This is a genomic window from Paraburkholderia phytofirmans OLGA172 (genome assembly GCF_001634365.1).
Classification (GTDB): Bacteria; Pseudomonadota; Gammaproteobacteria; order Burkholderiales; family Burkholderiaceae; genus Paraburkholderia.
Genome location: NZ_CP014578.1, coordinates 3,744,906 through 3,802,312, shown reverse-complemented (window position 1 = coordinate 3,802,312; position 57,407 = coordinate 3,744,906). Strand labels below are relative to the sequence as shown.

Sequence of the window (57,407 nt, the reverse complement as noted above, 5' to 3'; positions counted from 1 at the left end):
CGTATAAGACAGAGGCGCGTCGGAGCACTATTGGATTTCGACTTGCTGTTGATCTATCAAGGTAGTTGATCAAGTGGTGACCGTGAATGGAGTAACGGTAGTCTAAATCGAATGCGGACACTGTAGGACTGCAGTTTTTGGAAGAACTGGAATGAAAAAATATTTGATGTTTCATGCGCTTTGCCGCTTGAGAGTGTCGATGCCGGGCTTATGGAAAATTATTTTGCCAGTGGCATTCTGCCTGATTTCCGTGACATCTGAGGGGAAAGAAGCCCTTAATGCGTTGAAGCATTTTAAGGACTGTGACGTCTGCTCTGAGATGGTTGTTATTCCGGCTGGTGAATACATGATGGGCGCGAGGAAGGAAGACTTCGAGGGTGAAAAGAATTATGCATCGATGTACGAGGACGAAACTCCGCAGCATTCCGTGTCTGTCAAGTCATTTGGTATTGCTAAATTCGACGTGACGAGGAAACAGTTTTCGATTTTCGCAAAAGAGACCGAATTTGATGGTAGGGGATGTTCTGTTTACAACGGCGAGGGATGGTGGCCTAACTCCCGTGCGGACTGGAAAGATCCGGGGTTCAGCCAGAGTGATGATGATCCGGTTGTCTGTGTTTCATGGGCGGACGCGCAGAAGTTTATCGCGTGGCTGAATTCAAAATTGCCCGCTGGCAAGGCTAGAAAATACCGGCTGCCGACCGAGGCCGAGTGGGAGTATGCGGCGCGTGCCGGTACGGTTACCCGTTCATATTGGGATGGTAAGCGTTCTGAGCAATGCGCATATGAAAATGCAAGAGATGTGTCCGCGCGAGATCTAGACCCAGCGGCCGCCTACGTAGATTGCGAAGACGGATACGTCGAAACTTCGCCGGTCGGATCGTTCAGGCCAAACCCATGGGGTTTGTACGACATGCTCGGCAACGCGTATCAGTGGGTTTCCGATTGTTTCCAATTTACCTACTCAAATGATCCAGAGGATTTTCATTTTCCGGATTGTTCAAAGAAGACAGCGCGAGGGGCCAGTTGGGCAACGATTCCGATTGGCGTTCGCTCATCCGTTCGACACGCATATAAGACCGAAACGCGTGATAGTGCTATCGGATTTCGACTTGCTGTTGATCTATCAAATTAATTTAACGAAAAGGTGAATCATGAGTGGAATAACGGTAATTGAAACTAATGTAAATGTGGCTTCATTCACCAAAGCGTGGGTTGATTTTGCAACCGCGGTTCGCGACTATGTTCATGGGGACGCGACACCGGAGAATGTTGAAGCGGCCACCATCGCGTTAGCGTCGGCGGCGACGGCACTTTCCGAGGTTCCTGGTTTCTCCGCCATTTCGGGAGTAGCCGGTCTTATAGCAGGGAAAATGGGGGTCGATGCGGACAGGCGGGCATTGGACGATGCGACGTTCAGAAAGGACAGCATGGCGCAAGCGGCAGCTGTGGCCGGCTTGATAGCTGACGGTGCCGCAATTGGCGCGGGTGTCGCAGGCGTTGTCGCAGAGGTGGCTCCAACGACGGCACCTGCAATGCTTGTAATCGGAACTGCGGGCGGCGTTGTCGCATTGTTTGCGGGTACAGCGCAGAACACTATCGGAGGCGTGAACTGGCTGCAGAATTATCTCAACGCTTTAAGCCAGGCGCTAATAGATGGGGCGTTTAAACAAAGCGAAGAATTACAGATCATCCTGGGCGACATGCACGGCAACGCGGAGATCTTTGTACCCGGAAACGCTACCGACAGTTTTACTGGAAGCCTCGCTGGAGGGAGCAGCTTTCAGGTCGAGGAAAACGGTGTGGAAACTGGCCGCGTCATCCTCGATATGAGTGGTTCAAAGATTAATATAAAGATCACTGGCTCGAACATAGTCTCGAACGTCGACAATTTCCTGATCGATCTTGAAGATGGCGCAAGTGCTTCGATTAATGGCAAGGGAAATACCATTAACGTTGGAGCCGGCGCCGCGGTAACGTTCAACTTTGCCGATGACAATGTCATTCTGGACCGTGCAACCGGAAACGAAATTCACGTCGCGAACGGTACCATCACCACATGGGGGCAACGTGGCGTAATTTCCGGGGCCGCGACGGGCAGCGTGACTAGTTTTGACGACGGCTCGCAGGACGTGGTCGCGTACAACGCTGCGGGTGTGAAAACAGATAGATTGTCGATCATGAATGGCGGAACATCCGTGCACGAATTCTATGATGAGCAAACCGGGATCATGGCGGGGCTGCATTTGAACTTCGACGACGGCTCACGCAACGTTTGGAGATGGGATTCGGCCGGCCAGACGGAGCAGACCAGCTACGCGTCGGACGGATCGGGTCGCCAGTTCATCCAAGATTCCGAAGGAGGCCTTATAGCGATAAACGACATCCACGCTGATGGTTCCGTGGAGAATGTCTACCGCCCTCTTGCTTCAGTCCGGATGAGCGCGAGCGATAGGGTTGGAGTCGAAACTGAAATCAATCAGGGCACCGCAGTCATCGCGGATTTTCCCGGAGAGATTGGGATACCCGATCGAATGTATCTGCCCTAGGTGCTGCGGACCAGCGCGCAGCGCAACTGATCCAGGCGATGGCTGCTTATGCGCCAGAATCATCCGCACAGACGTCTCTCACCACGGCACCAGTGAATCCGGAGATTCAACTCGTGGCTTCCGGACATTAGTCAGCTCCCTCGCCTGCACATGTGCCGAGTAGTCCCACGTACGCGCGGGACTATGCATGTCTGTTGCAGTCTTCTGAAGGAAGGTCTGTTTGTCGCACCAAGCAAAAAAGCCCGCCGAAGCGAGCCTTTCTGTTGCAGCGGAAACAGGAGGTAGCCCACCGAAGCGGGCTGACCGAATTTACTGCGCTGCGGGTGCTTGCAGACCCTTGAGGGCTGCAGCCAGGCGGCTCTTGTTACGAGCTGCCTTGTTCTTGTGAACGATTTTCTTGTCGGCGATGATGTCGATGGTCTTCGACGATGCCTGGAAGATCTCGGCGGCCTTAGCCTTGTCGCCGGCTTCGATAGCCTTGCGGACAGCCTTGATAGCCGTGCGGAACTTCGAGCGCAGTGCCGAGTTGTGCGAGTTTGCCTTGGCGGCCTGGCGGGCGCGCTTGCGTGCTTGTGCGGAGTTAGCCATGACGGTTCCTTATCCTGTTCCTGTTTCCAGTACCTGACCTTCAAGTGGTGAGGTGCTGCTTTTAGATCGAACTCTTGGAAGCGATTGCCCAAGAGCGCAAAAGTGTCGAAATAATTCGAAAAATCGATCGGACTACGCGAAGGCGGGCCCGTGTTCCGGTGTTTTCCGAGGCTGGCGGTCTGCGCCTCAATACGGCTTGCATGCTGCTCGAGCTTGCGTACTGCGGCGCGCCTGAACCCCGTCCGAAAATTGAGCGAGCTTCGAAACCGGCGATTATAGCAACAAAATCAGGCACGTGGCAACGGGGAATCGCCAGTCCTGATGTGCCGGGTTGCCACGCAAGGTCCGGGATTCCGTGGGCCAACGGGGACGGGGAGGGCATGCCGCCGACTGCGCAACGGACGAACGGACGGCGGGCTCGGCACGCAAGGCGCGCGGCAAGCAACAAAAAACGGCCCGATCCGCACCTCCGAGCGAACGTCCGCGGCGCAAATCGGTCCGATTCGCGTTCCGGCTCGTCGTCCGCACCTGCGGCACCCGTATAATAAGCGCCCCATGAATCTATTCCGAGCCCTGCTGACGGTCAGCGGCTTCACGCTGCTGTCGCGCGTGACCGGACTGGCCCGCGAAACGCTGATCGCACGCGCGTTCGGCGCCAGTCAATACACTGACGCGTTTTACGTCGCCTTCCGCATTCCGAACCTGCTGCGCCGCATTTCCGCCGAGGGTGCCTTCTCGCAGGCCTTCGTGCCGATCCTCGCCGAGTTCAAGAACCAGCAAGGACACGACGCCACCAAAGCGCTCGTCGACGCCACGTCGACCGTGCTTGCCTGGGCGCTCGCGATTCTCTCGTTGATCGGCGTGGTGGGGGCGTCGGGCGTGGTGTTCATCGTCGCGTCAGGGCTTGCGCATGAAGGCCAGGCGTACGCGCTCGCGGTCACGATGACGCGCATCATGTTCCCGTACATCATTTTCATCTCGCTGACGTCGCTGGCGTCCGGCGTGCTGAATACGTACAAGAACTTTTCGCTGCCTGCCTTCGCCCCGGTCCTGCTGAACGTCGCTTTCATCGTCGCGGCGGTGTTCGTCGCGCCGCGCCTGCACACGCCGGTTTATGCCCTTGCCTGGGCGGTGATCGCTGGCGGCGTGCTGCAATTCATCGTGCAACTGCCCGGTCTGAAGAAGATCGATATGCTGCCGCGCATCGGTCTGAATCCGCTGAAGGCGCTCGCGCACCGCGGCGTCAAGCGGGTGCTGTCGAAGATGGTGCCGGCGATGTTCGCCGTGTCGGTCGCGCAGATCAGCCTGATCATCAACACCAACATCGCGTCGCGCATCGGCCCGGGTGCCGTCTCCTGGATCAACTACGCCGACCGGCTGATGGAGTTTCCGACCGCGCTGCTCGGCGTCGCGCTCGGCACGATCCTGCTGCCGAGCCTCTCGAAGGCGCACGTGGACGCCGATCCGCACGAGTATTCGTCGCTGCTCGACTGGGGGCTGCGCGTCACCTTCCTGCTGGCCGCACCGAGCGCCGTCGCGCTGTTCTTCTTCGCCCAGCCGCTCACCGCGACACTGTTTCACTACGGCAAGTTCGACGGCAACTCGGTGGTGATGGTCGGCCGCGCGCTGTCGGCCTACGGCATCGGCCTGATCGGCCTGATCCTCATCAAGATCCTCGCGCCCGGTTTTTACGCAAAGCAGGACATCAAGACGCCGGTGAAGATCGGCGTTGGCGTGCTGATCGTCACGCAGTTGAGCAACTACCTGTTCGTGCCGATTTTCGCGCATGCGGGTCTCACGCTTAGCGTCGGGCTCGGCGCGTGTGTCAACGCCTTGTTTCTGTTCCTCGGCTTGCGCAAGCGCGGCATCTATACGCCCTCTAGCGGCTGGCTGAAGTTTTTCGTACAGCTGTTCGGCGCCTGCCTGGTGCTGGCCGGCACGATGCATTGGCTCGCGATCAGCTTCGACTGGATCGGCATGCATAATCGGCCGGTCGACCGCATCGTGTTGCTGGGGGCGTGCCTCGTTCTGTTCGCCGCGCTATATTTCGGTATGCTTTGGCTGATGGGCTTCAAGTACGCGTATTTCAAAAGGCGAGTGAAGTGATCACGATGACGCGGGTTCTCGATTATTTCAGCACGCTGGTTGCCGAGGACGACAGCTTGCCGCTGACCGAGGCGGCGCTCTCGCTCGCGCAGGACGCTTATCCCGATCTCGATATGCAAGGCACGTTAGCCGAGATCGACGAGCTGGTCGTGCGCTTGCAGCGCCGCATGCCGGACGCCGCCGACATCAGGCAGAAGGTCGGCATTCTGAACCGTTTCTTCTTCCGTGAGCTGGGTTTCGCCAGCAACCTCAACGATTATTACGACCCCGACAACAGCCATCTGAATGCGGTGCTCAAGCGGCGCCGCGGCATTCCGATTTCGCTGGCGGTGCTGTATCTGGAGATGGCCGAGCAGATCGGTATCCCGGCGCGCGGCGTGTCGTTTCCGGGCCACTTCCTGTTACGCGTGACAACACCGGATGGCGACGTGATGCTCGACCCGACCAGTGGGCATTCGCTGTCCGAATCGCAGATGGTGGACATGCTGGAGCCGTATGTGGCGTCGGCGGGCGAGTCGGTGAGCCGGGCGCTGCGCATGTTGCTGCAACCGGCCACGCGCCGCGAGATCATCGCTCGCATGCTGCGCAATCTGAAGTCGACTTATCTTCAGACAGAACGCTGGCAGCGTCTGCTGGCGGTGCAGCAGCGTCTCGTCATTCTGTTGCCGGAAAGTATCGAGGAGGTGCGCGATCGCGGTTTCGCCTATGCGCGGCTTGACTATCTGCGTCCGGCACTCGAGGACCTCGAACGATATCTCGGCGACCGGCCCGACGCTGAGGACGCGACGATGGTGGAGTCGCAGTTGCATGAACTGCGTCAACGCACCCAGTACGACGACCGCGGCTAAGAACGCTTGCCGGCCGGCCAGTCAAACAAAACGCCTGCACGTGACTCATGTTGAGTCGCGTGCAGGCGTTTTTCATTGGCGCGGCCGCGTAAAGCGGCACGCAGGACACCTCGTTACTTCGGCTGCATCCGGATCGCGCCGTCCAGACGAATCACTTCGCCGTTGAGCATCGGATTGTCGAAGATCTGCTTGGCCAGCATCGCGTACTCTGCCGGTTTGCCGAGGCGCGGGGGGAACGGCACCATCGCGCCGAGCGCGTCCTGCACTTCCTGCGGCATGCCGAGCAGCATCGGCGTTTCGAAGATGCCCGGTGCGATCGTCATTACGCGGATCGCGTTGCGCGACAGGTCGCGCGCGATCGGCAGCGTCATGCCGACCACACCGCTCTTGGATGCCGCATAAGCGGCCTGGCCGATCTGGCCGTCATATGCTGCCACCGACGCCGTATTGATAATCACGCCACGCTCGCCATTCGTATTCGGTTCGTTCTTCGACATGGTTGCGGCGGCGAGCCGGATCATGTTGAAGGTGCCGATGAGATTGATGGAGATGGTGCGGGCAAACGACTCGAGCGGATGCGGACCGTCTTTGCCGACCGTCTTGATGGCGGGCGCAACGCCCGCGCAATTGACGAGGCCGCGCAGCGTGCCGAGCTTCGTGGCGGCTTCAACGGCTTGGGTGGCGTCGTCTTCGCGGCTCACGTCGCATTTGACGAACACGCCGCCCAGTTCCTTCGCGAGCGCCTCACCGGCATCCTGATTCAGATCGGCGAGCACCACCTTGCCGCCATTCTCGACGAGAAGGCGCGCTGTCGCCGCGCCGAGGCCCGATGCACCGCCGGTGATCAGGAATACGTTGTCACGAATCTCCATGTCTTCTCCTTTGCTTCAGTTCGGTAATGTCTCGATCGAATATTTTTTCGATGATCGATTGTAACGGCTGTGCTGCAATGCGGAAAGCGAAGTGGCGGGGGGGGGGGGCGCCGCACGCATGGGGTCCTTGCCGGCGACTCATTGCACCGCCAAACTGATACGGATGGCTAATTAATGCTGGGCATGGCGGCCCACGGAGATCGTGGGAGCGCGCATGCCACGCCGCGCGCAATAAAAAACCCGCCGGCATGGGCGGGTTTTTCAACCGACAACCGACAACGGGCGACGCGAGATTACTTCAACGCATCGAACGCGCGGTTGCGAATTTCGTCGACTGTACCGAGGCCCGAGATGCGGCGATATTCCGGCGCCTTCAGCGGACTCGACGGGGTGCCGTTTTGCGCCCAGTTGTTGTAATACTCAATCAGCGGCTTGGTTTGCGCAACGTACACGTCGAGGCGCTTCTTGACCGTTTCTTCCTTGTCGTCGTCGCGCTGGATCAGCGGTTCGCCCGTCACGTCATCCACACCTTCAACCTTCGGCGGGTTGAACTTGACGTGGTACGTACGGCCCGACGCCGCGTGCGAGCGGCGGCCGCTCATACGCACGATGATCTCGTCGAACGGCACGTCGATTTCCAGCACGTAATCGATCGCGACGCCCGCCTGTTTCATGGCTTCGGCTTGCGGAATGGTGCGCGGAAAACCGTCGAACAGATAACCGTTCGCGCAATCCGGCTGCTGCAGGCGTTCCCTCACCAGGTTGATGATCAACTCGTCCGTGACCAGTTCACCGGCATCCATGAAGCGCTTGGCTTCAAGGCCGAGCGGCGTGCCTGCCTTAACGGCCGCACGCAGCATGTCACCCGTGGAAATTTGCGGAATGCCGAACTTTTCCTTGATGAAGTTTGCCTGAGTGCCCTTACCCGCGCCCGGCGCACCCAAAAGGATCAAACGCATGTGATATCTCCAGATCTATGTGAATTCTTTGGTGGCGCTGCAGGCATCCCACGATTCGTCGAGGGACCCGCGTCGGCTGCCGTTTCGAGTCTCGCGCTGCACGTCGGCAACGACGGCGCTGCAAGGCGACAACGGGGCGACCGGGGCAAACCCTGACTCTCGCGTTTAACGGGAGGCGCGCACAACCGTCCGATTATGCCATGGGTTTTTAAGCTCAAGCCCCGAATAAAGCCTGCACGCGCGCGAGATCGGCGGGCGTGTCGACGCCGGGCAGCGGCGCATTCTGTGTGACGAGCACCGCGATTCGCTCGCCGTGCCACATCGCGCGCAATTGTTCGAGCGCTTCGACCTGCTCGATCGGCGAGATCGCGAGGCTCGGATATGTGCGCAGGAATTGGGCACGATACGCGTACAGGCCGATATGCCGATGGACGACCGCGAGGGCCGGCGGCGCGGGCATCGAGGCCACGTCGGGCCAATGCGGCTGATACGCGTCGCGTGCCCATGGAATCGGCGCGCGCGAGAAATACAGTGCGACGCCGCGCGCGTCGAGCACGACCTTGACGACGTTCGGATTGAAAATTTCCGCGGGGTCGGTGATCGGATGCGCGGCGGTGGCGATCGCGCAGCCGTGGCTCGAAGCCAGGTGCGACGCCACGCCGCACACGAGCACCGGGTCGATCAGCGGCTCGTCGCCCTGTACGTTCACCACGATCGTCTCGTCGCTCCAGCCGAACTGCGCCGCCACTTCCGCGAGACGGTCGGTGCCCGACGGATGATCGGCACGCGTCAGCACGGCTTCGAAGCCGTGCTCGCGGGCTACGTCCAGCACCGCTTGCGCGTCGGAGGCGATCAGCACCTGCTGCGCGCCCGATTCGCGTGCGCGTTCGGCGACCCGCACCACCATCGGCTTGCCGCCGATATCGGCGAGCGGCTTGTTGGGCAGACGCGTCGAGGCGAGCCGGGCCGGCACGACGGCGATGAACGGAGGAGTGGTGGCGTTAGCGTTGGTCATCGGAAGGACGAGCGGCGATGAAACCGGAAGAAAGCGCTCGCAAGTGCAGTGCGGGCGCTGATGGGGAAGATGGCAAACAACACGGCAAATGCGGAAATTGCGGATCAGGCACGCGCGGCGCGTTGAATGGTCTCGCGCCGCACCCGCCCCGCGTCGGGCAAAAGCTGACTCAGGCGACAGAGCCCGGATTCAGATCGACCGGCGTGCCTTCCACGGTCTGCCGCGCTTCGTCGACCAGCATCACGGGAATGCCGTCGCGGATCGGATAGGCAAGCTTGTCCGCATGGCAGATCAACTCCTGCGCGGAACGGTCGTAGCTGAGCGGGCCCTTGCAGATCGGGCAGACGAGAATTTCAAGCAGGCGAGCGTCCACGGACTTTCTCCACAACTAATGCAATGAGGCGATGATCGAGCGCGGCTTCGACAGGGACAACCCAGATGCGCGCGTCGTGCCAGGACCCTAATTTTACCGCATCCTTTTCGGTTATCAGGATGGCGTCCGCGTCGACGTCCGCAAAAGGATTGCGCTCGAACGCGTAGTGATCCGGCAACGCACGGGTGGCGGGCGTGAGGCCGGCCGCGCGCAGTGTCGCGAAAAAACGCTCCGGCGCGCCGATGCCGGCCGCGGCCAGCACGCGATCGCCGCTGAATTGCGCGAGCGGGCGGCGCAGACCGGGGTTGTCAAGATGCCAGGTGTCGGCGGGCGCGAGTTGCAGCTCGAACGTGTTCGGCCAGGGGGGGAGCGTGCGGGCGTAAGGATCGTTGATCAGCGTCGCATCGCGGCGGCGCGATAGCGGCTCGCGCAGCGGACCGGCCGGCAGCAGAAAACCGTTGCCGCCGAGCCGATGATCGAAGACCACCAGTTCGGCGTCGCGCTCGAGGCGGTAGTGCTGCAAGCCGTCGTCGCTAACGATCACGTCGACTTCGCGATGTGCGGCGCACAGCGCCTGCGCGGCCGCGACGCGATCCGGGCAGACCCACACGGGTGCGCCGGTGCGGCGCGCGATCAGCAGCGGTTCGTCGCCGCCGACGTTCGCCACCGACGTTGCGAGGACCGGCGTCGGTCCCTTGACGCGCGCGCCATAGCCACGCGACACCACGCCGGGCTTAAAGCCGGCGGCGCGCAATGCTTCGACCAGCGCGATGACGGTCGGCGTCTTGCCGGTGCCGCCGACGGTCACGTTGCCGACCACCACCACTGGCACGCCGATGCGCACGGATTTCAGCCAGCCGAACGAGAAAGCGGCGCGGCGCGCGGCGGCAATCGCGCCGAACACACACGCGAAGGGCGTCATCGCCCACGCAAACGGGCCACGCTGTTGCCACTCGCGTGCAAGGCGTGCTTCGAGACGGTCGTTCAGTTCGCTCATCGGCGAGCCGCAAGGACAGGCGATGCGCCGCACGCCCGAAGGGGCTGGGACGGCGGCGCGGAAGCGCCAGGTGCGATACGCGGGACAGGCATCAACGCAGTTCTCCGGGCAATCGAAAAGGTGAAGCGAAAAGGTGAAGCGGCGGCATCCGATGCGCTCGCGCAGCGTGCCTGTCAGTGTGCCGCAATGGCGCGCGCTGCGGGGCGTTCGGCGCGCTGCCGAACTCGCCACTCTAGCGCGCGTGCGTCCCGCCCGGCAAGTCGCTTGCCTCGGGCGGCGCGGCGGGCCGCTCCGTAAAACGATGCCCACAGCCTGTGGATAACTTTGTGGAGAACCTGCCCGTCGATGGGCTGAGAGGGCCGCGCCGAGCGCTCCGTATCGGCAATCGTTCTCTTTAATGAGATGCAAATCCCATATAAATCAATAACATGATTCCAATTCGCACGGTCTGGCGGGCGATCTGGCGGCATTCGTCTGACGGCTCACGACATGTGGACACTTTTAACAATTCGTCTGCCGCGCTAGACGCCGATGGCCACTCGGTCTATCGTCTGTCCGGCCAGTCACAGATATTCCTCGCATGAATCCCGAAAGCCCTTTTTCTTCGTCGGCTACGCCCGGCGGTGAAGTTGTCGTCCCCGTTTCCGCGCTCAACCGTGCGATTGGCACGATGCTCGAACGCTCATTTCCGCTCGTCTGGGTGGCGGGGGAAGTGTCGAACTTCACGCGTGCCGCGAGCGGCCACTGGTATTTCTCGATCAAGGACGCTCAGGCGCAGATGCGCTGCGTGATGTTCCGCGGTCGCGCGCAATACGCCGAGTTCACGCCGCGCGAAGGCGACCGCATCGAAGTGCGCGCGCTGGTGACGATGTACGAGCCGCGCGGCGAGCTGCAACTGAATGTGGAAGCGGTGCGCCGCACGGGGCAGGGGCGTCTTTACGAAGCTTTTCTCAAGCTGAAGGCCCAACTCGAAGCCGAGGGCCTTTTTGCCGCCGAACGCAAACGTGCTTTGCCGGCCCATCCGCGCGCGATCGGCATTGTGACATCGCTCCACGCCGCTGCATTGCGAGACGTCCTGACCACCTTATCGCGTCGCGCGCCGCATATTCCTGTGATCATCTATCCGGCGCCGGTGCAGGGCGTGGGCGCCAGCGCCAGGGTGGCCGCGATGGTCGACGCGGCCAACGTCCGGCGCGAAGTCGATGTGTTGATCGTGTGCCGCGGCGGTGGCTCGATTGAAGACCTGTGGGCGTTCAACGAAGAAGTGCTTGCGCGCGCGATCGCTGAAAGCGCGATCCCGGTGGTGAGCGGCGTGGGCCACGAAACCGATTTCACGATCGCCGATTTTGCCGCCGACGTGCGCGCACCGACGCCCACTGGCGCCGCCGAACTCGTCAGCCCGCAGCGCGTGCTGTTGCTGCGCGAGCTCGATCATCGCCATGCGACGCTCGCCCGCGGTTTTGGCCGCATGATGGAGCGGCGCGCCCAACAACTCGACTGGCTCGCGCGCCGGCTCGTGTCGCCGGCTGAGCGGCTCGCGCGGCAGCGCACGCATCTGCAGCAATTGAGCGTGCGGCTGGCATCGGCGGGCGCGCGTCCCGTGCGCGACGCCCGAGCGCGGTTTTCTCTGCTGCAGATGCGTTGGCAGCGCTGGCGCCCTGATCTCGCCGCGTATGAGGCGAAGCTCGGCAACCTCTCGCAGCGTCTGGACGCTGCATTGTTGCGCCAGCATGAACGTCAGTCCACGCGTATCGACACGCTAGCCGCGCGGCTCGAAGTACTGAGTCCACAGCGCACGCTGGAACGCGGCTATGCCGCCGTGCTCGATGCACAGAGCGGCCGCGCCGTGCGTGCGCCGTCATCGCTGAAACCAGGGCGGCGCCTTACGGTGCATCTCGCCGAAGGGGCCGCGGACATTGCTCTCGCGGATGTGCAACCGCGCCTGACGGACGGTTTCTGACACTTCGCCGACAGCAGCGCCAAGGCGTGCTTTTGACCTTCGCATGGGGCAGGCACAACCCGTGCGAAAGCACTAATTACGCTATGTGTGCGGCATGTTCGCCGATGCCGGGCATAAAGTCCGTTGGTTTGCGGGGTTATTCCAACTCGCCTACAATCCAGTGCTCAATAGCGTTATCCGCAGACTCCCCCACAACAGATACAGACAGAAGGAAAGCACCATGGAACATACGCTCCCGCCGCTGCCGTTTGCAAAAAACGCACTCGTTCCAAACATGTCGGAAGAGACGCTCGAGTATCACTACGGCAAGCACCACCAGACCTATGTGACTAACCTGAACAATCTGATCAAGGGCACGGAGTTCGAGAACCTGTCGCTCGAAGAGATCGTCAAGAAGGCATCGGGCGGTATCTTCAACAATGCTGCTCAAGTGTGGAACCACACGTTCTTCTGGAACAGCCTGTCGCCGCAAGGTGGCGGTGCACCGACCGGCGCACTGGCCGACGCGATCAACGCCAAGTGGGGTTCGTTCGACAAGTTCAAGGAAGAATTCGCCAAGACGGCAGTCGGCACGTTCGGCTCGGGCTGGGCATGGCTGGTGAAGAAGGCCGACGGTTCGCTCGACCTCGTGTCGACGAGCAACGCCGCTACGCCGCTGACCACGGACGCGAAGGCGCTGCTGACGATCGACGTGTGGGAACACGCGTACTACATCGACTATCGCAATGCGCGTCCGAAGTTCGTTGAAGCGTACTGGAACATCGTCAACTGGGAATTCGCGTCGAAGAACTTCGCGTGAGATTGCTGTGTTCCGTGACAATATAGTTTGGAAAGCGCAATAAAGATTGGAAAATCCGAACTAGGCAATGCAATAAAGTCTGGAAACGGTAGTGAGAATGAAAGCCCTCCCGAGTGAGGGCTTTCTGCTTTCTGGTGTCTTGGCGAGCGACAAGGTTGTCTGTTGAGCGTGATCCGGTTTTCATGTGTGCACCTCCAAAGCAGTTGGCGCCCACGTCATTGGGCTCATACAACAATTCAGGTAGTTGCTCGGGCTGTCCGACACTCATCGGAGCCTACAGGCCCGGACCCTTGCGAACCGATGTGATTTGATATGAGCGACGAGATTTCCCGCAGATGGTCGTCCGCGATTCGGCCATTGCTGCCATTCGAGTATCGGCGTTCGTCAGGCGGCTACGGATCACTTTCCGGTCATTCGCATGTCGGCGGATGCGAATGACCGGTCGCACCGCAAGCGGATACGTACTTGCGACCCATAGGAGCCGGTTGAGAGAAAACGGCGAACGTTCGCATGTAATTGCTGACAGGACGTCCGCAAGTAACGTGCCGATACCTTGGTTGTTCGCGCCGGTCGCGGTACCTGAGGTGTAGAGCCAGGATGCGGCCCTGTCACCTACCGGATCTCACGAAATCAAGCGGGTAAGCTCTTCGTGGAGTTCCTTTGAGAGCGACACGCCGTGCTCAATGCTGCGCTGTCGTGCATCGAATCGTCGCTGGGAGGGCAGGCGCGCGCCCTGACCCACGATTCCTTCAAACAGAGTCTCAGCGCGCTGCAGGTTCTCCGTAGAGTCCGCGCCAGCGAAGACTGCAGGGTCGAAAGCGATGACGATTTCACCGTGACAAGGGGCCGCTCCTACGCCTTCGTCAAAAGCCAGCGACTCCGGGCTGAGCATATCGCTGATCAACGGGCCAGCCAGCAATTCAACCATCGCTGAAAGCGCGGAACCCTTATAGCCTCCGAATGTAAGCATGGCCCCCCTTAATGCTTTATCGGGGTCATCGGTGGCTTGACCGTTTTCGTCGATCGCCCAGTCGCTCGGAATCCTGGAGCCGGACCGCTTGTGCAGCTCGATGTCGCCACGGGCGATTCTGCTTGTAGCCATGTCGAACACAAATGGAAAGGGGCCTGGACGTGGCCAGGCGAACGCGATCGGGTTGGTTCCAAATAGCGGCTTGTTTCCGCCAGCAGGTGCTACACAGCTATGGGTAGGCGTCATGGCTAGTGCCACTACGCCTTCAGCCGCAATTGCCTCAACCTCCGGCCACAAAGCGCTGAAGTGGAAGCAGTTGTTGATCGCCAGAGCCGCGATACCGGATTTCTTCGCCTTCTCAACAAGTACCCGACTCCCCAATTCAAAAGCAAGCGGAGAGAATCCGAAGCGGGCGTCGACTTTAACAAGCGAAGGCGAGACATCCTTTATCTGCGGCTCGGCATCCGCGTTGATTTTGCCGGTTTTCAGCGTCTTTACACACCCGATAAGGCGCCATACACCGTGCGAGTGACAATCGTCCCGTTGGCCCGCGACGAGGACCTTCGCCATCGCGTCCGATTGACGTGCGCTGAGCCCATTAGATGTCAATACGTCAAAGGCCAACTTGTGCAGGTGATCAAGTGAAAGAACTATATCTGCCATGTCTTCTGAAGTCCGTCGTTTAGGAGTAGCCGCGCGGCCACGCGCGTTCGATTTGCCCCCTGCGTCTGGTGCTGCTCATCAGGGGCATCGCTGCTGCGATCTCTTTGCCGACGACAATAGAGGATTCGCAGCCAGCTAATGAATCACGCCGGCGCTACCTGGGCGCAATATCCCGTCGAACTCGCTTGATATGCTGCTCCACGTAGAACGCTGCCGCGTCTGCATCGCCACTCACAATTGATTCGTAAATAAGTCGATGTTCGGATGCATACAGGCGTATCCGTAAGGGATCGAATATCCCGTCGTCTTTTAGCCTTTTCCACAATGGTTGATCCATCGTTTTCGCCACTTCGTCTGCGATCTTGACGAGCAAAGCGTCACCGGTCATTACCGCCAGTTGGCGATGGAACATTCTGTCGCTGTTATTCCAAAGCGCACGCTGCTCAGGATTGGAGATATCCTGGATCGTCTCCATCTCAGCAAGGTATTGCTCAGCCAGGCGATCGCGCTTGCCCCGTGCGGCGGCTCGACGTGCGATTGCTGGCTCGAGGATGAATCGTGTTTCGAGCGTTCCCGTTGGGCTGAAATCCGGCTCCGCATTCTGAGCTCCATGATTGCCGTCGCCGTTGAGTAAGTGCTCAGAGGCCGCAGACGAGACGTAGGTACCAGAATTCCGTTTCGTCACAACGAGGCCTTCATTTTGAAGTGCCCCTATTGCCTCTCGAACCGCAGGCCGACCGACTCCATAGAGCGCCGCAAGTTCGCGTTCCGATGGCAGTCGTGACTCGGCCGAGAACCGTCCCGTGCGGATCTCCTCCTTGATCTTCTCCTCGACCTGCTCATAAATCTGCAGTGGTCTGAAATTCGATTCGAGATCCTGCCGTGTCGTACCCATCTCACTTCCTTTCATTTCCTGACGCCCGATGCGGAGGGATTCTCCTGCCGTTGACGAATCATTATCATACGTCGGCAACATGATGCCACCTCCCGGTTCGACCGCCCGATTCGACCGCCCGATTCGACCGCGCATGAAGTGTTCCACATGGCTCGTACAAGGCAAAAAAGCGCGGCTGCATCCCATTTCAGAATGCGCCGCGAAGGCTCCAAGGAGATGGGTCAAAAGATGTCACGTCAGCGTGGCAGTTGCCCTGGAAGCAGCGCCTGGAATCTGCACCCTCTACCGCACCAGGAATCCGTAGGTCAAAGGGTCGCGTTCGTCGATCAACCACGTCCCGTAGCCGCAGATGAACGCGTTCCCTTCGATCTCGGGAATCACCGCATCGAACTCACCGCATTTCGTCTCACTCAGCACGCGGCCCTTGAAAATCGTTCCGATGATCGACTCATTCACGAGCGTTCCATCCGAGGGTAGGGTGCCGCGCTGGTAGAGCTGGGCGACGCGCCCTGCGGTGCCGGACCCTGTTGGCGATCGGTCAACCTCGCGATCGGCGAAGATGCAGCAGTTCGCCTGAGTCGATCCCGGATGACGGGGTGCATTCGAAATGATCGTGCCGTAGAGCCCTCTGATTTCCGGAATCTCTGGATGAACGATGTCAAACGCTGCATTAGTCGCCTGTGTGATCTCGTCGCCGAACTGCTTCAGTCGATCAACGTTGCTTTCGCCTACCGCCATATCGTACTGCGCACCATCGACGTAGAAATAGAACGCGCCTCCGTAAGCGATATCACCTGACACGGGGCCGAACGTCGGCGTATTGACGATGACGTCCTTTTTCCAGACGAATGACGGCACATTCACGAAACGCACATTCCCTGCATTTTCGCCGTCCCACTGGACGAAAGCCTCGAGGAATCCGCAAGGCGCGTCGATGCCCACGCGCGTTTCCGGCGACGTGCGCTCAATCCACCCCAGTTCAACCGCCGCGGTGGCCAGCGCGATGGTCCCGTGACCACAATGGGGACTGTAGTCTTTATTCTGCGTAAAGATGATGCCGAAATCCGCACCTTCGGTGACCGGCTCAGTGAGGAAGCCTCCGTACATATCGGCATGGCCTCGAGGTTCCAGCATCATGGCGCTCCGTAACTCATCCGCATGCTTCTGGATCCACTCCCGCCGCTCCACGATGGTTTTCCCCGCTAGGCGCGGGAAACCATTGGTGATGATGCGAAACGGCTCACCACCGGTGTGCATTTCAATCGTGTTAAGTGTCCTGTTTATTCGCATAGATACTCCGTCTTGCTTACTATTTTCGTTGAAACCTCAGTTGCCGTAAGTTACGACAGCGCCATCCTTGAATGTGTACACGGTCGTCGCCGAGCTTTTCAGATCATGATGTGCGTCGAACGAATACTCGCCGGCCACGCCGGTGTAGGCGGACTTGGTGAGTTGCGCACCAATTTTGGCGCGGTCGGATGTTGTGCCAGCCTTCACCATCGCGTCGGCCAACAGCTTCATGCCGTCGTAATAACTCACGCCATACACCTGCGTATCGACGTTGAAGGTCGTCTTGTACTTTTTCAGAAATGCGCTACCTGCTGGTGTCTTGTCCAGCGAGACCCCACCTTGTGAACAATACGCATTCGTCGCTGCGGGACCTGCAATTTTGGCCATATCAGACGTACAGATTCCGTCGCCGCCCAGCAGCTTCGCCCGCAATCCGAGCTGACGCATCTGTTTGACAAGCGGGCCGCTTTGCGACGCGTAACCACCGTAGAAGATGACATCGGGATTCGTCGCCTTGATCTGAGAGAGAACGCCCTTGAAATCGACCGCCTGACCATTCGTGTATTGCTGGTCGATAATCTTCAGCCCGCGTGCCTTGGCCACGCTCATGAACTCCTCCGCCACGCCCTGTCCGTAGGCCGACCGGTCGTCCATGACTGCCGCTGTTTTCGCTTTAAGCGTATCGATGGCGAAATTAGCCATCGCTCCGCCGAGTTGCCCGTCACTGGCGCCGATACGAAAGACTTCGGTGAAACCTTGAAGAGTCAGCGCCGGGTTCGACGCAACCGAAAGCATCGGGATGCCGGCGTTCTGGTAGAGCCGCGAGGCCGGGATGGCCACTCCAGAATTGTATGGGCCAAGAACGGCAGTCACCTTGGCGTCGACCAGCTTCTGCGCGACCTGCACTCCAATCCGAGGATCCGCCTGGTCATCTTGAGAGACCAATTTGAATGTTACGTTTTTACCGGCAATCATCGTTCCGGCGCTATTTAGTTCGTCAACCGCCATGCGTGCACCATTTTCGTTGTCTTTCCCTTCCGACGCTTGGGGACCGGTCAACGGCCCAGAAACGCCAACAAGAACAACCTCTTGAGCGCTCGCGCTGCCGAAGGCGAGAAGTGCAGCAACCGCCATTACCGAAGACACCAATTTTCTCATCGCACACCCCCAGTGGTTAAAGTACACTGGACTCGATAGTGACCACTTTTGGTTCTATTTGCAACCATTGAAAAATAAAACCTCACAGGGGTTTCCCCTGGCCGTAAGCGGTCGCAGAGCAGCGCCTGGGACCACGACCAAGAATGATTGATCATTTGACTATGACTACTTCCAACTCCCAAACTCCCGCGATCATCGGCTATGTAACCCCGTGGAGCGCACACGCTGGTCAGGAACTGACGTTCAAAATCAGTTCGCGCGGCGGTCGCGCTTTTATGGCGACCGTTGAGCGCATAGATTGTTGTGACCCAAACCCGAACGGGCCCGGGATGAAGCTGGTCCCGATCGATGTCCAGCTGGAAAGCACCTACCCGGGACAGGAGCAGCCAGTGTTTCCCGGCTCCTGCGCTTACGGCGCAATGCCGCTTCTGGAGGACATTCAGCGCGTCAAGCTCGACCTGACGGTTCAGCCCACGCTTGAGGACGCCTCCCTTCAAACATTGGTCGCTCTTCAGAACCACGATGGGAAGCATGGTGTAGCGATTGCTCTCAATTGCGGCGAACTCGTTTTCCAGAGCCTCGCGACAGGGGAACAGATCGCCACAGGCATAGCTGTCGCCGCCGATCTGTGGACAAATTTGCACATATCGTTCGATCGTGGCGGCCGCATTCAGGCAATCAGCTCAGGTACAAACTCGCGCGAAGAGGCATTCAGAAACGTGGTGGAATTTGACGCACCGTTCTCCGTTATCGCGCTCGGCGCTACAACCGTGTGTTTTGCGGCTATATGGAAAGGACACCCGGAGGATGCTTTCAACGGCTTCATCGAAAGCCCGGAATTGCGCGCGGCCACCAGCGACGCAAGCGGCGATCGGCACGAGGGCACCCTGTTGGCGCATTGGGACTTCACGCCAACGCTCGCTCACACGAGCGTACCGAACTGGCTTGATAGCGACGCGCCATTGACGCTTGTGAACGCACCAATGAGGGCAGTTCGGTCGTCGCGGTGGAGCGGACAGGAGATGGACTGGAAGCATGCGCCAGAGGAATACGCCGCGATCCGGTTCCACTCTGATGACCTGTCGGACTGTGGCTGGCAAACGTCGGTACATCTGAAGATCCCGGCCGACATGGCATCGGGTGTCTATGGATTGCGCGTGGACAATGGAGAAGGAGCCGACACAATCCCGTTTTACGTCACGGTTGCGTCGGAGGGAAAACATGCGCGTATCGCGTTCCTCGCGCCCACACTGACTTACCTCGCCTACGCCAACAACGCCCGAGGAAATTTTTCGGGGGCGCTTGCTGCTCGCGTGGAAGCATGGGGGGCGTATCCCCACAACCCGGACGTCGTAACCTCATTTGGCACATCAACGTACAACTATCACAGCGATGGTTCAGGTATAAGCCTCTCCTCCCGCTTGCGTCCGATTCTCACCATGCGTCCAGGCTATCTGACGTTCCTTGACGAGCATGGATCGGGCCTGCGCCACTTTTCCGCAGACTCTCATCTGACCAACTGGTTAAGGGAAAAGGGGTTTGAATTTGACGTCGTTACCGACGAGGATCTTGATAAGCGAGGCGTGGACGCGTTGAAGCACTACGACGTTGTCCTAACCGGATCGCACCCGGAATACCATACACGCCGAATGCTGGGCGCGCTCCTGGCCTACCGGTCCGCGGGCGGAAGCCTGATGTATCTTGGAGGAAACGGGTTCTACTGGAAGATCGGGCGCACCGCATCGGCGCCACATCTGCTTGAAATTCGTCGAGCCGAGGCCGGCATGCGGGTATGGGAAAGTCAGCCGGGTGAGTACTATAACCAGCTGGACGGCGAGTACGGGGGTATGTGGCGTCGAAACGGATTGCCGCCGCAAAAAGTTGCGGGAGTCGGATTTACAGCGGAGGGAGATTTTCGGGGCACATTCTATCGCCGCACACCTGCCTCCTTTGCCACCGAATATGCCTGGCTGTTCATGGGGGTTAAAGCGGGCGCGGGAGAACTGTTTGGAAACTTCGGCTTGTCTGGCGGCGGCGCTGCGGGCTTCGAAATTGATCAAACTGCGACCGACCTCGGTACGCCCGCCTATGTGAGTGTGGTCGCGTACTCCGACAATCACGACGCCAGTTTCGTGACCGTTCCCGAGGAGCTTCTCTTCAATCGAATGGTCGGCAAACCTAGAGTGCACAGCGGTATTCGAGCCCACATGATCTGCGGCTTCGGCCCGAACGGCGGCGGACTATTCGCAGTCGGCTCTATCTCGTTTCTCGGAAGTCTTTACAACGCCAGTTACGACAACGACGTCTCGCAAATCGTCGAGAACTGCTTGCGCCGCTTTCTAGCCGTTTCCCACACCTCCCGCAAGTTGCCCGTATAGCAAGTTTGATCGGAGGCGGGGTCAGCAAAGAAGCCGATCGGTGACAAGGGCGCGCACAAAGTTTGAGGGTCATCGATTCATAGACAGCGCAGCTAGCGTGCAATGGGAAGCACGCTACGCGCCCGGATTGGCTGTCTTGCGCCGAACTTCAGACATCCAGGCATCGGTCGCGAAGGTCACTAAATGGCCGGTTGCACGCGTCAGACGTGCGCACAGATGGAAAGCGGCCTTCAGCGATGAGCACAAAATCAGACTCCGATGAACCAATTGGAGTCTGACATGGAAGCCAAACAAACTCGGGAGCCGTGGAACAGAGGCAAGCTAGTCGGGCAAAAGCCACCGCTGAAGCTGAAAGACATCTGGGCAATACGAATTTATCTCCAGAATGCAGCCGCCGCTAAAGTTAGGAAATTGACTTTCGTAATGCTTTCGATCGCTACATCCTGAGCAACAAACTCAATGTATAGTGCTTTTGAGAGCAGAATGACTAGTTTTATATTGCAATTTGTTATATGGGTTGCGTTTGACAAGATCGGCGCCAAAAAAGTGAGCGTGACCGTTCCATACTTTGGAGCGCTCGCTTCCGATCTTTTTTGTCACGGGACACATGCTGGCTGCAGCGTGACAAGATGATTCGGATTTCCAACAAAATTGAAAATCCGAACCGATCGCTGCAATGAAGTCTGGAAACTGTAGTAAAACAGCAAGCCCTCCTTGGCGAGGGCTTGCTGTTTTTTAGTCGGCCGATTTTGGCGACGCCAGGCGCCGGATCCGTGGGCACAATCTTTGTCGCTTCGGCAGCCAGATCGCGCGACGTTTGAGGGAGCCAGTTTAGGCCGCAAGGCGTGAAATCAGATTGCCGCTTCGCTTACAAGCGTTACCCTATATAACGCCGGGGGGGCGACGATCGAGGCGCCATTCCTGCGAGGCGCTGCGCGAGGCGGTGCGCGGGCCGCGGCGCGAATGTAAGCGAAAAACTTTCTGTAACGATCCTGTAACCAGGAGCGATACTGATTGGCCTAACGTTTGAATTCCAATGTCTCTGAAGCGTACCAACATGATCTCCAGCACCAAGTCGATAATCATCGCCATACCTGCCGCCGCCGTTGCGCTCGCGCTCGGCGGTTGCGCGGTGATGCCGCCGAGCGGCCCGAGTGTGGTGGCACTGCCGCGCAGCGGCGAGCCGCTCGGTCAGTTCCAGCAGGACGACTATGCATGCCGCGACTATGCGAACCGCTCAACCGACCCGAACGCGGCAGCCCAGGCGGCGACCACGAACAGCGTGAACAGCGCGGCGCTGGGCACGCTGGGCGGCGCCGCTGTCGGCACACTGATCGGCGCGGCGGCGGGCAATGCCGGCGCGGGCGCGGCGATCGGCGCGGGCAGTGGGTTGTTGATCGGCGGTGCGAACGGCGCGAATGGCGCGCAGTATTCCGCCGCAGGCCTGCAAGCGCGCTACGACGCCGCCTACGCGCAGTGTATGACCTCGAAAGGCAACACTATCTCGCAGCCGCCACAACCGGCCTACTATGCGCCGCAACCGGCCTATTACGCGCCGCAGCCGTACTACTATGCGCCGCCGCCGAGGTATGTCGCGCCGCCCCCGGTGATGTACGCGCCTTATCCGTATTACTAAGGCTGATCGGCAACCTCGCAACGCCTGAGCGAACTGTTTGCGGCGCGGACCAGGCAAATGCCATGCAAGCTTGTTGCTGTCAAGCTTTTGTCATATCTGGCGCAGACACACGAAACGATGGCGGCTAACCGCCCGGCAAACGGCGTGCGTTTCGATCGAGGGCTAGGGACGCCGGTTGTCTGGCGATTCTGCATAGCCCGCGAACGCCACTTCATCCCTGCCCGCACACGCCGTTTTTGACCCCGTCGTTCGACGTAGCCCGACGTACTGAGTTGCCCGGACATCGGGCAAACGAGGCGACCATGCAACGAGCAGGGGCTTTTTAGTTTTCAGCTTTGCGGATACTGCTGCACTTACATTGCTACGCGCGGTACCGGAGGACATCGGTGCGCGTCACGCAATGTGAGACGCTCATTCCACCTCGCTCGTTGCCGCAGTCTTACGCGGACGGCGACTCCGTGGGGCGGCTTTGCGCGCCGCTTTCCTGGCGGCCACAGGCGCTTTGTCTTCGCTGGCAGGCGCTGCCGGTGCTTCAGCAGGTGCCGCGATTTCCGGTACCTCATCGATCTTTCGCGGTGTTGCTTTTTTCGTTTTCTTCGCGGCTGTCTTGCGAGGTGCGCGTTCCTTGCGGTGCTTAGGTTGAGTGCCGCTCGCTTCCTCTGCTTCTTCGCCCGCTGCCGCGACCGGTTCAGCCGCAAAAGCCTCCGGTTCCTCCCAAGCCGCTTCCGGATGTTCGAAAACAGGCTCGCTAGCTGATGGCGCATGGGTGTGCGCTACTTCCACTTGAGCTTGCGCGTGGCGGCCGGACTCGATTGCCGCGCGCTCTTCCTGCGCGGCTTCCTGCTGGCCCCGGCCGGGTTTGCGATTGCCACGGCTTCTGCGGCGCGACTCGTGCTTGCCGCCCAACTCGGCTGCCACTGTTTCGGCAACCTGTGCCTCAACTATCTGTTCTGTCGACTCACCAGGTTCGGCCGGCTCGTTCACGTTTTCGACGCCCACATTCGCAGCCGTGCCCCGGTAAACGTATGCGCCTGACTTCTCGTCGCGGCCGAATTCGAGCAGCCCGCGCGCCTGCGCCTCTTCAAGCAGGTTCCCGAATGCGCGAAAGCCGTAGTACGTCTCGTTGAAATCCGGCTTGCGGCGCTTGATCGCGTTCTTTAGTACCGATGCCCAGATCTTGCCGCTGTCGCCACGTTCGGACGCAAGCGCGTCGAACGTCTGCACGGCGATCTCGACCGCTTTGGTGCGGCGTTTTTCGAGGTCTTCCTTGTTGCGCGACTTTTCTTCGTCGGGCGCACGTTTGGCCGTCTGCTGCGCGGCCTGTTGCGGACGCGACGATTCGCGTTTGGCGACCGTGCGCTGACTTTCGCGCACGAGGTCATCGTAGAAGAAGAATTCGTCGCAGTTTGCGATCAGCAGATCGGAGGTGGATTGCTGCACACCGACGCCGATCACCTGCTTGGCGTTCTCGCGCAGCTTCGACACCAGCGGCGAGAAGTCAGAGTCGCCACTAATAATGACGAAGGTATTGACGTGCGATTTCGTGTAGCAGAGATCGAGCGCGTCGACCACGAGCCGGATGTCGGCCGAATTCTTGCCCGATTGGCGCACATGGGGAATCTCGATCAACTCGAAATTGGCCTCGTGCATCGCGCCTTTGAAACTCTTGTAGCGATCCCAGTCGCAATACGCTTTCTTCACGACAATGCTGCCCTTGAGCAGCAGACGTTCGAGTACCAGCTTGATGTCGAACTTGTCGTACTTCGCGTCGCGCACGCCGAGCGCAACGTTTTCGAAGTCGCAGAATAGCGCCATGCTGACGGTTTCGTTGGATGACGCCATGAATATCTCCATTGAAGCGATCGTCAAATTCGACGAATCGCGACCATGATAGCGATTCCAGCGGAGGTGATCAGCTTTTGTGTTCCAGCAGAACACACTTGCCTCAATTACGATGCGCAGCGACTTCCCAGTTGATATCGACGCATAGCACCTGCGTGCCGTGCGGCGTATGCGCGGCGATCGAGGCCGTCACGCACAAGTGCGCTTCGTTGATCGACAGGTAGGGCGGCGTGAGGTGCACCTGGCCGGGCACGCGCATTGCCTGAATGAAGTACGGCCGGCGTTCCCAACTCGCGCCTTGCGAGTGCAGCAACGGCCGGAAGCGCTTGGCGCGTTGCGAAGTACGACCCGGTGGCAGCACGTTGTCGCCGATCTGCCGGCCGGAACCGTCGAGCACGAAGCAGCGTGCCGTTTCGCCGAGCGCAAGGAGTGGCGCGGTCGCCTGGGTCACCGACTCCCCGGCCACGAGTTGGGCAGCCGCCGTTTCCAGCGCCGTGACATAGGGAGCAAGCCGCGCGGACTGTGCGCGTTGGCGCGCAGCGACCCGTTCGCGCAGCGCCGCGGAGAGCGAGTCCATCAAGCCGGCCGCCGCTTGCGGTTTCACCGGCTCGACGCTCGGGCCCGCGAAGAACGCGCCCTGCACGAAGTCGACGTTGCATTCGAGCGCGATCAGCGCATCGCGTTCGGTGCTCAGGCCGCCCATCAGCACGAGTTGGCCGGATTCGTGCAGCAGCGAGACGAGGCCCGGCAGCACGCGTTCGATATGCGAATGCTCGCTCGCTTGAGCGAGGATGCAGCGGTCGAGCGTGACGATGTCCGGACGCAGATTCCACACGCGATCGATGTTCGAGTGCTTCGCGCCGAAGCCGTCTAGCGCGATCAGGAAGCCGGATTTGCGCAACGCGTCGATGATGGCGGCGAAGCGCGTGGTTTCACCGCCTGCCTGCTCGGACACTTCCAGCACCACCCGTTGCGGCGGCAGGCCCAGCGCCTTGAGGCCGGCGAGCAGTGCGTCGCCGTAACTGGTGTCCATCAGTGCCGCCGGGTGCAGGCTCAGGAAAAGCCATTCGTCATGGCTGTCGAATGCATTGAAATTGCCCAGATGCAGCGATTCGGCGAGCCGCCCGAGTTCCAGCAGGTCGCCGCGCCGCGCCGCCTGGTTGAAAACCTCGTGCGACGGCACTTGCAGCGCATGCTCGTCGTGTGCGCGCAGTGAAGCGTGATAACCGATCGCGCGCCGGTGCGACACCGAGAAAACCGGCTGGAACACGCTGAAAACGGTGTAGCCGCCGTACAGAACGGTGCGCCGGGAGCCTTCGTCGCCGGCCATCGGGCGCGGCGGCTGGAAGCCGGGAGGATCGAGTTCGATCATGCTCATCATGTCAGTCGTGTGGAGGTGGCGGTGCGCGCGCATGCTCGACATGAGTCAAGCACACGTAAATTGTGAGTTTACAGGATAGGTGAGCAAGAACTGTGCGCGATTGGAAACACACTGTGCGCGCTCGGTGACCACGGTTAGTACGGCGATTGTGCGCCAGCGCGGGCGCGAATACGATGATTCGCACTTCAGTGGTGCGACCCGCGCCCCGTTGCGGGTCGGCGCTGGTGAGCGCGAAGCTCGCCATGGTCAGCCCCACCAGCACCGTGTTGACGATCAGCCCGAACGCAGAATGAGCCGCTCAGACCGAAGCAGGCAACGCCGCGGCAGCATGGAAAAATGCCTGCGCGCGCGGCTCGTTGCCGAACGCCGCGTGAATCCTGATCCACGGGCTGACTTCCATGTTGGGCCGGAAATAGCTGCCGGGCACCACCGTCACACCGAGCGGCGCGCCGCATGCAACCAGCCGTTCGGCGTTGTCGACGTGCGGTACGCGCGCCCATACGAACTTGCCGCCGACGGGTTTTTCGAACACCTCCCAGCCGGCATCTTCGAGTGTCAGGATGGTCGAGCCGAGCGCGTCGCGCATGCGGCGGCGCAGGCGCTCCAGATATTTGCGGTACGCGCCGCGCTCCAGCAGCGACACGGCGACCGCCTCGGCAAAGCGCGAACCGCCGATGCTGGTCAGCATCTTGATGTCGACCAGATCCTTGATGATCGCGTGGCTCGCCACCACACAGCCGATTCGCAGCGAGGACGACAGCGTCTTCGACAAGCCGCCCACATAGATCACATGGTCGAGCTGGTCGAGGGTCGCGAGACGGTCGGTGACGTCGGTCTGGAAGTCGGCGTAGATGTCGTCTTCGATGATCGTGAAACCGTGTTCGCGCGCCAGTTGCAGCAACCGGAACGCGACCGGCGGCGCGACCGTGGTGCCGGTCGGATTGTGGAACACCGTGTTGATGAACATCAGCTTCGGCCGATGCACTTGCAACTGCGCCTGCAGCACGTCGAGATCGGGGCCGTTGCGGGTGCGCGGAATGCCGATCAGCTTCACGCCGTGCAGCTTCAGCAGGCCATACAGGTTGTAGTAGCCGGGGTCCTCCACGAACATCGTGTCGCCGGCTTTGAGCATGTAGCGCATCAGCAGATCGAGCGCCTGACTCGCGCCGTTGGTGATCAGAATCTGCGAGGCGTCCGCTTGAATCCCCAGTTGACCGATGCGGCTTTGCAGATGTTCGCGCAAGGTCAGATTGCCGAGCGGAGTCGCGTAATCGACCATGCTCGCGATGTCGGTGCGCGACACGTGGCGGATCGCCTGCGCGAGGCTCTCCGTGTCGCGCCACGCATCGGGAATGAAGCCGCTGCCGAGCTTGAGCGTCTCACCTTGGTGGTTGAACTGCTGGAGGATGTGCCCCGATTCGTCCTCGGCGCGGCGCGGGTCCGAGGAGCCCGCGCAATGTGTGCCTGTGGGCTGGCGGTCGGCGACGTAGAAACCCGAACCGTGGCGCGAGTTCACATAGCCGAGCGACACCAGCCGGTCGTAAGCCTCGATCACGGGAAAACGGCTCACGCCGTAGTCGGCGGCGAACTGGCGGATCGACGGCAGCTTTGAGCCGGGGTGAGCGATGCGCGAACGAATCCAGGCGGTGATGCCCGTGACGATCTGCTCGGTGAGTGGGACGCCGTTATCCCGATCGAGTTGGATGTCGAGTTTCATGCGGATCATTTCCTTCGCCGGGCAGCCGGAGCGCCGAACTGTCGGTGCGGCGTGTGCTGCACACGCACTCATCGAGCGCGATTGCCGCCAACTGTCCGTTTTTTCGACTGAACAGTTCCGATGGAAGTGTTCGGAACTGTGCATGGGTGTTCGATGATCGCACGTCAATAATCAGTACAACAGGAAAGTTCTTCGAAGGAGAGAGCGATGCGTGAAGTCCGTATTTTCGAAATGGAACATGACGAGCCCGCGGCGGCCTGGCGTGTCGCGCGTCCGTCGGTCTTCAAGGTGATCTCGGGCGAGATCTGGCTGACCGTCGAAGGCGAGAATGGCGATCATTGGCTGGCAACGGGGCAATCGATCGAGTTGCCGCGCGGTGCGATGGCGTGGGTCAGCGCGGGCCGGGCCGGTGCGCGTTTCGCGCTGGCCAGCGGGTCAGAACACGCTGCAATGCGGCCACTGCGCAGCTTGCCGGTACTGAACTGGCTGCCGCGCTGGTTAGGCGTGGCGTGACGGGGAGTTGCGGCTGCTGCAACCGCCGTAACTGATGCGGCTGATGCAGGCACCGATGCGTACCGCGTTTGCTTCGCAGCCGGTCAAGGCCGCGCCTCAACGGGCCACCTCATCGGGCCATCTCATCGGGCCACCTCATCGGGCCACCTCATCGGGCCACCTTAACGGGCCACCTCAGCGGCCACCTCAACCTCCCCGATATAGCGCGCGCGTGGCCGGATCAACCGGCCGTCGCGCGTCTGTTCCATTGCATGGGCGATCCAGCCAACCACCCGGCCGACCGCGAATAGCGTGAATGCGGCGCCGGCCGGCAGGGCGAGTACCCGTTCGATGGCCACGAGCGCAAAGTCGACGGTCGGCTCCGCCCCGGTCGTATCGCGCACTGTGCGCGCGAGCGCCTGCACTTCGCCTAGTGGCGAGCGGGCCGGCGCACAGTCGGCGAGCATCCCGAGCAGCAGACGCGCGCGCGGGTCGCCGTCCGGATAAAGCGGATGGCCGAAGCCCGACAGCACTGGCCCATGCGCGCCGTGTTCGTGGCGCGCGAGCCGGTTTGCCAGATAGCGATCGAGATCGGGTGCGCGCGACGCTTCATCGAGGAGCGCGGCAATCCGTACCGTCTCGCCACCATGCCGCGGGCCGGCCAACGCAGCCAGACCGCCCGCTACTGCGCCAAACAGATGCGTCCCCGTCGACGTGATGCAACGAACCGTGAAGGTCGACGCGTTCAGTTCATGATCTGCGCATGCCACCAGCGCCGCGCGCAGCAGCCCTGCCTGCTGACGGTTGCGCACGTTCCACGCTGAAGCCAGCTGCTTGTGCAGCGGTTCGTTCGACGGCGCCGCCGAGACCATCGCGGCGGCCAGCAAGCGCATGACCGCGCAGGCGGTATCCAGCTGCGCATCGCGCCCGAGCGCCCATACCCGCGGCATTTGCGCCGCGGCGGCCGGCAGCAGCACGAGCGCGCGGTCGAGCGGCGTGCTGTCGCTCCAGAGCTTGAGCCACGCCGCCCACTGGGCGGCGGCGAAAGAGACTGCCGGTGCCTCGGCGATGCGCCTCGCACTGCATTCCCACAACAACGCCGCGACACCCTCCAGTGATGCCGTGCGCGCCAGTTCCATGGCGTCATGCCCGCGATACAACAGGCGGCCGTCGGCCACCAGCGTGATCGACGATTCGAGCACCGGCACGCCCCAGTCCAACACCTTTTGCGCGACCTTGCCGGCGCGCTTGCCGTCTTCCTTGCGCCGCGCGAGTCGCCGCACTTCGCCGGCGTCGTAGAGCCGGTGCTTGCCTTGCGCATCCGGCGACGAACTCAGCATGCCGCGGCTGACATACGCATACAGTGTAGGCAGGCTGATGCCGAGTGCGGCGGCGGCTTCGGCGGCGGTCAGAGAATGGGAAGGCGGCATGGAAACGCGTAGAAACCGAAGAAATCAATATATATTGATTATCATAATCAAGATTGATTGCGGCGAGGCGGAATTCTAGACTCGGGTTCACTTTCTTTCTGTTCCAACACGAACCAGATGAACGATATGAGCACCATGACGCCTGAACTCGCTCTCCAACATATCTGGACGCTTGCAGGCTGCGATCCGACTGCGCTTCGGTCTGTCTCCCTGAGCGGCGACGATCCTGGTTTGCCGTCGGTTTTCCGGGTCGGCAGCCTGGCCTCGGCGACCATCGCCGCGACCGGCCTCGCGGCGGCCGACTACCACCGTTTGCGCACCGGGCACAGGCAGCACGTCGCGGTGCAAATGCGGCGCGCGCTGGCGTCGTTTCGCAGCGAACGCTATTTACGCATCGACGACGGGCCGCCGCCCGCTTTGCGCGATCCGGTGACGGGTTTCTACGCGACGCGCGACGGCCGCCGGATTCAACTGCACACGAATTTTCCACATCACCTGCAAGGCGTGCTGGAGGTGCTCGGCTGCGAGAACGATCGCGCCGCAGTGGCCGCCGCGATCCGCCACTGGGACGGCGCGAAGCTCGATCAGACGCTCGCCGACGCGGGCCTATGCGCGGCGTTGATTCGCACGCCCGACGAGTGGGCTGTGCTCGAGCAGGCGCAAGCGCTTGCGGGCTTGCCGTTGTTCGAGATCGAGCGCATCGGCGACGCGCCGGTTGAGCCGCCGCGCCGCGGCGACGCGAACCGGCCGCTGGCGGGCGTGCGGGTGCTGGATCTGTCGCGCATCATCGCGGGGCCGGTGGCCGGGCGAGCGCTCGCGCACCACGGCGCGGACGTGCTGATGATCAACGGTCCGCATTTGCCGAATATCGCGCCGCTGGTGATCGACAACGGGCGTGGCAAGCGCTCGGCCGTGGTCGATCTGCGCGATGCGCCCGGACGTGAGACCTTGCGCGGCCTTGCCGGTGGCGCCGATGTGTTTCTGCAGGCCTATCGCCCCGGCGCGCTGGCGGCGCGTGGGTTCGGTCCCGAAGAACTGGCGCGCGTACGGCCTGGGATCGTGTACGTGTCGGTGTCCGCTTATGGACACGAGGGGCCTTGGGCTCAGCGGCGCGGCTTCGATAGTCTGGTGCAGTCGGCGAGTGGCATCGCGTGGACCGAACGGCAGGCGGCGGGCTGGGACGAGCCTAAGCATCTGCCTTGTCAGGCGCTGGATCACGCGACTGGCTATCTCGCCGCGTTCGGCGCGATGGTCGCGTTGGCACGGCGCGCCACCGAAGGCGGAAGCTGGCACGTGCGCCTCTCGCTGGCGCAAACGGGCCGGTGGCTGCAGTCTTTCGGACTTGTGCAGGATGGCTGGCGTGCGCCGGATGTGTCGAGCGACGATGTGTCGGATTGCCTCGGCACCGTCGATTCGACATTCGGCCGCGTGCGTGGCGTGTTGCCCGCCGAGATGCTTGATCTGACGCCGGCTTTTTATGCGTTGCCGCCTGTGGAAGTGGGCGCTGACAGCGCTAGCTGGAAGTGATGCGTTTGCCACTGTGAGTGGCGCGGCTGCATCTCCGTTCCCTTTTCGAGCTGTACGAGGGAAACGGGGAGCGCTGCAACATCGTCTGGTTTGCCGGCTACGGAAGCAGGGGAACCGGGACGGGTGGCTCAAACGGAGGCTATGTCCCCGCATCGGAGCCCCGCCTGGCAGCGGCGGCCAGCAGCGTGCGAGCCGCACACGATAGCTCGCGGCCCGCTTCGCGGGCGCGGGCCAATCCGCCCGTTACTTCCGCAACTCCGCCACGAAGTCGTAGTAGTCGTTGCGGCAGTACGTGTCCGTCAACTCGATCGCCCGCTGGTCAGCGGTGTAGCCCACGCGGGTGATCAACAGCAGCGCCTCGTTCGGTGCGATGCTCATCTGCTGCGCGATTTCGTCGCTCGCATTGACCGCGCGAAAATGCTGCAGCGCGCGCACAATCGTCAGTCCGCGATTTTCCAGGTAGGTGTACAACGAATCGCCAATTGCCTGTGGATCGGGAATCACCGCGGCAGGAAAGGTGGAATTCTCCACGGCCATCACGATGCCGTCGGCGAGGCGCAAGCGGCGCAGCCGGGTCACGGCCGCCGCCGGCGACAAACCCAGTTGAATCACCTCATCGCGGTTGGCCGGCGAAATTTCTCGCGACAACCACTTCGAACTCGGCGTAAAACCGCGTCGCCGCAGCATTTCGCTGAAACTCGAAAGACGCGACAGCGGATCTTCATAGCGCGGCGTGATGAAGCTGCCTGCGCCTTGGGTGCGGCGGATCAATCCCTGTTCGACCAGTAGGGCAATCGCCTTGCGCGAGGTGATCCGCGATACGCCGAGCGCTTCGGACAGCACGCGCTCGGAGGGCAGCGCCTCGCCCGCGTTCCAGCGGTTTTCGTGAATCGCGGTGCCGAGCTTGCGTGCGAGTTGCAGGTACAACGGCGTGTCGTTTTCCGGGTCCGGGCGCAGGTCGCGCCAGCGGTCTTCCGAGGCTGAGGTCATGGGGCTCACGCGAGAAGGGCAAGCGGCAATTCTAAGACATCGGCGCGCTCCGTTATAGCGGGCTTTTGTCTGGAGCCCGATCGGTTGCCCGCGCAACCGCTAAACTCGCCGCTATGATTTCCGTCGCCTGCGCCGCGCATCCGCCCGCGCCGCGCATCGACATGCACGCGTTGCCTCATGCGCGCGGCCATCCGTTTAGCCACTTCGAGGAGAAAGCATGACGACCGATATCGCAAGCGTAAGTCTGCCCGACGGCGAGCGCATTCCGAAACTGGGGCAGGGTACTTGGGAGATGGGCGAGCAGCCGGCGCGCCGCGCCTCGGAAATCGCCGCGCTGCGTTCCGGCATCGAACTGGGCATGACACTGATCGACACGGCGGAAATGTACGGCGACGGCACCACCGAATCGCTCGTGGGTGAAGCGCTGGCGGGGCTGCGCGATCAGGTATTTCTCGTCAGCAAGGTGTACCCGCATAACGCAAGCCGGCGCGGTGTCATCGCTGCCTGCGAGCAGAGCCTCAAGCGCCTGAAAACGGATCGGCTCGATCTGTACTTGCTGCACTGGCGCGGCTCGGTGCCGCTTGCGGAAACCGTCGCGGCGTTCGAGGCATTGCGCACGGCAGGCAAGCTTCGCCACTGGGGCGTCAGCAACTTCGATACGGACGATATGGACGAACTCGTCGCCACGCCCGGCGGCGAGGCATGCGCGACCAATCAGATTCTCTACAACGTCGCGCGCCGCGGACCGGAATTCGACCTGTTGCCATGGCTCGCCGCGCGCAAGATGCCGGCGATGGCATACAGCCCGGTCGATCACGCGCGCCTGCCGAAGCGCTCACCGCTCGATGACATCGCCGACGCACACGGCGTTTCGGTGTTTCAGGTGGCGCTAGCGTGGGTGTTGCAAAAGCCCGGCGTGTTTGCGATTCCGAAAGCGGGCCGCGTCGAGCATGTGCGCGACAACCATGGGGCGTTGCAACTGCAACTCGGCGCTCATGAACTCGCTGCCATCGACACTTATTTCAAACCGCCACGCAGCAAGCGGCCACTCGAAATGCTGTAAGCGCGGTGGCGGCCGTTAGCGAATTGCAGCCGGCGGTGGCGGCGGCGCACCTGCGCCGCTGCGGCTCGCTGCGCCAGCGTCATTAGTTACAACCGTGGTGCATGTGCACAGATCCCAGGACGGCGACTTCAGCGGGCGTGTGCCTGAGCGAATCTTCGTTGACCTGGGCGGCGTCGGTGACGAATTCGTCGACGATCGACGAGACCTGCGTATTGCGCAAACACAGCGACACCCGCTGCGTTTCGTTGGGCGGCAACGACGCGCGCTGACCGAGGAACAGCACACCGTACTGATAGCCGTGGATGATGCCTCGGATCGCGCCGACGCATTGACCTTGCGCGACGTTGTCGTTTTTCTGTTTGCAGGTTTGCGCGAGTGAATAGGCAGAGAAGGTGGGATCGACCGGCGGGGCGGCTTGCGACAGGGTTGGCGGCTGCGGCTGGGCCGACGTAGCCGATGTTTGCGCCGGGGTTTGCGCCGGGGTTTGCGCATGAGCGAGCGATGCGAGGCCCAGAGCGGTGACCATCAACAGGCCGGTGGCCGTGCGCGCCATGGCGTGGGGGACGTTTCGTTGCATGTTGTGATGCCCTCATATCGAACGTTGAATCTGATATGAGGCAATCGCTTCGGTTTGGTTCCGGTCACGCGCGACGCGATCGATTGTTCTGGTTTTAAACGTGCGCAAGAACCGTTCGTCAGCGGTTCGCGGCGGTGCGTGCCGTTTTGCCGGACCGCCTGCGAGTGCTGCCGACTTCGACCGGCCTCGGGCGGTGACGCTCGACCGGGGGATCGAGACATCACCGCCGTTGCCGGGGGACTGCGGACGGGATACAGAATGATGTCGTTAGTGACGGGTAGGGTTCGGGGGCCCCCTACCCGGGAAGCAGGCAACTGCTAGCCAGCGATATACATGCCATTGCCCGCAAAACCTTGCGGCGGCGGTGTCGAGTAGAGGGTTGCAATGCCCGCGAGCGAAAAACGCATGAAAACGTTTCGACGATGAGACGCATGGCCGGAAAGCCGCGTTATTGCGCGTTATTCGTTGCGCGCAGCGTTTTCCGGTGTGTTTTCAGAACCGTTGCCGGAGGCCTCGCCGGTGTTGTCGCGCGAGGCCGATTGCAGCGCGCGCAGTTCGTCGAAGGGGATATGGCAGCGGATACGATGTACCGACGGCTGGCCAGCGCTGCCGATGTTGGCTTCGAGGAAGGGCGGGTCTTGCTGTTCGCAGATCGCTCCCAGTTTGCGCGGGCAGCGCGTATGGAACACGCACCCGGACGGCGGCGATGCGGCGCTCGGCAGATCGCCGGACAGGCGTATGCGGGCACGGCTGTCGTGGGCGCCCAGCGTCGGCACTGAAGACAAAAGCGCTTCGGTGTAGGGATGGTGCGGTCCGCCAAAGACTGCAGCTGCCGGTCCGATCTCCAGCAGCCGGCCGAGGTACAGCACCGCGATGCGATCCGACAGATAGCGCACCACGTGCAGATCGTGCGAGATGAACACGTAGCTCACGCCGCGCTCGCGCTGCAGATCGGCGAGCAGGTTGAGAATCGCGGCCTGCACGGAGACGTCGAGCGCGGAAGTGGGTTCGTCGCAGACCACCACGCGCGGCTCACCGGCAAACGCGCGCGCGATCGCCACGCGTTGCTTGAGTCCGCCGGACAATTGACGTGTGCGCGAGCCGAGATAGCGCTCGGGCAAACGCACCGCCGCCGTCAGTGTGGCGAGCCGTTCGTCGATTGCGGCGCCTCGCAGCGCGGTGAGGCGCGACAACGCGCGACCGATCAGCCGCCTCACCGAATGCGCGCGATTGAGCGCCGAGTCCGGATTCTGGAACACGATCTGCAGCGACTTGACCTGCTCGTCGTTGCGTCGCGTGACGCGCGCGGCGAGCGGCGTGCCGTCGAGTTCGAGCACGCTGCCCGCGTCCGGCGTGAGCAGGCCTAGCATCAGTTTCGCGAGCGTCGTTTTGCCGCTGCCGGATTCGCCGACGAGGCCAAGCGTTTCGCCACTGGCGAGATCGATCGATACGTCGTCGACTGCGCGCAGCGGGGCGCCGGATACGTGGAATGTCTTCGAGAGTTTTTCCGCACGCAGCACGAGAGCAGGGCGCTCGCCGTCACGCAACCCATCGTCGTCCTGGGGCAATGTGTCAGCAGCCGCACGCGGCAGTTCGATTGCGCGTTCGTGATAATGGCAGCGCGACATCTGATCGCCATGCGCGGCGCTCACGCGATAAGGCGGCGGCGCTTCACGGCGGCAGCGGTCATCGGCGAGACGGCAACGGTCAGCGTAAATGCAGCCCTGGGTGACCGAGCCCGGCAAGGGCAGATGACCCGCAATGGTGTCGAGCCGCTCGGTGTCCTTGCTGCGCCCCGCGCTCGGCAAGCAGCGCAGCAGTCCAACCGTATAGGGATGACGCGGCCGCGCGAACACGTCCTGGGTTGCGCCTTCCTCGACCAGCTTGCCGGCGTACAGCACGCCGACGCGCTCGCACATGCGCCCGATCACCGCGAGGTTGTGGCTGATGAACAGCACGGCCGTGCCGAGTTCTTTGCGCAGTTGCGCCACAAGGTCGAGCACTTCGGCTTCGACGGTGGCGTCGAGCCCGGTGGTCGGTTCGTCGAGAATCAGCAAGGCCGGGTTCGAGGCGAGCGCCATCGCGATGACCACGCGCTGCTGCATGCCGCCCGACAACTGATGTGGATAGCTGCCCATCACGCGCTCGGGTGCAGCGATACGCACACGCTGCAGTATTTCGACCGCACGCCGCACTGCTTCGTCACGTGGGACACCGGCCGCTTCGAATGCTTCCGTGACTTGCCGCGCGATCGTCAATGAAGGATTCAACGCCCGCCCAGGGTCCTGATAGACCATCGAAATCGCGTTCGCACGCATCGTGCGCAACGCGTCGGCGTCGAGCTTCTGCACGTCCTGGCCGGCAATGATGATCTTGCCTGCCTTTACCTTGCCGTTGCGCGGCAGATAACGCAGCGCGGCCATAGCGACCGTCGATTTACCGCAGCCCGATTCGCCGACGAGGCCGTACGCTTCGCCGCGCCGCACGCGAAACGATACGTCCTGCAGCACTTCACGATCGCGTCCGCGCATCCGGTACGTGACCGTCAGACCCACCACAGACAGCGCATCCATGCGATCGCTCTTCGAGACGTCGAAGGCAGGGAACGAGGCGGGCGGCGGGCCGTTCATCGGTCGAGCACTCCTTGCACGCTATCGGCGATCAAATTCACGCCGACCACAAGCGAGGCGATCGCGGCGGCCGCGAATACGACCGTCCACCACGCACCGCCGGCCATCAGCGTGTACGACTCGGACAGCGCGAGCCCCCAGTCGGCGGAAGGCGGCTGAATACCGAAGCCGAGAAACGACAGCGTCGCGACCGCGAAAATCGCATACCCGAGCCGCACGGTCGCCTCGACGATGATCGGCGGCAGCACATTCGGCAGGATCTCCGCGAACATGATGTACGGCGCGCGTTCGCCGCGCAGTTGCGCAGCGGCGACGTAGTCCAGATGCCGTTCGGCGAACACGGCGGCGCGTACCGTACGCGCGGTGATCGGCGTGAAGGTGATGCCGATCACGAAGATCACGGTGAAGTTCGATGCGCCGACCGCGGCCAGCGCGAGCAACGCGACAATCACGAGCGGCAGCGCGAGTACGGCGTCGATCGCGCGGCCCACGACGTTGTCGACCCAGCCTTCGAAGTAGCCGACGATCAACCCAAGGGCCGTTCCCGCGACCGTGCCGAGCAGGGTCGCCAAAGGCGCGATGGTCAGGATGTCGCGCGCGCCGACGATTACCCGGGAGAACACGTCGCGGCCGAGCTGATCGGTGCCGAACCAATGCGTGCTGTCGGGCGGCATCAGCGAGTTGAGCGGATCGGATGCATACGGGTCGATCCGCACGATCCATTGCCCGGCGATCGCGCAGACGATCCACCATCCCACGATCAACGCGCCGACCAAAAATGTGGGCGAGCGCAGCAGCATGCGCAACGGGCCGAAGCGCGGCTCGGTAGCCGGACGTGGCGTAGGCGGCGCGGCGGGCGGAACGATGGTGCTCATTCGGCGCTCCTCACTCGCAACCGTGGATTGAGCAGGACATGCAGCGCATCGGCGAGGAGATTGGCGACGGTGTAGACCACGCCGATCGTCAGCACGCCCGCTTCGAGCATCGGAAAATCCTTCGCCTTGGCGGCGTTGTAGATCAACGAACCGATACCTTGATAGTGGAACAGTGTCTCGACCACCACGAGACCGCCGATCATATAGCCGAGCTGCGTCGCGGCGACGGTGATGGTCGGCAGCAGCGCATTGCGCAATACGTGCCGACAGATCACGGTACGGCGCGGCAAGCCTTTGAGGATCGCCGTGCGGGTGTAGTCCGCATCGAGCGCTTCGACGGTGCCCGCGCGTGCCATCCTCGCGATATAGCCGAAGAACACCAGCACCAGCGGCAGCACCGGCAAAATCAGATGCCGCAGTTGTTCGAGCGCGCCTGCTTCGGGCGGATACGAGGCTTCGGTCGGCAGCCAACGAAGCCACACGCCGAACACCAGAATCAGCACGATCGACGAGACGAACTCCGGCACCACGGTCGCCGACAAGCCGGCGATGCTGATGGTGCGATCGAGCCAGCGTCCCGCGTGCATGGCCGACCACACACCGCCAGCAATGCCGAGCGGCACAACGACGACAAACGCGAGCAGACCGAGCTTGGCCGAATGCACCAGTGCGTCGGCGATAAACGGCCCGACCGGTTCACGGTACGCATAGGAAAGCCCCATATCGCCGCGCACGAAATGCGAGATCCACTCGACGTATTGCGTCATGAGCGGCCGGTCCGCGCCGAGCTGATGATTGAGCGCGGCGACCGCGCGCGCATCGGCGAGCGGCCCGAGCACCGCGCGGCCGATATCGCCAGGCAGCAACTGGCCGCCCGCGAACACGATCACTGACAGCAGCCACAGTGTAATCAACGACAAACCGACCCGCGTCGCCAGAAATCGCGCGATGCGGCCCGCGTTGCCGCTCGAGACCGGGGACGTGGAAGGGTTCACCGTGGTCGACATCGTGAGCTCCTGCCGAAGAAGCGCCGTGCGCTCAATGGCCTTTGCATTCGCCGGCTTTGGCGTTCAACGGCTTTTTCGTTCAACGGCTTTTGCGTTCAACATTACGCGCTCAACACTGCGCGGTCGAAATAGAGTTGCGCGAGCGCCGTGAAGCGCACGCCGTTCACGCCTTTGCGCATGGCGATCAGTTGATCGTAGAAGAACGGGATGATCACGGGCGTTTCGTCGAGCAGCAGCGTCTGGATCTGTCCGGCGATTTTCCTCTGCGTGCCGAGGTCGACCGCCGCCACGAACTGCGCGACCAGTTGATCGTATTGCGGGTTCCTGAAGTGCGCGGCGTTCCACGTGCCGGTGCTGGTGAGCGGCGCGTTCAGGAACACGTTCGGCACGCCGCGATGGCCGTAATCGGTGATGCCGAGCGGCGAGTCGAGCCAATCCGATTTGCCCGGCGTACCCGCGCCGTAGTACAGCGACTGGCTTTCCACCTTCAGGTTGATCCGCACGCCGATCGCCTTCGCCGCGTTCTGCACGACCACCGCGAGATCGGGGATCTCCATGTACTTTTCGGTGGTCAGCGTGACGTCGAAACCGTTCGGCATGCCCGCTTGCGCAAGCAGTTGCTTCGCCTTCGCGATGTCGATCTTGCGTTGCGGGATACCCGCATCGGAAGACGGAAATACCGGTGCGAACGGGCTGTCGTTGCCGAGTTGCGCGCGGCCTTTGAACAGCCCACGCACCAGCACGTCGCGATCGAGCGATAACGCTAGCGCCTGGCGCACGCGCTTGTCCTTGAACAACGGATTGTCGTTGCGCATATGAATCTGGCGATGCGCGCTCGACTTCACGCCGATTGCCTTGTAGTCCGGATTGTTCAGAATGCCGGCGCCGCCCTGCACGGTGAAGGTGCCCATCACGTCGGCTTGATGGCCCTGCAGCGCGAGCATCTGCGCCTGTTCGTCGGCATAGAACGAGAACTGTACGCGTTGCGGTAACGCTTTGTCGCCCCAGTAGTCGGGATTGCGCACGAACGATGCGCCGACCTTGGCCTGATACTTTTCGAGCTTGAACGGACCGGTGCCGATGAAGCTCTTTTCATAACCCCCCGCATAGTTCGCGGGCAGGATCACGGCGTTGTAATTGTCCGAAGAAACGTAGTACGGGAAGTTGCCGTTCGGTGCATCGAGATGGAAGGCGACCGTGTGCTCGTCGACCGCCCTCGCACCGCCTTTCGACAGCACGCCCTTGAGTACCGAGAGCGCAGCCGAACCGCTCGCCGGATCGGCGAGACGATCAAAGGTGGCGACGACGTCTTTGGCGGTAAAGGTCTGGCCGTCGTGGAATTTGACGTTCGGGCGCAGCGTGAAGGTCCACACGTCGCCCTTGTCGTTCGGCTTCCACGACAAGGCAAGCGCCGGCTTCAGCAGGAGCTTTTCGCCGTCGTCGTCGATCAGGAATTCGCCGGTCTGATTCAGCAGCGCGAGACTCGCGGCATCGGTCACGGTGAGCGGATCGACCGCGCCGGCCGGCGTCAGATGGGCCACGCGGATTGTCTGGTTAGACGGGCCCGGTGCGCCTTGCGCGCGGACTCGCGGCGCATTCAGCACGCCGCCGCCAACCAGCGACAAACCGATCACGCTCGCATAGCGCAGCAGATCGCGGCGCGTGACGCGGCCGGCGATGAATTCGTCGATGGCGTGGTTGCCGTAGGCGTCGGCGGTATGGCGGGCTAGGTCGAGTTCGGGAGATCGGTCCGCGGGAGTCTTCATTGATGGAGTGTCCAGTCCGTTCTGCTGTCGGTTCTGAAGGGCCGCGCCGGATGTGCGCGACAGGGCGGCTTATTGCAATGACGAAAAGCTGCAGTGAACTGCGGTGCTGAAAAGCGGTTTCAGTGTAAGCGATTGCCTGCCGGTTCGGAGCGCCTGCGGCGCGGTCCGGTTCCGGTTTGGTGCATAAAAGGGCCGGTGTGTGTCGTCACGACAACGGCCGGCGGCTTGTCTCGCATGGTCCACACAATGTGCACGATGCCGCAGCGCGGGAATCGCCGGTGCGCCGATGCGCTGCTGAAGCCGATGCGTCGCTGAAGCCGCGGAAACCTTATCGATTCGCCTAGCCAGGCAAGTTGGATTGACCTGGCAACCGTAGCCGGCTGGCGAGGGCACGGCAAAGCGGGATTTAGTGATCGTGCGGATGCTTGTGAATCGGATCGACCCAGAACACCGTTTCCGGTGCTTCCACCGCGTCGATGTTCAGATTCACCACCACCGCTTCATTGTCGCTGCGCACCAGCACGCATTCGAGCGGATCGTCGGTGCTCGCGTTGATCTCCTGATGCGGCACGTAGGGCGGCACGAAGATGAAGTCGCCCGGGCCGGCTTCGGCCGTGAACTCCAGATGCTCGCCCCAGCGCATGCGTGCCTGGCCACGCACGACGTAGATCACGCTTTCGAGCGCGCCGTGATGATGCGCGCCGGTCTTTGCATTCGGATGAATCGTCACAGTGCCGGCCCAGATTTTCTGCGCGCCGACGCGCGCCGCGTTGATCGCCGCTGCACGGTTCATGCCCGGCGTTTGCGCGGTATTGCTGTCGAGCTGGTCGCCCTTGATCACCTTGACGCCGTGCTCGCGCCAGTCGATCGGCGCTGAGGGATGCTCATCCTTGTAATGCGGGTGTTCGTGATCCTGGCTCATGATGTGTCTCCTCGTGGGCGGCCGTCCGGGTGCTGGGCGCGGCGCCGTCTGGCATTTTTGCACGTTCAAAAGCGCGCGTGTTGCCTGCCGCCGTAAGCCGCGTCACGCACGAAAAAAAGGCCCATCACACAGGGGACGGGCCTTTTGCTGTCTGCCTTCGTTGCAGTGCGGGTCGCAGCAGATGGGCTGTTGCAACCCGTGGTGCTTACTTATGCTTTGCGTTGATCACGGCTTCCGCGACGTTGTTCGGCGTTTCAGCGTAGTGCTTGAACTCCATCGTGTACGTCGCGCGGCCTTGTGTTGCCGAGCGCAATGACGTCGAATAGCCGAACATCTCCGCGAGCGGCACTTCGGCGCGCACCAGCTTGCCGCCGCCGCCGGCGATGTCCTCCATGCCTTGCACCATGCCGCGACGGCTCGACAGGTCGCCCATCACGTTGCCCATGAAGTCTTCGGGCGTTTCCACTTCGACGGCCATCATCGGTTCGAGCAGCACCGGCTTGGCCTTGCGCATCGCGTCCTTGAACGCCATCGAACCGGCCATGCGGAATGCGTTTTCGTTCGAGTCGACGTCGTGGTACGAACCGAAGGTCAGCGTCACTTTCACGTCGACCACCGGATAGCCCGCCAGCACGCCAGCCTTCAGCGTTTCCTGAATGCCCTTGTCGACGGCCGGAATGTATTCGCGCGGAATCACGCCGCCTTTGATCGCGTCGACGAACTCGTAGCCTTTGCCTTGCGGCGCCGGCTCGAGCGTGATCACCGCGTGGCCGTACTGGCCGCGGCCGCCCGACTGTTTGACGAACTTGCCTTCGACATCTTCGATCTTGTTGCGCACCGTTTCGCGGTAAGCAACCTGCGGCTTGCCGACGGTCGCCTCGACGCCGAACTCGCGCTTCATCCGGTCGACCAGAATTTCCAGGTGCAACTCGCCCATTCCGGAGATGATGGTCTGGCCAGATTCTTCGTCCGTCTGCACGCGGAACGACGGGTCTTCCTGCGCCAGACGATTGAGCGCGATGCCCATCTTCTCCTGGTCGACCTTGGTTTTCGGCTCGACGGCCTGCGAAATCACCGGTTCCGGGAAGATCATCCGTTCGAGAATGATCACGTGCTGCGGATCGCACAGCGTGTCGCCGGTGGTCGCTTCCTTCAGGCCGACTGCCGCGGCGATGTCGCCCGCGTAGACTTCCTTGATTTCCTTGCGCTCGTTCGCATGCATCTGCAGAATCCGGCCGAGGCGTTCCTTCTTTTCCTTGACCGCGTTGTAGACGGTGTCGCCCGAATTCACCACGCCCGAATACACGCGGAAGAAGATCAGCTGGCCGACGAACGGGTCGGTCATGATCTTGAAGGCGAGTGCCGAGAACGGATCGTCGTCGCGCGGATGACGCTCGATTTCCTTGTCGTGTTCGTCGTGGCCCGTGATGGCGGGAATGTCGACCGGCGACGGCAGATAGTCGATCACCGCGTCGAGCATGGCCTGCACGCCCTTGTTCTTGAACGCGCTGCCGCACAGCATCGGCACGATCTCGTTGGCGATGGTGCGCACACGAATGCCGTGCTTGATTTCCTCTTCGGTCAGCGTACCGCCATGCAGGTACTTGTCGAGCAGCTCTTCGCTGGCTTCAGCGGCGGCCTCGACCATCTTGTCGTGCCATTCCTTCGCGGTAGCCGCGAGTTCCGCCGGGACGTCGCGGTACTCGAATTTGATCCCCTGGTTCTCTTCGTCCCAGTAGATCGCCTTCATCTTGACGAGGTCGACCACGCCCTGGAAATGATCTTCCGCGCCGACCGGAATCTGGATCGGTACCGCGACGCCCTTCAGGCGATCGCCGATCTGCCGCTGCACGCGGAAAAAGTCCGCGCCGACACGGTCCATCTTGTTGACGAACGCAATGCGCGGCACCTTGTACTTGTTCGCCTGGCGCCACACGGTTTCGGACTGCGGCTGCACGCCGCCGACCGAGTCGTACACCATGCATGCGCCGTCGAGCACGCGCATCGAGCGTTCCACTTCAATCGTGAAGTCGACGTGGCCCGGGGTGTCGATGATGTTGATCCGGTGTTCAGGATAGTTGCCGGCCATGCCCTTCCAGAAGGCGGTGGTCGCCGCCGACGTGATGGTAATGCCGCGCTCCTGCTCCTGTTCCATCCAGTCCATCGTCGCAGCACCGTCGTGAACCTCGCCGATCTTGTGGGTCACGCCTGTGTAGAACAGGATGCGTTCGGTGGTGGTGGTTTTGCCGGCGTCGATGTGGGCGCTAATGCCGATATTCCGGTAGCGCTCGATGGGAGTCTTGCGGGGCACGTGAACCTCCTTGAAATGGCGCGCCTGAAACGCTTGCCGGGCGGCAGCCTGTGCTGCCCGGGGAGCCTGGGTGCTGCTGTGCTAAGAATACTAGGATAGCGCGTCGGCCTGTCTTTTGCAGGAATCTTGCCAGCCGCGCGTGACGGCCTGCTGGTATGGGCTCACGGCGCGGCGCGGACCTCTGCTGCGCGGTTCCGTGGATGGCCCGCACCACGCGGAACACAAAAAAAGCCGGTGCCCTGGTGATGGGCGCCGGCTTTTCTGAAAAGCGGCCGCTGAAGGAGCGGCGGGCGTTGCGGTGGTCGGCGTGCTTTTATTGCGCGGCCGGCAATCCCTGGATTTTCATCCCCGGTTTGATGCCTTTCGACGAGAACCAACCCTTGCTCATTTCCAATGCATACACGCCGTTGTTCTTCGGACAGTGATTGTTGGTGGTCTCGGCCTGCATTTCGTCGATGTCGGTGACTGTGCCGTCGGCGCGCATGAAAGCGATCGACAGCGGGATCAACGTGTTCTTCATCCAGAAGCAATGCACGGCGTTTTCGTTGAAGACGAACAACATGCCCTCATTCGGCGCGAGAGTCGTGCGATACATCAGACCTTGTTCGCGGTCGGCGTCGTTAGCGGCGACGGCTGCGTCGATCACGAACATGCCCGCCGTCAGCTTCGCGCGAGGAAAGTCGCCGGGCTGCTTTGCGCCGGCCGGCATCTGTTGTGCATGAGCGGGGGCGGCGGTGGTCGCGGCGAACGACATCGCGGCGAGCGGCAATACAACGGCAACAGCGAAACGCGCAACCAACGAGCGCATGGGAAATCGCACGGCATGACTCCTTGCTGGAAATTAACCCGCGAATGTTACGCGAGCGCGTCAAAAACAAAAAGGCAGATCGCCTTGCGGTGATCTGCCTTTCAACGCCGTAAGAACGGCAATGAAGCTAGTTCTTGACTGCGTTTTTACAACAAACTTACTCCGAAGCGCCCGAAGCTGCAGCAGCTGCTGCTGCCTTCTTGTGCGCCTTCTTGTGAGCGTGCTTCGTGGTCTTCTTTGCCGACGAAGCTGCTGCTGCCGGAGCTGCCGAAGCTGCTGCCGGAGCCGAAGCTTGTGCGAATGCTGCCGTTGCGAAGAGGCCAGCGACCAGAGCGGCGATCAGTTTGTTCATTTTGTGAATCCTCAGCTTGAGTTAATTAACCAAATGACCCGGTTATATGTAGAGTCATGTCGGTAAACGTGCCATCCACCTTTCGGTTGACAGCCGCATCGAACAAATTTTTCGACGCGTCTGCTTAGCGCTCAGACTCCCCGTACTTACCGCGCATGCGGCTTGTGCAAAGGCCCTTAAGGCTGAATGCCGGATAGCTTCGGGCGGCATCTGCGTCGAATAACGCGTGAGCTCGCGCACCGGTTGACGTGATTTTTGCGGAAAATTTATATGCCGGGGTGCTGATGCAAATGAGTGGCTGTGCGGCGATCGCGGGCGTAATTGTTTCACGCGTTTTTTATATTGGTTTCACGCGCTAATTTGTTTGCGGATACAACGAGTTAGCTTTTTTGCCACGGTTCAGAATACTGTTTTGATGCAGGTTCAGTTCGGGCATGGCGCGCCGGCAAACGGGTTCAGATGATGCCTTCCCATGGCGCCTTCAGCGGCAATTCAACCCACTCTCCCGGTTGAAGTCCGAGCGAAAAAATATCGAGTGCGCCGATACCGGCGCGCACGAGGCGCAACGTCGGAAAACCGACCGCAGCGGTCATGCGTCGCACCTGACGGTTCTTGCCTTCGGTGATCGACAATTCGATCCACGTGGTCGGAATCGCGGCGCGATAGCGGATCGGCGGCGTGCGGGCCCATAGCGAGTCGCTCGGCTCGACGTAGTCAGCGCGGCAGGGACGCGTCACGTAATCGCCGAGATCGACGCCGCGCGCGAGCTTCTTCAGCGTGGCATCATCGACCGCGCCTTCCACTTGCGCCCAGTAACGTTTGACAAGTTTGTGGCGCGGTTCCGCGATGCGCGCTTGCAGGGCACCGTCGTCAGTGAGGAGTAGCAGCCCTTCGCTATCGGAATCGAGCCGGCCCGCCGGATAGACGCCGGGCACTTTCACCCAGTCGGCCAGCGACGCCCGCGTTTCGTGCGGCGAAAACTGACAGATGGTGCCGAACGGTTTGTTCAGGGCGAGAAGTCGCATAAGGGAATCGATGAAGGTCGAGCGGCGCCGTTGCGGCGGGGACGTGGCACGCAGGGCGGGGAGGCGTTGGCCCGATAGTAAATGGCGAAATAATAATGCATAACGAGTCGCTGCAATTCTTGTGTCTTGTATAAGACATAAGAATAAGCGGCTTGCTGGTTGTTGATTTTAGACAATGTTGGAAAACCCCGAGCCGTTACGGCCTCGTTGCTGCGCCGGCGTGGGCTAGAATAGACGACCAGGCCGCTCGCGGGCGTCCGGCATTGCGCGTAGCGAGGAGCACCCAGTTTCCGCAGTCTCCCATCAGCTTTCAGCACAGTCTTCACTGGAGTCCGATCATGCCGTATCAGCACATCAAGGTTCCTACCGGCGGTGACAAGATCACTGTCAACGCAGATTTCTCGCTCAACGTTTCCGACCAGCCGATCATTCCATATATCGAAGGCGACGGTACGGGCCTCGACATCACACCGGTGATGTTGAAGGTGGTGGATGCCGCAGTAGAAAAGGCCTATGCCGGCAAGAGGAAAATCCACTGGATGGAAATCTACGCCGGCGAGAAGTCGACCAAGGTGTACGGCCCGGACGTGTGGCTGCCGGAAGAAACGTTGCAGGTGCTGAAGGAATACGTCGTCTCGATCAAGGGTCCGCTCACCACGCCGGTTGGCGGCGGCATCCGTTCGCTGAACGTCGCGCTCCGTCAGGAACTCGATCTGTATGTTTGCCTGCGGCCGGTGCAGTACTTCAAGGGCGTGCCTTCGCCGGTGCGTGAGCCTGAGAAGACCAACATGGTGATCTTCCGCGAGAATTCGGAAGATATCTATGCCGGCATCGAATGGCCAGCCGAGTCGGAACAGGCAAAGAAGGTCATCAAGTTCCTGCGCGAAGAAATGGGTGTGAAGAAGATCCGCTTCCCGGAAACCTCGGGGATCGGTATCAAGCCGGTGTCGCGCGAAGGCACGGAGCGCCTCGTGCGCAAGGCGATCCAGTATGCGATCGACAACGAGCGCCGCTCGGTCACGCTGGTGCACAAGGGCAACATCATGAAGTTCACGGAAGGCGCATTCCGCGATTACGGTTATGGGCTGGCGCAGAAGGAATTCGCCGCGGAGCTGATCGACGGCGGTCCGTGGATGAAGATCAAGAACCCGAAAACGGGTGGCGACATCGTGGTGAAAGACGTGATCGCCGATGCGTTCCTCCAGCAGATCCTGCTGCGTCCGGCTGAATACGACGTGATCGCCACGCTGAACCTGAACGGCGACTATGTGTCGGACGCGCTGGCCGCGCAAGTCGGCGGCATCGGGATTGCGCCGGGTGCGAACATGTCGGACTCGGTCGCCATGTTCGAAGCCACGCACGGCACTGCGCCGAAGTACGCTGGCAAAGACTACGTGAACCCGGGTTCGGAAATTCTCTCGGCTGAGATGATGCTGCGTCACATGGGCTGGACTGAAGCGGCCGACCTGATCATCAAGTCGATGGAAAAGTCGATTCTGCAAAAGCGGGTGACGTACGACTTCGCGCGCTTGATGGAAGGCGCGACGCAAGTGTCCTGTTCAGGGTTTGGTCAGGTGCTGATCGAAAACATGTAGGCACTTCCAGCAAGTTCCGGAGAAATCCGGCGAACCCCGGTGTACACTGCGTGTCGCCGGGGTTTTTGTTTTTTCACGTCCAGCGAGATGTGAGGAATTCCGGGAGTTAGTGAGGGGAAATCTGAGGGGAATTGTGAGGAATTGACCTCGAATTCCTCACTAGTGAGGGGGAATAAAATGGCCCGCAGCCGACACTTCAATTACACCCTGACGCCGACGCGGCTGAACAACGCCAAGCCTCAAGAAAAGCCGTACAAGATCACGGACGGCGGTGGCCTTTACGTGCTGGTGATGCCGCGCGGTGCGAAGACATGGATTTACCAGTACTCACTCGACGGCAAGCGCAGCGAAGTCACCATCGGCCGTTACCCGGAAATTGGTGTGGCTGATGCGCGGGACCGGCACACAGAATACCGCGCGATGGTGGAGCAGGGTAGCGACCCAGCTGCACACAAGCGCGCGGACGAAGCTGAGCGCAAGGCACGTGCGGAACTGAAAGCGGACGAGGGGCAGTTCAAGGCGTTTTCCATCAAGTGGTTGGAAGAGCGCTTGGGCAGCAAGTCGGATGGCTACCGTAAGCAGATGCGGTCCCTTCTGGATCGGTTCGTGTGGCCGGATATCGGCTGCAAGGCGTTGGATGATGTGAAGCCCGCTCACGTGCTGGCAATCATTGAGAAGCGGCGCGACACGCCGAACACGGCGGAGAACGTCCGCGTGCTGATTCAGCAGGTGTACAACTACGCGATCCAGAAACTACTGGTCGAAACGAACCCGGCATTGGCGCTGCGCGGCGTCATCCAGGTTCCGAAGGCCGAGCATCACCGGCACCTGAGCGAATCGGAGATCGGAGCCTTCTGGCGGGCAGTGGGGAAGCAGGGCGCACACCCGTCCACCACGGCGGCGGTCAAGCTGCTGATGTACAGCATGTGTCGAAAGGCCGAAGTGCTGCGCGCGAAGTGGTCCGAGATCGACACTGATAAAGCGCAGTGGGACATTCCCCCCGAGCGCATGAAGTCGCGCCGGCCGCATCGCGTCTATCTGTCCACGCAAGCACTCGAACTGTTGGAGGTACAGCGCGCGCTTACCGGTGATCTGGAATACGTGTTCCCGTCCGCGTTCCGCGCCGTGGTGCCGATGGCTGATGCGACGCTCAATCACCTGTTCAAGCGAATGGACTTCGGCGTAGCGGAGTTTTCGCCGCACGGCACACGCGGCACGGCGGCGACATTGTTGCGTGAGCATGGATTCAGCCGGGACGTGGTTGAACTGCTGCTGGCGCACACGGAGCGGAGCCAGACGGCGGCGAGCTATCACCATCACGAGCTGGAGGCTGAGCGGCGGCGCGCGCTTCAGTACCTAGCCGACGAGATCGACCGGCAAGCGGCAATCTCCGCCGCAGGGAACGTGGTGAGCATCAAGGCTAAGTCGGCCTGACGCGGGACGTTCTTCGGGCTAGGCCGGTAGTCCAGAGTAAACCAATGCGTTCCGATAGATGGTAATATCGCCGCATTCGGTTTGTGTATCAACGGTCGGTTTCAAACACCTCATTCTTCAGTTGCGCTCCATTTCATGGAGCGTGTTCCCCTAACGGGGTTCGGCTCGCCAATCAGACGTTCTTCAGGCGCGGGTTTTCACAACGCACGAGTTGTTCATCCGTAGTTCACGGATGGCGGCGGTGCGTTCGTTTAACCATTTGCTTTGAAGGAACCATGAAACATGGCTGAACAAATCAGAACCGCACTCGCCATCCTGCGCCTTAAACAGGTAAAGGCCGTCACCGGGCTTAGCCGTTCTACGATATACGCTCGTCAGAAAAACGGCAGCTTCCCGCCGAGTCTTGCTTTGGGCCCGCGCGCCGTCGGCTGGCGCCTTTCTGCAATCGAGGAATTTTTAGCCGATCCGGCTGGCTACCGCGCGGAGCCAGCATGAGCGCGCTGTACACCCATATTGAACCCACCAACGATCCGACTTTCGTCTGGTTGCGCACGAGCGCGACGCCGGACCCTGAGCGCAAGCCAGCAATGCTGGTTGCTAGTGAGCGCCGTCCTGCTGATGCTGCTGGACGCTGCGCAGACGGGGGGCGGAACATGCTGAACGTTGCCGGTACTTGTAAACCTTTGGTGGCGCGCTATACTGAGCGCGCCGCTGAAACAACAGCGCACCGATTTGACAGTCGGGAATTCGATGGGCGGGCGACCGCCACTGTGCGGTTTTTTTACGTCCGTATGCCTTTGCACGCATCCTCCAGCGGGTGGGTCTTGGGCCGGGCATCTTCGGATGCGCAGGTTTCCTATCGAGCCTGTCTGTCAACCGGTTCAATGACCTGCCCACCCCGTTTGACAGCGGGCGGCAGGTCTCTATCCAAATCGATAGGAGGCCGCTTAATGCGCCGTATCCCCACTCGTCCCGAGCAATCGCAAAACCTCAACCAGATCATCAATCGCGCCCTGCGCGACGCTGCTGTAGAGCCTACGCCCAACGGCGCTATCGACGTTCTTGGCGGCGCGCTCATCGTCATCGCTGAACTCGCTCGGTCGGAGGCTCGCTATGCGGCATGAACGCCTTTGCACTGGCTACATTGGCGCGCCCTCGCCGTTCGAGGCCATCGCTTCGCATGATGCCGCCGAACATCTTCAGACCGCCATCGCACGCGTCGCGGCCCTCGCCACTGTAGCGGCTAGCGGTGAAACGGACTTCCTCCCGCGGCATCTTCACGCCGAGCTGCTGCGTCTGCTCGCTGAGCTCGCCCAGTCAGCCAATGACGCTGCGGATGAGCTCTTGGAATCTCTTGCCGAATGGCCGAGCAGCGTGGAGAGCCGGCGATGAGAGGATTCTGTCGAGATCATTCGGCGGGCGAGTTTCGGCGTTTTCATTGCGCTGAGGAGTACTTACAGCGGGAGGCGAATGAGCGCCGTAATTGACGAGTATCAACGCATCGAGGCGGCGTTATTCAGTATTCCGCCCGACATTGAGCGCGAACAGTGGTTTCGCATCGCTGCTGCGCTCAAGCATGAACTGGCCGACACCGGTTTCGACCTGTTCGATATGTGGAGCCAGGGCGCTGCCAACTATTCGGCCTCTGATGCACGGGACACATGGCGCTCACTGTCGGCGGGCGGCGGCATTACGATCAGCACGCTATTTTTCGTCGCGATTGAACACGGCTTCGATTCACACGGGGGCGGCGCATCAACCGTCGATTCTGCCGAGATGGAGCGACGCCGCGCCGAGAGAGAGAAGCGCGCCGAGCAGGAAGCGCGAGACCGCGAAATACGCGCTATCAGTGCGGCGGGGCTGGGCGAAACCGTGTGGCGCGCAGCGACGCCCGCCCGCGCCGACCATCCCTACCTGACGCGCAAGGGCGTTCAACCGGCGGACACGCTGCGCGAGATTGAGGTGAGCAAGCTGGCCGCGCTGATCGGGTATCAGCCGAAGCGTGGCGACGACTTGCTATCGGGCCGCATCCTGATTGCGCCGGTGAAGGTGGGCGGCAAGCTGTCCACGCTTGAAATGATCGACGGCGACGGGCGCAAATCCGCGCTGGCTGGCGGCGCGAAGGCTGGCGGATATTGGGCGGCGCAGAAGATGCCGGATGCGCCTGAGGTAGTGCTGATCGCGGAGGGCGTCGCCACGGCGCTATCCGCCAGCCAATGCACGGGCTATCCGGCGATTGCCTCGCTATCGGTGGGCCAGATGGCGGCGGCGGGGAAAGCGATGCGCGAGTGTTATCCGGATGCCGAATTGGTGCTGCTGGCCGATCTGGACAAGGCGAGTAGCGAACCCCACGAAACCGCCGTGAAGGCCGCGCAGGCGGTCGGCGGCAAGCTGTCCGTGCCAGCCTTCGGTGCGAATCGCGAGCCAGCGCAGACCGACTTCAACGACTTGCACACGGCGCGCGGCACGGATGTCGTGAAGGCGGCGATTGAGGCGGCGCGTGAGGTGGACGCCGAGCTTCCGGTCAGCGAGAAACGGGGCAGGCGCGCGCCGCCCTTGTCAATGGACGACCGTGCGGTAACCGTGAGTGAAGGCGACGACGCTGGCGAGCTGGAGCCCCGCTACGCGGTCATCGACGGCGGCCTGTACTACATCGGTGTCAAGCGCGACAAGGACAGCGGTGCGGCCTCCTACACGGTGCCAATGTGGCTGTGTAGCGAGCTGAAAATGATGGGCACGGGGCGGGACGACAGCGGGCAGCAATACCGCTTGATGGAGTTCAGGCGGGCCGGAAGCGGCGAAGTCATCCGCCATGCCATGCCTGCCCGTGACATAGGCGAGCGCGACGGATGGGCGGTGCTGCGCGGGCTGGGTTTGCACGTCGCGGCGGAGCAGCGCCCCCGGTACAAGCTGGCGGAGTACGTCCAGCGCGAGGGCGGCACGACGTGGTACGAAATTGTCGGCCTTACTGGCTGGCAGCACGGCGCGTATGTGCTGGCGTCCGGGGAGTTCGTCGGCACACCGGACCGCCCACTGTTCTACAACGGCGGAACGCCAAAGCAATCGGCCTACAAGCCCGCTGGCTCGCTTGAAGCGTGGCGGGACACCGTAGGGAGCATGGCGCGGGAAAATCCGCTCATAGCCGCCTCTATAGCGTGTGCGTTCGCCGGGCCGCTGCTGTCGCTGATCGGGGCGCGTGATGGTATCGGGCTGCACCTGTACACCACCACATCGAGCGGCAAGAGTACGGCGGGCGATTGTGCCGCGTCGGTTTGGGGCAATCCTGCCGACGTGATGCACACATGGGACGGCACTTCCTACGGCCTCACCCGCACGGCGGAATATGCCAATGATGGGCTGCTGTACCTGGACGAAATCGGGGCCGGGGATGCCCGCAAGATCGGCCCGGCGATCTACCAGATGCTCAACGGTGTCTCGCGGCTGCAGGGCACCAAGGATGGCGGAGTGGTGGCGTCGCGCTCGTGGCGTCTGACGATGGTCAGCACGGGCGAGGTAAGCATGGCGCAATACCTCGCGGAAGGCGGGCAGACACCGCGCGGCGGGCAGGAAATCCGCCTGCTCGACGTTCCTGCCGACATGGGCGCATACCGCGCCTTTGACAGCATCCACGGGTACAAGGACGGCGACGTGTTCGCCAAGGAACTTACCGCTGCCGCCCGTGCCAATTACGGCACGGCGGGCCGGGCGTTTGTCGAATGGCTGACGACACATCGCGGCGAGGTCAAGGATTGGGTGGAATCTACCCAGGCGCACATGCTGCAAGCTGTGGAGGACGCGCACCCCGATGCTGCGCCGCCAGCCAAGCGGGCCACGCGGAAGTGGGGCGTGCTGGTTGCGGCCGCGGAGATGGCATCCGAGGCCGCCCTGACCGGGTGGACGCGGGATGAAGCTCGCACATGGGTGATGGCCGCATGGGCGCGATGGCTACAGGCATTCGGCACGCATGATCGCGACAACGAGCGGTTGCTGGAACAGGTGGACGGCATCCTTCGCGCGAACGAGCTCGGGCGCTTCGTGCTTCTGCCCATCGACCCGGCCGCCGAGCCGACCGCGCACAACATTCTCGGTTATCGACGCTACGTAGACGGCGAGCCGGTGTTTCTGGTACTGCCCGCCGGGTTCAAAGGAGAGGTCGTAGCCGGATATGAACTGCGCCGCGCCTGCCAAGTATTGCATGAGGCCGGGATGCTTGATCGGGGGCGGCGGGACTCGTGGACGGTGAATGCAGGCAAACCCGCAGGCATGGTGTACCGGGTGCATCCGCGCAAGGCTGACGGCGATACAGAGGGGGGCGGCGAATAGGCGCTGCGGCGTCGGTTCTCTCTCCCCTCGCTCTCGCACGCGCATATGCGCGAGAAACGACCGCCAACACCGCCAAACCGCCAACTCTACCTTCTAAGCCTTACTGGATAAGGGTTTCTCTGTTGGCGGTTTGTTGGCGGTGTTGGCGGTTTGGCGGCGACGCATCACATTTTGCGCTGGTGTTGCTGGTGGTGTTGGCGGTGGAAATCGGCGACCGCCAACACTACCGCCAACAGCAAAACCCTTGCTGGATAAGGGGCTGCGGGCCGAGTTGGCGGTTTGGCGGTGTTGGCGGTGGTTTTCAAACACATATAGGGGTGCCGTCAAGAAGCGGATTTTTTCGTACGCTAACGCCACAGCCTTAAACCGGTAGCGGTAGAGAACATCCATGCTAGCCGGCGAAAAGGACCGCGACGCGGAGCAGCGCGGTCCTTCCACCACTCACGCGCCCCAATTTTGATGATTACCTCGTGCACACAGGACGTTTTGCCTACAGTCCGCGTCGAGCCACCCTATCAGCTGGGTTTTCCTTCTACACGCCGTCGATACTCGTCATCCGGCATTTTCGGCGGGTCGTTTGATACCACCTGCAACTGGAATTGGTCCGCGATAGATGATGGTTCGTCGTTGCCTGGCCAAGTGGTCCACACGGTCATTGTCTGATTTGTCTCGTTGATGGTTGTCCGAATGCTCCTATAGCGGCGCGCATACGAAATCAACTTCGCTTGATCGTCAGGCTTCAAAGCATAGGTTTTGTTAACCATTGCCGATCTCCTTGATTGATTGACGTTCGGTCGGTCGAGATGGCCTATGTTCACATGGCCGCCCCTAAATTGGCGTGCACTTCCCAATTTCGAGCTCGGGCGTATCACCGCCTTCCTTCATTTCAGGGATGCCAGGTAAGCCCCTCAAGTCGCTGTAATCTACGTAGTAGCCGATGAGAAAGGCCTTTAAGTACCGCAATAGGTGGCGGTTCATGCGGAAGTCGTTGATTCCATCCGAACAGATTAGGTTGTTACCCGCGTTGAAGTCGCCCGGACAGCGTAGTAGTGGGTGCTCTTGTCCCATCTCCCTCACGACCCACCCACCTTCTTTGGCCTTGCTCAGAACGTATTTTTCGCCTGCTGCGAAGTTGGCGCGATGCCACTCCCCGGTGTCTTTGTTAAAAGAAAAGCCGGTGCTTAGATCCGCGATGCATAAGTACGAATCGGAAGCAACCGCAGCCCCACTAACCAGGAGAGCAATAGCTGATGCCAAGAAGGCGATAAAAGCCGTCGCGATTCCGTGTTGCCTGTTCATGCTGCCCCCGTGGGTGTGGCTTGTGGGTCATCGAAACGGAAAGACGGTCGAACCGTGCGAGAACTACCTATCCGAAAACAGCGGCCACCTGGCCCGCGATCCGCTGGCCGGCGTGACGCAGGCGCAGGCCGGTACGGGCCAGTCGTGAAGCACCTTGGCTTTCCAGTAACAGTAGTTCCTGCGTCTGCAGCGCCGGGCTGGTGCCTCGACGCCTGCGTCCGCATGCCGTGCGTGCGTAACCGCAGCTGAACCGGTCGGCCACGACCCGCATGAAATCGTCCGGCGCCGGTTGCACGTAAATCGCTTCGCGCGCATTGAGCAGGATCGGATAGGGCCGGTTGGGCGGTGCGCGGAACTTGAGGACACCCTCTACGCGGTTCCGGTGCTTCAGCCCGATCTCGTCCACATAGACCGGGATCGAACTGAGGTTCACCACCTGCACGCGGATCTCGTAGGTGTCGGGGTTCTCCGCAATGGCGGGGCCGTCCATCGGGATAATCGGCACAACCCGCAACATGACAATCCGCGAGCGCAGCAGCATGTAAGCGTTGAAGATGCCGAGTAGCACGTTCGCGGTGGTTGCGCCGTTGCCCATAGCTGCCTCACGATGATAAAAGGGGTGCCGCCACGAGCAACAGCGTCCGATTGAGGTACACCTCAGCTGGACGTCAGGCAGGGGCGCAAAACACGTCAGATTAGAGCCGATTTTGCCATTGGCTGATGCCGTTTCGTCAACGATTTAGACCCTAACCCGACGAAGTTGCCGCTAACGTACGAAAAAGTCCGTTTCTTGACGGCACCCCATATAGCGTTTCGGGAATTTGCCATGAGGGCATTGAAGGGACAGCGTAAGAAAGTGCAGGCAGAGGATTCGAAGACGGAGAACAGAAAGATGAGCAAACCACTACACGCAGGATTGCACTGGCGCTCGCCACGATGGACCTGATGCCCAGCCTTTACCACTTCAACGATCGGCTGCTGGCGGCGCGTCCTGAGGCAGCAGCGAGGGCCGCGCTTGAGTTTCGGTCGTGGCATGGCGACGGGTTTGATGGTCGATGAGCCGTACATTGCCAAAAAACACACCTTAACCGACCAAGAAGTATGTGTGGCAAGCCTTTCAGGCCGATCCCCTCTCATGGAGCTCGATTCGAATTTGCTAGCTATAAAAAGATGGAGGCAACGGCGGGCGTATATCGCGTCACGGGGAAAGAATGGACTGGAGGTTTGCGCCGCCGGACGCAATAATTGCCCGCCAACAATAACTTCAGACGGGGTGAAAATGAGAAAAAGAACTGTCCTGCTCGCCCTCCTAACCCTGCTCTCGGCTTGCGCCACACCGGCCGGCCAGCTCACAGAAACGGACTTCACCTGGGAGCAAACCACCGTCGCCGCCACACCGGCGCAGGTGTTTCGCGGGGTGATGGAGCGCGTGCGGCGCTGCGGATCGTTCGACACCCTCGTGCCTGACGGGCAGTACTACCCGGATATCACCGAGCAGACGATCGATCTTTACGGCGGCGGCTGGTCTCAAACCAGAAACGATCATGTGTTTGGCCGGTTGATCATCACGGCGGCCGGCGATGGCACAACGCTCGTGCGCGCCGGCGTTCAGCCCTTCTATACGCGCGGCCTCAAGCCGCCCGTGTTGGCGCACATAGCGGCCGATCCGACGAGCCCCTGCAGCTAGAAGAGCTCGCCCTTCTCGGGCAGCGATTGCGGCCGTGGCGGCGCACGACGCGCGACACGCTCGTGCATGAGGCATTGCTGAGCCACTGAGGAAGCCGCGCCGACCACGTGGCCGGCCGGTTCTCCCCCCTTATACCTTGCCCGAGCATACGGGCAACAAGGATCAACCATGGACACAAGCACCAAACCCGGTTCCTCCGGGCTGCACATCGCACTCGCAAAGGCCAACAGCGGCAAGCCTTACCTTGGCGACCCGCGCGTCGTGTCGGAGCTCGTGCGCGCGTTCATCGGCACGATCGCCGCCAGCGTCGGGCAATCCTCGGCCGGAAAGATCAGCCGCGACGACTCCATCAAGGCGATCGACACGGCGCTCTATGCGCTGGCCGATACGCTCGCCGGCAAGAACGACACCTACGAGACGGTCGGCGAGTGGAACCCGGGCGGCTTGGCCGCCTACATTCGCGAGATTCTCGCCAATAGCATCAACGCCACGGATGCCGAAGACGATCTCAATGCGATCCAGCAGGCGTGCGCGGTGCTCTGCCGCGACGTGTATCAGGCGCTCGCGCAGCTCAACAAGGGCGAGAGCGAAGATGACGTTGCGCTCACGCTTGAGGGCATCGCCGGCGATTACACCAATCTTTTCGCTGGCCTGCCGGTGGACGGCGATGAGCAGGAGCGACTTGAACAACTGGTCACGGCGCACGAGTGCGCAACAGAAAGGCCGCTGCTCACCTCCGTCGACGTGGTGAGCGAGCTGATCCGCCAGGCATATGCGAAGTGCGTCGCTCGGCGCGGCGAGTACTTCGCCGGCAATGCACCTGACGCGGCCGCGCAGGACGTGACCGACATGCGTGCACTGGGCGAGCTGCTTGAGGGTAAGGGCGATGCGGCGAGTGAATACGCGGTGCAGCCGTGGAACAGCGTCGAGCAGATGGGCGAGTACCTGAAAGAGGCGTACGACCTGCAAAGCGCAGACGATGCGGCTTTTACGGTGCTGCTCACCTGCCTCGGCAACGTGTACCGCACCATTGACGACGCCGAGAAGCGCAAGCTCACCGACTACGGCTGGATGATCGACGGCGAGATCGAGATGGCAACCTTCGCCGTACTCGGCTTGCCGTGGGAAACCGACGACGAGGCGGTCAGAGGCGAGAAGTATCCTGGCGAGCCGCCAGCCTATCCGTTCGAACCGGAAGAGGGCGACGAGCAATGAAAACCGCCGCCATCGTCGCGCTGTGTCTGAGCCTGCAAGGCTGCATCGGATTCGCGCGCAACTACATCGCCACGCATCCGGACGGTATGAGTCCGCTCGTTCCCGATTGCTGCTGCGGCGAGAGCTCCTGGTAACAGTGGCCGCTACCCGAATGATCCGGAAGAGGGGTAGGCGGGAGATAGTGAGGGGAATTCTGAGGGGAATTCGAAGTGTGTAAATCGGTTCTCTATAACTGGCAAGGCTTTTCGGGCAATTTACACAGAATGATCGAAGGCAATTCGCGCCGGCTTCTCCGGCTCGAATTCAGAACCCCGGCACCGTGAGTGGCCGGGGTTTTTTGTTCTTTTCGGAATCCAACATCGACGTACGCAATCGACGATTTCCGACGAGCGCAATGGCGGATCCTGGCAGCGTAGGCGCATTCCGCGCTTTTTCCTCGAGCCGTTATTGAGATGCGAATGTCATGGGGTCGGTTATCGTAAGCCCTTTGGATGGTTCGCTTCCGCCAATTGGCAGGGACCGTTTCCCCTGATTCCCACTTCTTTTCAACTTCCTGATCCGAGGGAGCAGACGATGGCTCACAAGAAAATCACTGCAAACGTTTATGTTGCGACGCCCAGCTATGGTGCCGTTGTGACGACCGACTACGTCCTTGGCCTTCTGGATTTGTACGGCGCCGCGCCTGAATATGGCTTTGGCGTTAACGTCGCCTTTAACAGCTTCGACAGTCTGATTACCCGCGCGCGCAATACGATGGTGGCGGAGTTTCTTGCAGATGACAGATTCACACACCTTCTGTGGATCGATGGCGATATCGGATTCAAAGGTGCAGATGTGGTTCGCCTGCTCCAGGCCGATCGGCCGGTGGTGGCGGGTGTCTATCCGCTGAAAATCGACGGCTGGCCGGCGGCCGGTCTGGAGCACTCACTGCCCGCCGGTTCCACCAAGGCCGATTTTCGCGCGCGCCACGCCATGTATCCCGCAGTGGCTCGCGAGGACGCGTTGGAGCCAGATGCAGACGGTTTTCTCGATGTTCTCTACGCGCCGACCGGCTTTATGCTGATCCAGCGGGAGGTATTTCTG

At 61.3% G+C, this 57,407-nt stretch carries 51 protein-coding genes (2 of these 51 cut by a window edge); 23 read left to right on the top strand and 28 right to left on the bottom strand.

What is annotated here, in order from left to right; translation table 11 throughout:
* From AYM40_RS16670 to AYM40_RS16660, 3 genes are all read left to right on the top strand, one after another.
* Window positions 1-65, top strand: partial view of a formylglycine-generating enzyme family protein gene (locus AYM40_RS16670; RefSeq protein ID WP_082855112.1) — the final stretch only. It extends 961 nt beyond the left edge of the window; the window shows 65 of its 1,026 coding nt (coding positions 962-1,026); the start codon falls outside the window, past its left edge; it ends in the stop codon at window positions 63-65.
* Window positions 66-151: 86 nt separating this feature from the next.
* The gene (locus tag AYM40_RS16665) at window positions 152-1,135 is read left to right on the top strand and encodes a formylglycine-generating enzyme family protein (RefSeq protein WP_063497169.1); all 984 of its coding nucleotides are present in this window, start codon (window positions 152-154) and stop codon (window positions 1,133-1,135) included.
* A gap of 19 nt (window positions 1,136-1,154) precedes the next feature.
* Window positions 1,155-2,549, top strand: a complete 1,395-nt coding sequence (locus AYM40_RS16660) for a hypothetical protein (protein WP_063497168.1) — start codon at window positions 1,155-1,157, stop codon at window positions 2,547-2,549.
* A gap of 309 nt (window positions 2,550-2,858) precedes the next feature.
* Here the strand turns inward: AYM40_RS16660 and rpsT are convergent, their stop codons facing one another.
* Window positions 2,859-3,137 (bottom strand): 30S ribosomal protein S20, encoded by a 279-nt coding sequence (gene rpsT, locus AYM40_RS16655; RefSeq protein WP_028197938.1) that lies wholly within the window; start codon window positions 3,135-3,137, stop codon window positions 2,859-2,861.
* Window positions 3,138-3,692: 555 nt separating this feature from the next.
* Here rpsT and murJ point away from each other — a divergent pair.
* Together murJ and AYM40_RS16645 are read left to right on the top strand one after the other, a co-directional pair.
* On the top strand, window positions 3,693-5,243 hold the full coding sequence (gene murJ, locus AYM40_RS16650; protein WP_063497167.1) for a murein biosynthesis integral membrane protein MurJ: 1,551 nt from the start codon (window positions 3,693-3,695) through the stop codon (window positions 5,241-5,243).
* 5 nt (window positions 5,244-5,248) lie between these two features.
* Window positions 5,249-6,091, top strand: a complete 843-nt coding sequence (locus tag AYM40_RS16645) for a SirB1 family protein (protein WP_063498077.1) — start codon at window positions 5,249-5,251, stop codon at window positions 6,089-6,091.
* Window positions 6,092-6,204: 113 nt separating this feature from the next.
* Here AYM40_RS16645 and AYM40_RS16640 read toward each other — a convergent pair whose 3' ends face one another.
* The 5 genes from AYM40_RS16640 to lpxK form a co-directional block, all read right to left on the bottom strand.
* Window positions 6,205-6,963 carry a 3-hydroxyacyl-CoA dehydrogenase gene (locus AYM40_RS16640; RefSeq protein ID WP_063497166.1) on the bottom strand — a complete coding sequence of 253 codons (759 nt, stop codon included), beginning with the start codon at window positions 6,961-6,963 and terminating at the stop codon, window positions 6,205-6,207.
* 293 nt (window positions 6,964-7,256) lie between these two features.
* Window positions 7,257-7,922: an adenylate kinase gene (gene adk, locus AYM40_RS16635; RefSeq protein ID WP_063497165.1), complete on the bottom strand. Its 666-nt coding sequence runs from the start codon at window positions 7,920-7,922 to the stop codon at window positions 7,257-7,259.
* Between the two features lie 214 nt (window positions 7,923-8,136).
* Window positions 8,137-8,937: a 3-deoxy-manno-octulosonate cytidylyltransferase gene (kdsB, locus tag AYM40_RS16630; RefSeq protein WP_063497164.1), complete on the bottom strand. Its 801-nt coding sequence runs from the start codon at window positions 8,935-8,937 to the stop codon at window positions 8,137-8,139.
* Between the two features lie 169 nt (window positions 8,938-9,106).
* Window positions 9,107-9,310 carry a Trm112 family protein gene (locus tag AYM40_RS16625; RefSeq protein ID WP_063497163.1) on the bottom strand — a complete coding sequence of 68 codons (204 nt, stop codon included), beginning with the start codon at window positions 9,308-9,310 and terminating at the stop codon, window positions 9,107-9,109.
* Window positions 9,291-10,307: a tetraacyldisaccharide 4'-kinase gene (gene lpxK / locus AYM40_RS16620; protein WP_063498076.1), complete on the bottom strand. Its 1,017-nt coding sequence runs from the start codon at window positions 10,305-10,307 to the stop codon at window positions 9,291-9,293. The genes AYM40_RS16625 and lpxK overlap by 20 nt, the downstream gene beginning before the upstream one ends.
* A 580-nt stretch (window positions 10,308-10,887) precedes the next feature.
* Here lpxK and xseA point away from each other — a divergent pair.
* Window positions 10,888-12,267, top strand: a complete 1,380-nt coding sequence (gene xseA, locus AYM40_RS16615; protein WP_063497162.1) for an exodeoxyribonuclease VII large subunit — start codon at window positions 10,888-10,890, stop codon at window positions 12,265-12,267.
* Between the two features lie 220 nt (window positions 12,268-12,487).
* Window positions 12,488-13,066, top strand: a complete 579-nt coding sequence (gene sodB / locus AYM40_RS16610) for a superoxide dismutase [Fe] (RefSeq protein ID WP_063497161.1) — start codon at window positions 12,488-12,490, stop codon at window positions 13,064-13,066.
* Between the two features lie 622 nt (window positions 13,067-13,688).
* On the opposite strand, the gene AYM40_RS16605 is transcribed toward sodB, so the two are convergent.
* The 4 genes from AYM40_RS16605 to AYM40_RS16590 all read right to left on the bottom strand — a co-directional run bounded on the left by AYM40_RS16605 (window position 13,689) and on the right by AYM40_RS16590 (window position 18,042).
* Window positions 13,689-14,699 carry an Ldh family oxidoreductase gene (locus tag AYM40_RS16605; RefSeq protein WP_063497160.1) on the bottom strand — a complete coding sequence of 337 codons (1,011 nt, stop codon included), beginning with the start codon at window positions 14,697-14,699 and terminating at the stop codon, window positions 13,689-13,691.
* A 154-nt stretch (window positions 14,700-14,853) separates the two neighbouring features.
* Window positions 14,854-15,594 carry a FadR/GntR family transcriptional regulator gene (locus AYM40_RS16600; protein ID WP_063497159.1) on the bottom strand — a complete coding sequence of 247 codons (741 nt, stop codon included), beginning with the start codon at window positions 15,592-15,594 and terminating at the stop codon, window positions 14,854-14,856.
* 282 nt (window positions 15,595-15,876) lie between these two features.
* A complete protein-coding gene (gene lhpH, locus AYM40_RS16595) occupies window positions 15,877-16,884 on the bottom strand; it encodes a trans-3-hydroxy-L-proline dehydratase (protein WP_063497158.1) in 1,008 nt (335 codons plus the stop codon).
* 36 nt (window positions 16,885-16,920) lie between these two features.
* On the bottom strand, window positions 16,921-18,042 hold the full coding sequence (locus AYM40_RS16590; RefSeq protein ID WP_063497157.1) for a branched-chain amino acid ABC transporter substrate-binding protein: 1,122 nt from the start codon (window positions 18,040-18,042) through the stop codon (window positions 16,921-16,923).
* A 143-nt stretch (window positions 18,043-18,185) separates the two neighbouring features.
* On the opposite strand from AYM40_RS16590, the gene AYM40_RS16585 reads away from it, so the two are divergent.
* From AYM40_RS16585 to AYM40_RS16580, 3 genes are all read left to right on the top strand, one after another.
* On the top strand, window positions 18,186-20,420 hold the full coding sequence (locus AYM40_RS16585) for a N,N-dimethylformamidase beta subunit family domain-containing protein (protein ID WP_236720857.1): 2,235 nt from the start codon (window positions 18,186-18,188) through the stop codon (window positions 20,418-20,420).
* Between the two features lie 279 nt (window positions 20,421-20,699).
* Complete coding sequence (locus tag AYM40_RS40325; RefSeq protein WP_420488452.1) at window positions 20,700-20,867, top strand: hypothetical protein; 168 nt, start codon at window positions 20,700-20,702, stop codon at window positions 20,865-20,867.
* A 610-nt stretch (window positions 20,868-21,477) separates the two neighbouring features.
* A complete protein-coding gene (locus AYM40_RS16580; RefSeq protein ID WP_063498074.1) occupies window positions 21,478-22,056 on the top strand; it encodes a glycine zipper family protein in 579 nt (192 codons plus the stop codon).
* A 411-nt stretch (window positions 22,057-22,467) separates the two neighbouring features.
* Here the strand turns inward: AYM40_RS16580 and AYM40_RS16575 are convergent, their stop codons facing one another.
* From AYM40_RS16575 to AYM40_RS16565, 3 genes are all read right to left on the bottom strand, one after another.
* Entirely contained in the window at window positions 22,468-23,898 is a 1,431-nt protein-coding gene (locus tag AYM40_RS16575) for an NYN domain-containing protein (protein WP_063498073.1), read from the bottom strand.
* 103 nt (window positions 23,899-24,001) lie between these two features.
* Window positions 24,002-25,276 (bottom strand): EAL domain-containing protein, encoded by a 1,275-nt coding sequence (locus AYM40_RS16570; RefSeq protein ID WP_063498072.1) that lies wholly within the window; start codon window positions 25,274-25,276, stop codon window positions 24,002-24,004.
* Between the two features lie 301 nt (window positions 25,277-25,577).
* Entirely contained in the window at window positions 25,578-26,996 is a 1,419-nt protein-coding gene (locus AYM40_RS16565; RefSeq protein WP_063498071.1) for a PLP-dependent aminotransferase family protein, read from the bottom strand.
* 207 nt (window positions 26,997-27,203) lie between these two features.
* Between AYM40_RS16565 and AYM40_RS16560 the strand changes: the two genes are divergently transcribed.
* A complete protein-coding gene (locus AYM40_RS16560; protein ID WP_063497156.1) occupies window positions 27,204-27,509 on the top strand; it encodes a DUF2917 domain-containing protein in 306 nt (101 codons plus the stop codon).
* 161 nt (window positions 27,510-27,670) lie between these two features.
* Here AYM40_RS16560 and AYM40_RS16555 read toward each other — a convergent pair whose 3' ends face one another.
* Window positions 27,671-28,918, bottom strand: a complete 1,248-nt coding sequence (locus AYM40_RS16555; protein ID WP_063497155.1) for a citrate/2-methylcitrate synthase — start codon at window positions 28,916-28,918, stop codon at window positions 27,671-27,673.
* Window positions 28,919-29,053: 135 nt separating this feature from the next.
* On the opposite strand from AYM40_RS16555, the gene AYM40_RS16550 reads away from it, so the two are divergent.
* Entirely contained in the window at window positions 29,054-30,445 is a 1,392-nt protein-coding gene (locus AYM40_RS16550) for a CoA transferase (RefSeq protein ID WP_063498070.1), read from the top strand.
* A gap of 243 nt (window positions 30,446-30,688) precedes the next feature.
* On the opposite strand, the gene AYM40_RS16545 is transcribed toward AYM40_RS16550, so the two are convergent.
* Window positions 30,689-31,435 carry a GntR family transcriptional regulator gene (locus AYM40_RS16545; RefSeq protein WP_063497154.1) on the bottom strand — a complete coding sequence of 249 codons (747 nt, stop codon included), beginning with the start codon at window positions 31,433-31,435 and terminating at the stop codon, window positions 30,689-30,691.
* 217 nt (window positions 31,436-31,652) lie between these two features.
* Here AYM40_RS16545 and AYM40_RS16540 point away from each other — a divergent pair, with 217 nt between their 5' ends.
* Window positions 31,653-32,498, top strand: coding sequence for an aldo/keto reductase (locus AYM40_RS16540; RefSeq protein ID WP_063497153.1), 846 nt, complete (start codon window positions 31,653-31,655; stop codon window positions 32,496-32,498).
* Window positions 32,499-32,580: 82 nt separating this feature from the next.
* Here AYM40_RS16540 and AYM40_RS16535 read toward each other — a convergent pair whose 3' ends face one another.
* The 10 genes from AYM40_RS16535 to AYM40_RS16490 all read right to left on the bottom strand — a co-directional run bounded on the left by AYM40_RS16535 (window position 32,581) and on the right by AYM40_RS16490 (window position 44,771).
* Window positions 32,581-33,075, bottom strand: a complete 495-nt coding sequence (locus tag AYM40_RS16535; RefSeq protein ID WP_063497152.1) for a hypothetical protein — start codon at window positions 33,073-33,075, stop codon at window positions 32,581-32,583.
* A gap of 458 nt (window positions 33,076-33,533) precedes the next feature.
* The gene (locus AYM40_RS16530) at window positions 33,534-35,705 is read right to left on the bottom strand and encodes an ABC transporter ATP-binding protein (protein WP_063497151.1); all 2,172 of its coding nucleotides are present in this window, start codon (window positions 35,703-35,705) and stop codon (window positions 33,534-33,536) included.
* Window positions 35,702-36,580, bottom strand: a complete 879-nt coding sequence (locus AYM40_RS16525) for an ABC transporter permease (RefSeq protein ID WP_063497150.1) — start codon at window positions 36,578-36,580, stop codon at window positions 35,702-35,704. Before AYM40_RS16525 ends, AYM40_RS16530 begins: the two co-directional genes overlap by 4 nt.
* Complete coding sequence (locus tag AYM40_RS16520; protein WP_063497149.1) at window positions 36,577-37,587, bottom strand: ABC transporter permease; 1,011 nt, start codon at window positions 37,585-37,587, stop codon at window positions 36,577-36,579. Before AYM40_RS16520 ends, AYM40_RS16525 begins: the two co-directional genes overlap by 4 nt.
* Before the next feature lie 101 nt (window positions 37,588-37,688).
* Entirely contained in the window at window positions 37,689-39,353 is a 1,665-nt protein-coding gene (locus AYM40_RS16515; RefSeq protein ID WP_063497148.1) for an ABC transporter substrate-binding protein, read from the bottom strand.
* Window positions 39,354-39,759: 406 nt separating this feature from the next.
* Window positions 39,760-40,275: a cupin domain-containing protein gene (locus AYM40_RS16510; RefSeq protein ID WP_063497147.1), complete on the bottom strand. Its 516-nt coding sequence runs from the start codon at window positions 40,273-40,275 to the stop codon at window positions 39,760-39,762.
* A gap of 205 nt (window positions 40,276-40,480) precedes the next feature.
* Complete coding sequence (gene fusA / locus AYM40_RS16505; RefSeq protein WP_063497146.1) at window positions 40,481-42,586, bottom strand: elongation factor G; 2,106 nt, start codon at window positions 42,584-42,586, stop codon at window positions 40,481-40,483.
* A 313-nt stretch (window positions 42,587-42,899) separates the two neighbouring features.
* Window positions 42,900-43,406: a DUF192 domain-containing protein gene (locus AYM40_RS16500; protein ID WP_063497145.1), complete on the bottom strand. Its 507-nt coding sequence runs from the start codon at window positions 43,404-43,406 to the stop codon at window positions 42,900-42,902.
* Window positions 43,407-43,551: 145 nt separating this feature from the next.
* Window positions 43,552-43,746, bottom strand: a complete 195-nt coding sequence (locus AYM40_RS16495) for a hypothetical protein (RefSeq protein ID WP_063497144.1) — start codon at window positions 43,744-43,746, stop codon at window positions 43,552-43,554.
* Between the two features lie 455 nt (window positions 43,747-44,201).
* Complete coding sequence (locus AYM40_RS16490) at window positions 44,202-44,771, bottom strand: pseudouridine synthase (RefSeq protein WP_063497143.1); 570 nt, start codon at window positions 44,769-44,771, stop codon at window positions 44,202-44,204.
* Between the two features lie 338 nt (window positions 44,772-45,109).
* Between AYM40_RS16490 and icd the strand changes: the two genes are divergently transcribed.
* The 6 genes from icd to AYM40_RS16465 all read left to right on the top strand — a co-directional run bounded on the left by icd (window position 45,110) and on the right by AYM40_RS16465 (window position 52,123).
* Window positions 45,110-46,366, top strand: coding sequence for an NADP-dependent isocitrate dehydrogenase (gene icd, locus AYM40_RS16485; protein ID WP_063497142.1), 1,257 nt, complete (start codon window positions 45,110-45,112; stop codon window positions 46,364-46,366).
* Window positions 46,367-46,543: 177 nt separating this feature from the next.
* Window positions 46,544-47,800, top strand: coding sequence for a tyrosine-type recombinase/integrase (locus tag AYM40_RS16480; RefSeq protein WP_063497141.1), 1,257 nt, complete (start codon window positions 46,544-46,546; stop codon window positions 47,798-47,800).
* Window positions 47,801-48,082: 282 nt separating this feature from the next.
* Window positions 48,083-48,295: a helix-turn-helix transcriptional regulator gene (locus tag AYM40_RS16475; RefSeq protein ID WP_063497140.1), complete on the top strand. Its 213-nt coding sequence runs from the start codon at window positions 48,083-48,085 to the stop codon at window positions 48,293-48,295.
* Entirely contained in the window at window positions 48,292-48,924 is a 633-nt protein-coding gene (locus AYM40_RS40320) for a hypothetical protein (RefSeq protein WP_148662191.1), read from the top strand. The genes AYM40_RS16475 and AYM40_RS40320 overlap by 4 nt, the downstream gene beginning before the upstream one ends.
* The gene (locus AYM40_RS16470) at window positions 48,914-49,192 is read left to right on the top strand and encodes a hypothetical protein (RefSeq protein ID WP_063497139.1); all 279 of its coding nucleotides are present in this window, start codon (window positions 48,914-48,916) and stop codon (window positions 49,190-49,192) included. The genes AYM40_RS40320 and AYM40_RS16470 overlap by 11 nt, the downstream gene beginning before the upstream one ends.
* A 78-nt stretch (window positions 49,193-49,270) precedes the next feature.
* Window positions 49,271-52,123: a DUF927 domain-containing protein gene (locus AYM40_RS16465; RefSeq protein ID WP_063497138.1), complete on the top strand. Its 2,853-nt coding sequence runs from the start codon at window positions 49,271-49,273 to the stop codon at window positions 52,121-52,123.
* Window positions 52,124-52,638: 515 nt separating this feature from the next.
* On the opposite strand, the gene AYM40_RS16460 is transcribed toward AYM40_RS16465, so the two are convergent.
* The 3 genes from AYM40_RS16460 to AYM40_RS16450 all read right to left on the bottom strand — a co-directional run bounded on the left by AYM40_RS16460 (window position 52,639) and on the right by AYM40_RS16450 (window position 54,017).
* Window positions 52,639-52,887, bottom strand: a complete 249-nt coding sequence (locus AYM40_RS16460; RefSeq protein ID WP_063497137.1) for a hypothetical protein — start codon at window positions 52,885-52,887, stop codon at window positions 52,639-52,641.
* Window positions 52,888-52,951: 64 nt separating this feature from the next.
* Window positions 52,952-53,422: a hypothetical protein gene (locus AYM40_RS16455; RefSeq protein ID WP_063497136.1), complete on the bottom strand. Its 471-nt coding sequence runs from the start codon at window positions 53,420-53,422 to the stop codon at window positions 52,952-52,954.
* Window positions 53,423-53,489: 67 nt separating this feature from the next.
* Window positions 53,490-54,017 (bottom strand): hypothetical protein, encoded by a 528-nt coding sequence (locus AYM40_RS16450; RefSeq protein ID WP_063497135.1) that lies wholly within the window; start codon window positions 54,015-54,017, stop codon window positions 53,490-53,492.
* Between the two features lie 684 nt (window positions 54,018-54,701).
* Here AYM40_RS16450 and AYM40_RS16445 point away from each other — a divergent pair.
* The 4 genes from AYM40_RS16445 to AYM40_RS16435 form a co-directional block, all read left to right on the top strand.
* Window positions 54,702-55,109 (top strand): hypothetical protein, encoded by a 408-nt coding sequence (locus AYM40_RS16445; RefSeq protein WP_148662190.1) that lies wholly within the window; start codon window positions 54,702-54,704, stop codon window positions 55,107-55,109.
* Window positions 55,110-55,277: 168 nt separating this feature from the next.
* The gene (locus AYM40_RS16440) at window positions 55,278-56,324 is read left to right on the top strand and encodes a hypothetical protein (RefSeq protein WP_063497133.1); all 1,047 of its coding nucleotides are present in this window, start codon (window positions 55,278-55,280) and stop codon (window positions 56,322-56,324) included.
* The gene (locus tag AYM40_RS41410; protein WP_158515285.1) at window positions 56,321-56,458 is read left to right on the top strand and encodes a hypothetical protein; all 138 of its coding nucleotides are present in this window, start codon (window positions 56,321-56,323) and stop codon (window positions 56,456-56,458) included. The genes AYM40_RS16440 and AYM40_RS41410 overlap by 4 nt, the downstream gene beginning before the upstream one ends.
* Before the next feature lie 439 nt (window positions 56,459-56,897).
* Window positions 56,898-57,407: the 5' portion of a hypothetical protein gene (locus AYM40_RS16435; RefSeq protein ID WP_063497132.1), read on the top strand. 300 nt of this gene lie beyond the right edge of the window; 510 of the gene's 810 nt are visible here — the first part of the coding sequence; it begins with the start codon at window positions 56,898-56,900; its stop codon lies beyond the right edge, outside the window.

Coding starts and splice junctions, on each gene's coding strand:
- AYM40_RS16465 (WP_063497138.1), top strand. CDS start 49,271: ATGAGCGCCGTAATTGACGAGTATCAACGCATCGAGGCGGCGTTATTC.
- AYM40_RS16530 (WP_063497151.1), bottom strand. CDS start 35,705: ATGAACGGCCCGCCGCCCGCCTCGTTCCCTGCCTTCGACGTCTCGAAG.
- sodB (WP_063497161.1), top strand. CDS start 12,488: ATGGAACATACGCTCCCGCCGCTGCCGTTTGCAAAAAACGCACTCGTT.
- AYM40_RS16480 (WP_063497141.1), top strand. CDS start 46,544: ATGGCCCGCAGCCGACACTTCAATTACACCCTGACGCCGACGCGGCTG.
- AYM40_RS16440 (WP_063497133.1), top strand. CDS start 55,278: ATGGACACAAGCACCAAACCCGGTTCCTCCGGGCTGCACATCGCACTC.
- kdsB (WP_063497164.1), bottom strand. CDS start 8,937: ATGACCAACGCTAACGCCACCACTCCTCCGTTCATCGCCGTCGTGCCG.
- icd (WP_063497142.1), top strand. CDS start 45,110: ATGCCGTATCAGCACATCAAGGTTCCTACCGGCGGTGACAAGATCACT.
- AYM40_RS16565 (WP_063498071.1), bottom strand. CDS start 26,996: ATGAAACTCGACATCCAACTCGATCGGGATAACGGCGTCCCACTCACC.
- AYM40_RS16570 (WP_063498072.1), bottom strand. CDS start 25,276: ATGAGCATGATCGAACTCGATCCTCCCGGCTTCCAGCCGCCGCGCCCG.
- AYM40_RS16525 (WP_063497150.1), bottom strand. CDS start 36,580: ATGAGCACCATCGTTCCGCCCGCCGCGCCGCCTACGCCACGTCCGGCT.
- AYM40_RS16560 (WP_063497156.1), top strand. CDS start 27,204: ATGCGTGAAGTCCGTATTTTCGAAATGGAACATGACGAGCCCGCGGCG.
- AYM40_RS16445 (WP_148662190.1), top strand. CDS start 54,702: ATGAGAAAAAGAACTGTCCTGCTCGCCCTCCTAACCCTGCTCTCGGCT.
- AYM40_RS16460 (WP_063497137.1), bottom strand. CDS start 52,887: ATGGTTAACAAAACCTATGCTTTGAAGCCTGACGATCAAGCGAAGTTG.
- AYM40_RS40320 (WP_148662191.1), top strand. CDS start 48,292: ATGAGCGCGCTGTACACCCATATTGAACCCACCAACGATCCGACTTTC.
- AYM40_RS16450 (WP_063497135.1), bottom strand. CDS start 54,017: ATGGGCAACGGCGCAACCACCGCGAACGTGCTACTCGGCATCTTCAAC.
- lpxK (WP_063498076.1), bottom strand. CDS start 10,307: ATGAGCGAACTGAACGACCGTCTCGAAGCACGCCTTGCACGCGAGTGG.
- AYM40_RS41410 (WP_158515285.1), top strand. CDS start 56,321: ATGAAAACCGCCGCCATCGTCGCGCTGTGTCTGAGCCTGCAAGGCTGC.
- AYM40_RS16575 (WP_063498073.1), bottom strand. CDS start 23,898: ATGGCGTCATCCAACGAAACCGTCAGCATGGCGCTATTCTGCGACTTC.
- AYM40_RS16605 (WP_063497160.1), bottom strand. CDS start 14,699: ATGGCAGATATAGTTCTTTCACTTGATCACCTGCACAAGTTGGCCTTT.
- AYM40_RS16580 (WP_063498074.1), top strand. CDS start 21,478: ATGATCTCCAGCACCAAGTCGATAATCATCGCCATACCTGCCGCCGCC.
- AYM40_RS16470 (WP_063497139.1), top strand. CDS start 48,914: ATGCGGCATGAACGCCTTTGCACTGGCTACATTGGCGCGCCCTCGCCG.
- AYM40_RS16550 (WP_063498070.1), top strand. CDS start 29,054: ATGACGCCTGAACTCGCTCTCCAACATATCTGGACGCTTGCAGGCTGC.
- AYM40_RS16510 (WP_063497147.1), bottom strand. CDS start 40,275: ATGAGCCAGGATCACGAACACCCGCATTACAAGGATGAGCATCCCTCA.
- AYM40_RS16540 (WP_063497153.1), top strand. CDS start 31,653: ATGACGACCGATATCGCAAGCGTAAGTCTGCCCGACGGCGAGCGCATT.
- AYM40_RS16545 (WP_063497154.1), bottom strand. CDS start 31,435: ATGACCTCAGCCTCGGAAGACCGCTGGCGCGACCTGCGCCCGGACCCG.
- AYM40_RS16600 (WP_063497159.1), bottom strand. CDS start 15,594: ATGGGTACGACACGGCAGGATCTCGAATCGAATTTCAGACCACTGCAG.
- AYM40_RS16665 (WP_063497169.1), top strand. CDS start 152: ATGAAAAAATATTTGATGTTTCATGCGCTTTGCCGCTTGAGAGTGTCG.
- AYM40_RS16555 (WP_063497155.1), bottom strand. CDS start 28,918: ATGCCGCCTTCCCATTCTCTGACCGCCGCCGAAGCCGCCGCCGCACTC.
- rpsT (WP_028197938.1), bottom strand. CDS start 3,137: ATGGCTAACTCCGCACAAGCACGCAAGCGCGCCCGCCAGGCCGCCAAG.
- AYM40_RS16520 (WP_063497149.1), bottom strand. CDS start 37,587: ATGTCGACCACGGTGAACCCTTCCACGTCCCCGGTCTCGAGCGGCAAC.
- murJ (WP_063497167.1), top strand. CDS start 3,693: ATGAATCTATTCCGAGCCCTGCTGACGGTCAGCGGCTTCACGCTGCTG.
- AYM40_RS16495 (WP_063497144.1), bottom strand. CDS start 43,746: ATGAACAAACTGATCGCCGCTCTGGTCGCTGGCCTCTTCGCAACGGCA.
- AYM40_RS16490 (WP_063497143.1), bottom strand. CDS start 44,771: ATGCGACTTCTCGCCCTGAACAAACCGTTCGGCACCATCTGTCAGTTT.
- AYM40_RS16660 (WP_063497168.1), top strand. CDS start 1,155: ATGAGTGGAATAACGGTAATTGAAACTAATGTAAATGTGGCTTCATTC.
- AYM40_RS16535 (WP_063497152.1), bottom strand. CDS start 33,075: ATGCAACGAAACGTCCCCCACGCCATGGCGCGCACGGCCACCGGCCTG.
- AYM40_RS16640 (WP_063497166.1), bottom strand. CDS start 6,963: ATGGAGATTCGTGACAACGTATTCCTGATCACCGGCGGTGCATCGGGC.
- AYM40_RS16585 (WP_236720857.1), top strand. CDS start 18,186: ATGATTGATCATTTGACTATGACTACTTCCAACTCCCAAACTCCCGCG.
- xseA (WP_063497162.1), top strand. CDS start 10,888: ATGAATCCCGAAAGCCCTTTTTCTTCGTCGGCTACGCCCGGCGGTGAA.
- AYM40_RS16455 (WP_063497136.1), bottom strand. CDS start 53,422: ATGAACAGGCAACACGGAATCGCGACGGCTTTTATCGCCTTCTTGGCA.
- AYM40_RS40325 (WP_420488452.1), top strand. CDS start 20,700: ATGGAAGCCAAACAAACTCGGGAGCCGTGGAACAGAGGCAAGCTAGTC.
- AYM40_RS16645 (WP_063498077.1), top strand. CDS start 5,249: ATGACGCGGGTTCTCGATTATTTCAGCACGCTGGTTGCCGAGGACGAC.
- AYM40_RS16475 (WP_063497140.1), top strand. CDS start 48,083: ATGGCTGAACAAATCAGAACCGCACTCGCCATCCTGCGCCTTAAACAG.
- lhpH (WP_063497158.1), bottom strand. CDS start 16,884: ATGCGAATAAACAGGACACTTAACACGATTGAAATGCACACCGGTGGT.
- adk (WP_063497165.1), bottom strand. CDS start 7,922: ATGCGTTTGATCCTTTTGGGTGCGCCGGGCGCGGGTAAGGGCACTCAG.
- AYM40_RS16590 (WP_063497157.1), bottom strand. CDS start 18,042: ATGAGAAAATTGGTGTCTTCGGTAATGGCGGTTGCTGCACTTCTCGCC.
- AYM40_RS16515 (WP_063497148.1), bottom strand. CDS start 39,353: ATGAAGACTCCCGCGGACCGATCTCCCGAACTCGACCTAGCCCGCCAT.